Genomic DNA, 41695 nt, shown 5'->3' with positions numbered 1-41695 from the left:
TGACCGCCGCCATCTGGCACAACCACCACACCGGGCAGAGCGTCCTACGATCCCTGACCGCCTACGACCATTAGCCCTTGGAATCGATCATCTAGGGCCTGTCGTCACATTGACGTCGGCCGCCCGGAGGGCGGGCTCGGCGTCTGGTGCGGTGCATCGCAAGGCAGAGAGTCGTCCTCGTAGTGGGCTACTCGGACGATTCGACAACTCCCCCTGGCCGAAGGCTGGGGGAGTGCCGTGCCTGGGGGCACCTCCCAGCGCCAGCTGGGGGAGCGGCGCGGGGCAGGCGGGAATTTGACGACAGGCCCTGGCGGCGTGGGCGGGGCGGGGCCCGGTGCGACCCGGGCCCCGCGCCGGCGCGCCGCCGCGAGGGGCACCGGTAGCATGCGGGACGTACTGATCAACCCCTGGACGGAGGCGTCAGGTGGCGGGAGAACCGCAGGCGGACTGCCTGTTCTGCAAGATCGTCGCGGGGAGCATCCCCGCGACCGTCGTGCGGGAGACCGAGACGACGGTCGCGTTCCGCGACATAAACCCCCAGGCACCGACGCACGTCCTGGTCATCCCCAAGGCGCACTACCCGGACGCCGCCGCACTGGCCGCCCAGGCGCCCCAGCTCGCCGCGGACGTGCTGCGTGAGGCGGGCGAGGTCGCGGCCGGGGACAAGGTGGACGGCACCGGCTACCGGGTCGTCTTCAACACCGGCGCGGGGGCGGGCCAGACCGTCTTCCACGCGCACGCCCACGTGCTGGGCGGCCGTGGCCTCGAGTGGCCTCCCGGATAACCACCGGTGTCCGCACGTGAATTGGTCGTGCTCGGCACGGCCAGCCAGGTCCCGACCCGGCACCGCAACCACAACGGCTACTTCCTGCGCTGGGACGCCGAGGGCATCCTCTTCGACCCGGGGGAGGGCACCCAGCGTCAGATGCTGCGGGCCGGTGTGGCGGCGCACGACCTCACCAGGCTGTGCGTGAGCCACTTCCACGGGGACCACAGCCTGGGCCTGGCCGGGGTGATCCAGCGGATCAACCTGGACCGGGTGCCCCACCCGATCACCGCCCACTACCCCGAGTCGGGCAGGCGGTTCTTCGACCGGCTGCGGTACGCCACCGCCTACCGCGAGACCGTGCGGCTGCGCGAGGAACCGGTGGCGGGCGAGGCCGCGGTGCTGGTCGACTCCGAGGCCTTCCTGCTGGAGGCGCGGCGGCTGTCGCACCCGGTGGAGGCGTACGGCTACCGGCTGGTCGAGCCCGACGGGCGCCGCATGCTGCCGGAGCGTCTGGCCGCGCACGGCATCACCGGCCCGGCGGTGGGCCGGCTGCAGCGCGAGGGCGAGGTGGACGGGGTGACGCTCGCCGAGGTGAGCGAGACGCGCCCGGGCCAGCGCTTCGCCTTCGTGATGGACACCCGGCTGTGCGACGCGGTGTACGCCCTCGCCGACGGTTGCGACCTGCTCGTCATCGAGTCGACCTTCCTGGACGAGGACGCCGCGCTCGCCGAGGAGCACGGCCACCTGACGGCCGGCCAGACAGCCCGGGTGGCGGCCGAATCGGGCGTACGGCACCTGGTGCTCACGCACTTCTCGCAGCGCTACACCGACCCGGCGGACTTCGAGCGCCAGGCCCGGGACGCGGGTTTCCAGGGCGAGCTGACGGTCGCCCAGGACCTCGGCCGGGTCGCCGTGCCGAAGCGCCGCCAGGCCTGGCCGGAGCCGTCCGCACCCCTGTGACCTGTACGGTTGCGAGGTGAGCATCCCGAAGGCCGAACTCCACCTGCACATCGAAGGCACCCTCGAACCCGAGCTCGCCTTCACCCTCGCCGAGCGGGGCGGGGTCGCCCTGCCCTACGCCTCGACCGAGGAGCTGCGGCAGGCCTACTCCTTCAGCGACCTGCAGTCCTTCCTGGACCTGTACTACGCGCTCATGGCCGTGCTCCGCACCGAGCAGGACTTCGCGGACCTCGCCGACGCCTACCTCGCCCGGGCCGCCGCGCAGGGCGTGCGGCACGCCGAGGTCTTCTTCGACCCGCAGGCGCACACCGCGCGCGGCGTCCCGATCGGCACCGTCGTCGAGGGCCTGGCGCGGGCGCTGGACGGCAGCCGGGAGCGGCACGGCGTCAGCACGCGGCTGATCATGTGCTTCCTGCGGGACGAGCCGGCCGAGTCCGCGCTGGAGACCTTCGAGGCCGCCCGGCCCCACCTGCACCGGATCAGCGCCGTCGGCCTGGACTCCGCCGAGGTCGGCCACCCGCCGTCGAAGTTCCGCGCGGTCTACGAGGCCGCTGCCGCGGCGGGCCTGCGCCGGGTCGCGCACGCGGGTGAGGAGGGCCCGCCGGCGTACGTGTGGGAGGCGCTGGACGTGCTCGGCGTCGAACGGATCGACCACGGCATCCGCAGCATGGAGGACCCGGAGCTGGTGGCCCGGCTGGTCCGCGACCAGGTGCCGCTGACCGTCTGCCCGCTGTCCAACGTGCGGCTGCGCTGCGTGGACACCCTCGCCGACCATCCGCTGCCCGCCATGCTCGACGCGGGGCTGCTGGTCACCCTGAACTCCGACGACCCCGCCTACTTCGGCGGCTACGCAGGCGACACCTTCGACGCCGTGGCCGGTGCGCTCCCGCTCGGCGAGGACGCCCTGCGCCGGCTCGCCCGCAACTCCTTCCTGGCCGCCTTCCTCGACGACGACGAGGAACTGCGCGCGCGGTACCTCGCCGAGGTGGACGCCCACACGTTCTGAGCCCGTTCTGAGTGCGTGCGCGCGTGCCGGCATGAGTACGCGCACTCATGCGGGCCGCACCGCGCGGGCGGAGCATGGAGTCATGCGAAGGCACCTGATACGGCCCGCAGCGGCCGTCACGCTGATCGTGACCACGCCCGTCGCCACCTGGGGGCTCATGGGCCGGCAGGACGCGGCCGGCTTCGAACCCGCCGAACTGGACTACCTGGCACAGCCCTTCGCCATCCCGGAGGGGGCGGAGACTGCGATCGGCGTGGCTGCGGCCGTGCTGGCCGCCGGCGCGGCCGTGCTGCTGGGCCGGGCCTCCCGTCCCGGGCCGGACCGCTTCGACGGCCGGTGGTGGGAGGTCATCGGGCCGCTGCTCGCGGCGGGGCTGCTGGCCGGAGCGATCTGGCGGACGGTGACCGCCGGGGTCATCGGCGCCAACATCGGCGCCGGGCTGGCGATCCTGCTCGGCGGCCCGGTGGTCGCCGGGCTGGTGCTGTGGTCGCTGGGCCGGGGCCTGTGGCTGGCCCGCGCGCGGCGCCGCGGCACCCGCCCCCCGCGCGGGGGGACGGGCACCGCGGGCTGGCGGCCCGCCGCCGGTCAGGGCACGTAGTACATCGGGTTGGGGAGCTTGAACGACTTGTCGGCGTGCCCGCCGTTCAGGTCGCTGTACTGGTCGCCGAAGTTGGCGACGATGTCGTACCCCTGCGCCTCGATGTGGGCCCGGGTGCCCGCCTTGTAGTCGACGGTGGAGCAGGTCCACGTCGGGGCGGAGCAGGGCAGGTAGTCGGTCGCGACCTTGTTCTTGAGGAAGAAGTGCGCCGGGTCGGCGCTGGAGGTGTAGCCGGCGGTGCCGAGGTTGCGGACGCTCGCGGCGCGCTGCGTCTCCGGGCGGCCGGTGATCCAGAACACCGTCACGCCGTGGTCGGCGGCCCAGTTGGCCAGCTGGGGCATGCCGAAGACCGGGGCCATGTCCTTGTTCTGGATGTAGGCGTCGTTCGAGGCCGGCGTGTAGTTGAAGCCCACTTCCAGCTCGTAGTTGTACGTCAGCAGGGACGTGTCGTCGACGTCCAGGACGATCGCGGGCTTGCCGTGGCGGTGGTGCGCGGACTTCGCGAGGGCGTCCCGCAGGTAGTCCTGGGCCTTCTTCTCGATGCCGGCGACCTGCTTGGCGTAGTTGCCGTCGGTCGCGGCCTGGTGCTCACCGGAGGCGTCGACGGTGTCGCCGTAGTACGCCTTGATGTCGTTGACCACGTCGGTCAGGTTGGGGATCTGCTTGTCGCTGCGCGGCACGGAGGTGTCCGCGGTCGCCGCGCCGACCCCGTAGAGGGTGGCGGCCGCCGCCACCGCGGCGACGGCGGCGGCGAGGGTGCGGGTGCGCCCGCGGGTGAACACGGACGGTCTGGCTGCGGGCATCTGGGGGGCTCCTTCGATCCGGCCGGAGGGCACGCACGGCCGGGCCCACGCGCTTCGGGGGAACGCCCGGCCCTGCGGGGCTCGTTGACGCGGCGACGCTAGGGGCCCCGATCATGCTGGTCAAGGGCTGTCTACGCGCGATGACCCCGAATCGCCGCCCGAGGACGGATCAGCCCAGGTCGCCACGTGCGGAAAGGACCGGCAAAGCTTTGGTATGCCGCCGCGGCCGGGCCCCGCGCCGCCGTGCCCGTACCCGCCCGAGGGTCAGTGGCGGTGCCGTCCCGGGCGCCGCCGCCCCGGTGCGGCGCCCCTCCTGCGGGTGGCCCTCGACAGGGCCGCGCCGCCCGCGAAGAGCACGACGCCCACCGCGAACGCGGTGAAGCCCAGCGGTGCCTTCGGCAGTCCCCACAGGGTCTCCGCGAAGGGGTCCGGCGGGGCCTGCGCACTGCCCACGCCGCCCAGCAGGCTGAGGATCAGGGACACCCAGACGGCGAACCCGGCGAGCGCCACCAGCACCCCGGCGGCCATGAGCACCCGGCCCGGCCCGCGCACCCGGAACAGCCCGGTGCAGGCCTCCTCGGTGGCCCCGGGGTCGTCCGCCTCCCGCCCGTCGCCGCCGGCCCCGTAGTGCCGGCGCCCGGCGAGGTACTGCGCGCGCCCGGACGGGTAGCGGCGGGTGGGGCCGGGCCCGGACCGGCCCCGGGTGTCCCCGAGGTCGTGGAGCACGGTCAGCGGCGCGGGAGTGCCACCCGGGCCATCCGCGGTTTCCGCGGCCTCTCCGGCTTCCGGGCGGTCCGCCTCGTCCCCGGGGTCCGCCTGCCGGGCCGACTCCACCGACAGCCGCAGCTCGACGTGGCCGATGCGGAGCAGGTCACCGTCGTGGAGGGGGCGCGGCGCGTCGAGCAGGGTCCCGTTGAGGTAGGTGCCGTTGGTCGAGCCGAGGTCGCTGAGCACCACGTGGCTCCCGGCGCGGTTCATCGCGGCGTGCCGCCGGCTCACGCCCTCCTCGTCGAGCCGGATCCCGCTGCCGGCGAGCCTGCCGATCTCGCAGTAGCCGGCCGGTACGGGGTAGGCCCGTCCGGTGTCCGGCCCCGTGGTCACGATCAGTTGTGGCGGTGCGGCCGAGTGTCCGGGCATCTCCAGCCCCTGGGGGTCATCCGCTTTCCCTCAGGATCCGTCCGCGTCCCCGTGCGGACAAACGCTGGTCACGGCCCCGGGCGCGCGTACGATCGGTCGGAACGACACCAGGTCGGGAGGAGCCCGGGTGGAAGACCAGCCCGTCCTCGATCCGCTCGCGGCGGTGCGCGGGCCGGACGACCCGGAGACCGATGTGTACCTGACCGGCACGGTCTTCCTGGACATCATCTTCACCGGTCTCGACAGCGCGCCCGTGCGCGGCACCGAGTCCTGGGCGCGCGGCATGGGATCGAGTCCCGGCGGCGTGGCCAACATGGCGACCGCCCTCGCCCGGCTGGGGCTGCGCACCTCGCTCGCGGCCGCCTTCGGCGACGACGTGTACGGGGACTACTGCTGGGACGCCCTCGCCGTGGGGGAGGGCATCGAGCTGGAGCTGTCCCGCAAGATCCCCGGCTGGCACTCGCCGGTCACGGTCTCCATGGCGTACGAGGGCGAGCGCACCATGGTCAGCCACGGCCACGAGGCGCCGCCGCCCGAGGAGCCCGCGCCGCTCTGCCCGCCGCCGAGCCGGGCGTGCGTGGCCTCGCTGGTGCCCGGGGTCCCGCAGCAGGAGTGGATCGGCACCGCCGCCGGGCGGGGCAGCCGGATCTTCGCCGACGTCGGCTGGGACGACAGCGGCCGCTGGGACAGCGCGGACCTGGCGGACCTGGCGCACTGCGAGGCCTTCCTGCCGAACGCCGCCGAGGCCATGCGCTACACCCGCACCGACTGCCCCCGGGCCGCCGCCCGCAAGCTCGCCGAGCTGGTCCCGCTGGCGGTGGTGACGCTCGGCGCCGAGGGCGCGTACGCGGTCGACTCCGCCGCCGGCCAGGCCGCCGAGGTGCCGGCGCTGTCGGTGGAGGCGCTGGACCCCACGGGCGCCGGGGACGTCTTCGTCGCGGGCTTCCTGACCGGCACCCTGGCCGGCTGGTCGCTCGCCGACCGGCTGGCCTTCGCGTGCCTCACGGCCGCGCTGTCGGTGCAGGAGTTCGGGGGTTCGCTCTCGGCGCCCGGCTGGATCGAGATCGCGGCCTGGTGGCAGCACGCCAAGGCCTACGACGACCAGGACCGCTCGGCGCTGCGCCGCTACGCCTTCCTGGACGACCTGCTGCCCACCGGCACCCGCCGCTGGCCCCTGCGCCGCGCCGTGCCGACGATCGGCTTCCGTCCGCCGCCCTTTCGCTGACGCGGTGGCGGAGCCGGCGTCAGGCGATCACGTCGACGGGGCAGCGGGCCGCCTTCGCGCGCTCGATGCGGGCGTCGCCCGTGACCAAGGTGCACCCCAGGTGTTCGGCGAGCGCTGCGTACGAAGCGTCGTACGCGGAGAGGTTGGCGCGCAGCTCCCAGATGCGATCGAGCAGGGCGTATCCCGGCATGCGCTGGATCGGCAGGGCGGACAGCAGGGTGATCGCCGTCTCCGCCGAGGCCTGCCCCAGCTTCCCTCCGAGCGACAGGCCGCGGATCGCATGGGCCGCCTCGAACTCGATGAGGGCCGGCGCGTGCAGGGTCTCGCCGGCCATCCGTTTGCGCGCGAGATCGCCCAGGGGGCCGGCGTGGGTGAGGGCGAGGACGAGTGCGGACGCGTCGACGACGATCACTCGCGGCGCCCCTCGTCGATGTGTCCGAGCAGGTCCGCCACGGTGTAGTCGGCTGTCGCCGACTTCCGGGCGCTGGCCAGTATGTCGTCGACCGTCGGTGTTCTCGCCTGTTCGATCAGCCTCTGGCGCAGGTACTCGTTCAGGGACTGGTGCGCCTCGATCGCGCGGTGCTTGAGGGTGCGGTGCACGTCGTCGGGGACGTCCTTGATCTGGATGTTCGCCATGCCGTCACGCTAGCATGCGAAACGCATGCAAGCATGCGTTTCGCATGCTGGCGTCAGACCCGGCGCTCCAGGATCCGGCCCGGCCAGGGGGCGCCCTCGGCCTGGGGCACGGTGAAGGGCTGGGCGAGGGTGAAGCCCAGGGCCTCGTACTGCCGGACGAGCCGGCCCTCGCCGCCCGCGTAGCAGTCGACCCGCAGCAGCGGGATGCCGCGGCGCCGCGTCTCGGCGACGGCGTCGTCCACCAGGGCCGCGCCGATGCCGCTGCCGGACAGCGCCCGGTCGGTGACGAGCAGCCGCAGGTACAGCTCGCGCCCGTCCACGGGCGGGGCGTAGTCGGGCTTCTCCTCGGCCAGCACGCACACGCCCACCACCCGGCCGTCGGCCACGGCCGCGCGCAGCAGGTACTCCTTCGCGTACCGGGCCACGCGCTCCACCGCCGGGGGCCGGGAGGACCAGGGGCGGGTGCCCCACTGGCCGGTGTGGCCGCGGGCGGTCAGCCAGGCGACGGCTCCGTCCAGCAGGGCGAGCGTCGCGGGCAGGTCCTCGGGTCCTCCGGTACGGATCTCCATCCCGCAGTTCTACCCGGCGCGTGATGCAGCGTAAAACCCCTCGGCACCCCAGCCGCACCGACGTACCCTTGAACCCCAAGCCCAGTGGCATGTCGAACAGCAGAAGGCGGGATGAGCAGGCCGTCGAGCCTGGCCCATGACTCAGACACCGACAACGCAGCAACCGCAGGCGAGCGCCCACTTCGTCGTACCGGCCAAGCACCCCATGGTGACGGTCCTGGGGTCCGGTGACTCGCTCCTGCGCGTGATAGAGCAGGCGTTCCCGGCCGTCGACATCCATGTACGAGGCAATGAGGTCAGCGCGAGCGGTGAATCCGCGGACGTCGCGCTGGTCCAGCGCCTCTTCGACGAGATGATGCTGGTACTGCGCACAGGCCAGCCGATGACGGAGGACGCAGTGGAGCGGTCGATCGCCATGCTCCGCCAGGACAGCGGAGCCGACGGCCTGGAGGAGACCCCCTCCCAGGTGCTCACCCAGAACATCCTTTCCAGCCGGGGCCGCACCATCCGCCCCAAGACCCTCAACCAGAAGCGCTACGTCGACGCGATCGACAAGCACACGATCGTGTTCGGCATCGGCCCCGCCGGTACTGGCAAGACCTACCTGGCCATGGCCAAGGCCGTCCAGGCGCTGCAGTCCAAGCAGGTCAACCGGATCATCCTGACCCGCCCCGCCGTCGAGGCGGGCGAGCGGCTCGGCTTCCTGCCGGGCACGCTCTACGAGAAGATCGACCCGTACCTGCGTCCGCTGTACGACGCGCTGCACGACATGATCGACCCCGACTCGATCCCGCGCCTCATGGCGAGCGGGACGATCGAGGTCGCTCCTCTGGCGTACATGCGCGGCCGCACGCTCAACGACGCCTTCATCATCCTCGACGAGGCGCAGAACACCAGCGCCGAGCAGATGAAGATGTTCCTCACCCGGCTCGGCTTCGACTCCAAGATCGTCATCACCGGTGACGTCACCCAGGTCGACCTCCCCGGTGGCACGAAGAGCGGACTGCGCCAGGTCGTGGACATCCTGGACGGCGTCGAGGACGTGCACTTCTCGCGCCTGACGAGCACGGATGTCGTACGCCATAAGCTGGTCGGGCGCATCGTGGACGCCTACGAGCGCTACGACGACCTCAACGGCAACCGAAAGTAGCCACCGAAGCACTATGGCGATCGACGTCAACAACGAATCCGGCTGGGATTTCGACGAGGCGGCGGTGCTCGACATCAGCCGCTACGCCCTGCAGCACATGCGCATCCACCCCCTGTCCGAGCTCTCCGTCATCGCGGTCGACGCCGACGCCATGGAGCAGTTGCACGTCCAGTGGATGGACGAACCGGGCCCCACCGACGTCATGTCCTTCCCGATGGACGAGCTGCGTCCCGGGAAGGAGGACGAGGAGCCCCCGCAGGGACTGCTCGGGGACATCGTGCTCTGCCCCGAGGTGGCGAAGAAGCAGGGCGACGAGGCCGTGACCAAGCACTCCATGGACGAGGAGCTGCAGCTGCTCACCGTCCACGGGGTGCTGCACCTGCTCGGTTACGACCACGAGGAGGCCGACGAGAAGGCCGAGATGTTCGGCCTGCAGAAGGCCATCCTCGACGGCTGGCGCGCCGAGCGCGGCATCCAGGGGCCGTCGCCGGCCCCGACGACCACCCACTGATCGCGATGGTGGTCTTCGCCGTCCTGCTGGTCGTCGTCGCCTGGCTGGCCGCCTGCGCCGAGGCCGGCATCGCCCGCACCTCCCGCTTCCGGGCGGAGGCGGCGGTGCGGGCCGGCCGGCGCGGGGCGGACAAGCTGCTGGCGGTCTCCTCGGACCCCACCCGCTACCTCAACGTCGCGCTGCTGGTCCGGGTGGCCTGCGAGATGGCGGCGGCGGTGCTCGTCACCGTCGTCTGCGTCCGGCACTTCGAGGAGACCTGGCAGGCGGTCCTGGTGGCGGTCGCCGTCATGATCGTCGTCTCGTACGTCGCGGTGGGCGTCTCGCCCCGCACCATCGGCCGCCAGCACCCGCTGAACACGGCCACCGCGGCGGCTTACGTGCTGCTGCCGCTGGCCCGCGTCATGGGGCCGATCCCGGCGCTGCTGATCCTCCTCGGCAACGCGCTCACCCCCGGCAAGGGCTTCCGCCAGGGCCCGTTCGCCTCCGAGGCGGAGCTGCGCGCGCTGGTCGACCTCGCGGAGAGCGAGTCCCTCATCGAGGACGAGGAGCGCCGCATGGTGCACTCCGTCTTCGAGCTCGGCGACACCCTGGTGCGCGAGGTGATGGTGCCGCGCACCGAACTGGTGGCCATCGAGCGCTTCAAGACGATCCGGCAGGCCATGACCCTGGCGCTGCGCAGTGGTTTCTCGCGCATCCCGGTCACGGGCGAGAGCGAGGACGACATCGTCGGCATCGTCTACCTCAAGGACCTCGCCCGCCGCGTGCACATCAACCGGGACGCCGAGACCGACCCGGTCTCCTCGCTGATGCGCCCGGCCTTCTTCGTCCCCGACACCAAGAACGCCGGCGACCTGCTGCGCGAGATGCAGCGCGAGCGCAACCACGTCGCCGTCGTCATCGACGAGTACGGCGGCACGGCCGGCGTCGTCACCATCGAGGACATCCTGGAGGAGATCGTCGGCGAGATCACCGACGAGTACGACCGCGAGGTGCCGCCCGTGGAGGAGCTGGGCGGGGGCCGTTACCGCGTCACCTCCCGCCTCGACCTCGGAGACCTGGGCGAGCTCTACGGCGTGGACCTGGACGACGAGGACGTCGAGACCGTCGGCGGCCTGCTCGCCAAGACCCTCGGCCGGGTGCCGATCCCCGGTGCCTCCGCCGTCGTCGGGCTCCCCGAGACCGCCTCGGCCCCGCACGCCCCCGCCGCGCTCCGGCTCACCGCGGAGGCCCCGTCGGGCCGCCGCAACCGCATCGGGGCGGTCCTCGTCGAGCCGGTCCCGGTCGTCGCGGAGGACCCCTCGGGCCCGGAGCCGGACGGGGCGATGCACGGCGGGTAGCGCCGGTCAGCCCTGGTCGACGAGCGGGACGCCGGGAGCGAAGTGTTCCAGCGCGGCGGCCAGGCGTCGGCGGTCGAGCCGCCAGCCGTTCACCTGGCGGGACGCTATGACCAGGTCGAACGGTACGGGGACCAGGGCCCCCGCGACGGCGCGTGCCAGCGCGCCCTGCCCGGGGCCGGGCAGGGGCGGAGCGCCCTCGCGGCGCTGCACCCCGATCCAGGGCACCCGGTGGCCGTACGGGACCGGCTGCTTCCACAGCACCACGGCGGTGACGTCCTCCCACGGCACGTGCGCGGTGGTGGCCCGGTAGCGCAGGGGCACCCCGCCGAGGAGCACGCCCGTCGCGTCGACGCGCAGGGCGACCCTGCGGGTCAGCGAGTTCGCGGCGATGAGCAGCCCGCCGCCGCCGAAGAGGACGCCTCCCGCGATCCGCAGCGGGAAGCCCATGCCCGGCATCACCAGGACCGCGGTGAAAACGACCGCCCCCAGCAGCACGGCGACGGTTCGGCGGTCGAAGCCGTAGCGCGCCTCGTAAGCCGGCTTCGCGTCGTCATCCATGCCGAGATCATGACAATGCCCTGCCCCCGAGGGGAACCCTCGGGGACGGATACGCTGACGGCATGAGCGACGAGCTGCAGCCGGAAGACCGCAAGATCATCACCCTGGCCCGCTCCGCCCGCGCCCGCAACGGCGTCGCCGAGGGGGCGGCCGTGCGCGACGAGACGGGGCGCACCTACGTGGCGGGGACCGTGGCCCTTCGGTCGTTGTCGCTCAGCGCGCTGCGGACGGCGGTGGCCATGGCGGTCGCCAGCGGTGCCACGTCCCTGGAGGCGGCGGCCGTGGTGTCCGAGGCGGACGCGGTGCCGGACGAGGACCGTGCGGCCGTGCGCGACCTGGGCGGCGCGGGCACGCCGGTGCTGCTGGCCGGCCCCGACGGAGTCGTCCGGACGAGGGTCGAAGCGGGCTGAGCCGGCGCCGGCTCAGCCGCCGGGCCCTGCAGAACGGGCCGCGCGCAGGGCGTGCTCCCAGTCGCCGACCAGGGCGCGTGCGGCGGGCAGCAGCGCCTCGCCCTGCACGGTGAGGCCGACGCCGCGGGGCCCGCGGTCGAAGAGGCGGAAGCCGAGCTGCCGTTCCAGGGCGCGGATCTGCTTGGAGAGCGCGGGCTGGGAGATGCGCAGCCGCTCGGCGGCCCGGGTGAAGTGCAGTTCGTCCGCGACCGTGACGAAGTAGCGGAGGTCACGCACGTGGACGTCCATATCCATCGGTTATAGCAGCGGATCGTGGCCTGCGCCGTGCCCTCGGGGGAACACCGGGCGACACCCGGGGGAACGGCCGCTCCGGTCCCCCGGGCGGCGGCGCCGCCCGGGGGCGTCAGCGGGGCCCGGTGGATCAGGGACAATGGTCGCCATGAGCGTTCGCACCGAGACGACCCCCGCCCCCGCCCACCGGGCCGGCTTCGCCTGCTTCGTGGGCCGCCCCAACGCGGGCAAGTCCACCCTGACCAACGCTCTGGTCGGCACGAAGGTGGCCATCACCTCCAACCGGCCGCAGACCACCCGGCACACCGTGCGCGGCATCGTGCACCGCCCGGACGCCCAGCTGGTCCTGGTCGACACCCCCGGTCTGCACAAGCCGCGCACCCTGCTCGGCGAGCGGCTCAACGACGTCGTCCGCACCACCTGGGCCGAGGTCGACGTGATCGGCTTCTGCCTGCCCGCCGACCAGAAGCTCGGCCCCGGTGACCGCTACATCGCCAAGGAGCTGGCCGAGGTCCGCAAGACCCCCAAGGTCGCCATCGTCACCAAGACCGACCTGGTGGACTCCAAGCGCCTCGCCGAGCAGTTGGTCGCCATCGACCTGCTCGGCGCCGAACTGGGCATCGAGTGGGCCGAGATCGTCCCGGTCTCCGCCGTGGGCGACAAGCAGGTCTCGCTCCTGGCCGACCTCCTCGTCCCGCTGCTCCCGGAGGGTCCGGCCCTCTACCCGGAGGGCGACCTCACCGACGAGCCCGAGCAGGTCATGGTCGCCGAGCTGATCCGCGAGGCGGCGCTCGAGGGCGTACGGGACGAGCTGCCGCACTCCATCGCCGTCGTGGTCGAGGAGATGCTGCCGCGCGAGGGCCGCCCGGCGGAGAAGCCGCTGCTGGACGTGCACGCCAACATCTACATCGAGCGCCCCAGCCAGAAGGGCATCATCATCGGCCCCAAGGGCTCCCGCCTGAAGGAGGTCGGCACCAAGTCCCGCCGCCACATCGAGGCGCTGCTCGGCACGCCGGTCTTCCTCGACCTGCACGTGAAGGTCGCCAAGGACTGGCAGCGCGACCCCAAGCAGCTGCGCAAGCTCGGCTTCTAGGACGACAGGCCCTAGGCCGTCGCACCCCCGGCGGCCCCGCCGCTGAAGATCCCGTGGAAGCCGAACGGCACCGCGTGCGGGACCTCGGCGCGGGCCAGCTCGCGGAACGTGACGGCGTCCAGCACCAGCAGGAAGGACGAGCCGGCCGTGGCGTCGAGGACGACGGAGAGCACCACGCCCTCGCCCTCCGCCCCGGCCTCCGGGGCCGCGACGAAGACGGGCTCCCCGGGGTAGCAGTCCTCCTGCGACCAGGTCACGGTGCCGCCGTCGGCCGTGTCGAGCCGCACCAGCTGGTCGGTGAAGTGCTCGCCCCGGCCGTCGCGGCTGCCGACGCCGTACACGAAGCGGTAGGGGCGGCCGTTGCACCGCCCGTAGTCGATGCGCGGGAGCTCCATCGGCTCCTCGCCGAGCCGCTCGGACGTCACCGCGCCGTCCCCGCCGATCCGGTACCGGGTGGGCCGGGCCTGCGGGACGCCGCCGCCGTCGCGCAGCCGGTCGAGGTAGAGGGCGTCGATGACGGACGGGTCCTCGTAGGCGCACAGGTCCAGCACCAGCGCGTCGCCGTCCTCGAAGGCGTTGACGTGGTGGAAGGCGAAGAAGGCCGGGCCCTTGGCGACGCGGCGGACGGTGCCGTCCCTGCGGTCCATGACGATGAAGCGGGTGCCGCGCTCCGGGCGCCAGCGGTAGTTCTCGATGAAGGGCCGGCCGCTGAGCAGCAGTGCCGGCGGGTTGACGACGAGCGGGAACTCCACGAGCACCACATGGCGGTCGGTGATCGCGAAGCTGTGCATGTAGCCGGGCCGGGTGACGGGCAGGCTGCCCAGGAGCCTGCGGCGGGCCGTGCCGTCGGAGGACTGGCGGTAGACGCGGTACTCGCTGCGCCGCGCGAAGTGCGCCACGAAGTTGACCAGTTCGCCGGTGACCGGGTCCTGGTGCGGGTGCGCCGTGGTCCACTGACCGGCCAGCGCGTCCTCGTAGCCGACGACGCCGACCGTCTCCAGCGTCCTCGGGTCGAACTCCACCGGCATCGGGGTCTCGGTCAGCGCGACGAAGCGTTCGCCGAAGCGGGCGACGCTGACGTTGGCGTTCCCCGAGGGCTTGCGGAGGAACGGGGTGAGCACCCGGGCGAAGAGCGAGCGGCAGGGGTCGGTGGCGAACTCCTGGTAGCCGATGCGGCCCTCGTACCGGGCGGTACGGCTGCTCGGGACGTCCAGGAAGCGGTTGGCGTAGGAGACCCGGCCGTCCTCGATCGCGAACCGGTGGAGCATCGCCTGGCCGTCGAACCAGTGCCGGTAGCGGCGCTCCCCGGCCTCGAAGAGGGCGGGGCCGTTGCGCAGCAGGACCCCGTCGAGCCACCGCGGCAGCCGTCCCCGTACCGGCAGTTCGGGGACGGTCACCTCGTCGGTCAGGCTGCGCAGCCCGGTCGTGTGCCCGCTCATCGGCTACGCGCCCTCCTTCAGCACCAGTTGGACCAGTTCGCGCTGTTCCTCCGTCAGCCGCGGGTCGGCGCAGTGCACCGTGCGGCCGTCCACCGTGATCTCGTACCGGAAACCGTCCGGTACGCCCTGCGGGGGCGCGGCCGGGCCCGCGGCGAGCACGTCGCGGGCCAGGGCGTGCAGACGGAAGGCGTCGGGCCGGCCGGCGGTGTCCAGCACGGCCCGGCGCTCGATCCCCGCGAAACCGCCGGAGCGGATCACCTGTATGCGCATGGCGGACGTCTACCCCTGTGCGGGCGGTCGCGCACCTTCCGGGACCGGCGACTGGCGCGGCACGTCGGTACCGTTCACGGCGGTCGGGATGCCGACCTCCGACCACGCCTTCACCACCGCCGCGTGTTCCTCGCCCTCACCGAAGCGCCCGGCGGCCGAGGCGACCGTCGCCTGGGCGAACTCGGCGAACGTCGCCCTGGGTGACAGCGCGCCGCCGGTCAGCACGTCGTACCAGATCAGCCCGGCCCGCTCCCAGGCGTTGCCGCCCAGGGCGACGGCCAGCAGGTGGAACGCCCGGTTGGGGATGCCGGAGTTGATGTGCACGCCCCCGTTGTCCCGCGAGGTGCGGACGTAGGCGTCCATGTGGCCGGGCTGCGGGTCCTTGCCGAGGACGTCGTCGTCGTAGGCCGTGCCGGGGGCCTTCATGGAGCGCAGCGCCACGCCCGTGACGCGCGGGGCGAGCAGTCCGGCGCCGATCAGCCAGTCGGCCTCCTCGGCGGTCTGGCCGAGCGCGTGCTGCTTGATGAGGGAACCGAAGACGTCCGACATCGATTCGTTGAGGGCGCCGGACTGGCCGAAGTAGTCGAGGTTGGCGGTGTACTGGGTGACGCCGTGGGTGAGCTCGTGGCCGATGACGTCGAGGGGGAGCGTGAAGTCGAGGAAGATCTCCCCGTCGCCGTCCCCGAAGACCATCTGCTCGCCGTTCCAGAAGGCGTTGTTGTAGTCGCGGTCGTAGTGGACGGTGGCGTCAAGCGGCAGCCCGGCGTCGTCGATGGAGTGGCGGCCGTACGCCGTCAGGAAGAGCTCGAAGGTCGCCCCCAGTCCGTCGTAGGCCCGGTTGACGGTGTCGTCGGCCGGGGCGGGGTCGCCCTCGCCGCGGACCTTCCGCCCCGGCAGGTCCGTGCGGTGCTGCGCGTCGCTGATCGTGCGGCGCGGCCGGTCCGACGGCTCCGCCCCGATCACCGGGAGGGCGCCGATGACGGTGGTCAGCCGGCGGCGGGTGCGCTCCGCGGCGTCGCGTTCCAGGGTGCGGCGGGCGGGCTCGGCGAGTGCGCGGTCCTCGTTGCGGGCGACCTTGTCGAGGACGTGCGGCGGCACGATCGTGCAGAAAACAGGTGTCTGCTCCATGCAGGGCAATGTGGCACGATGCTCACTGTCTGTCACTAGGTGTGACCATGATCCACGAAAAGGGAGGAAGTTGTACGTTTTTCATGTCATCACGGGCGGTCTTGCATACTGAGAAGAACGCCGCAGCGGCTGCAGGGTCCCCGGGGGCTCGGTTATGGTCGACAGCATCATGCGTTTCGGGCTGCTTCTTCTTAGCTGCCGCGGCGAGGGCCTGTAGTCCAGGTCGACTCCCTCCCCGCGGGGTTTGGCGTTGCACCAGCGCCGGTCGGCCGCCTCCACAGCCGCAACCGAGGAGCACCCCCGCAGATGTCCACCCCGAACGCCGTCGGCCGCCCCACGCCCATCACCGCCGCGACGGTGCGCCAGCGCCCGACCGCGATGCCGGTCCACAAGTACAAGCCGTACGAGGCCGTGGAGATCCCGGACCGCACCTGGCCGGACCGGCGGATCACCAAGGCCCCCCGCTGGCTGTCGACCGACCTGCGGGACGGCAACCAGGCGCTGATCGACCCGATGTCGCCGGCCCGCAAGCGCGCGATGTTCGACCTGCTGGTGAAGATGGGCTACAAGGAGATCGAGGTCGGCTTCCCCGCCTCGGGCGAGACCGACTTCGCCTTCGTGCGCTCCATCATCGAAGAGGGCGCGATCCCCGACGACGTCACCATCTCCGTACTGACCCAGGCCCGCGAGGAACTGATCGAGCGGACCGTGGAGTCCCTGCGCGGCGCGGCGCGTGCGACCGTGCACCTGTACAACGCGACCGCCCCGACCTTCCGCCGGGTGGTCTTCCGCGGCTCCAAGGAGCAGATCCGGCAGATCGCCGTGGACGGCACGCGGCTGGTCATGGAGTACGCGGACAAGATCCTGGGCGACGAGACCGTCTTCGGCTACCAGTACAGCCCGGAGATCTTCACCGACACCGAGCTGGACTTCGCCCTGGAGGTCTGCGAGTCGGTGATGGACGTCTGGCAGCCCGAGGAGGGCCGCGAGATCATCCTGAACCTGCCCGCGACCGTGGAGCGCTCCACGCCCTCCACGCACGCGGACCGCTTCGAGTGGATGTCGCGGAACCTGTCGCGCCGCGAGTACGTGTGCCTGTCGGTCCACCCGCACAACGACCGCGGCACGGCCGTGGCCGCCGCCGAGCTGGCGCTGATGGCCGGTGCCGACCGCATCGAGGGCTGCCTGTTCGGCCAGGGCGAGCGCACCGGCAACGTCGACCTGGTCACCCTGGGCATGAACCTGTTCAGCCAGGGCGTGGACCCGATGATCGACTTCTCCCAGATCGACGAGGTCCGCCGCACCGCCGAGTACTGCAACCAGATGGAGGTCCACCCGCGCCACCCGTACGTGGGCGACCTGGTCTACACGTCCTTCTCCGGCTCCCACCAGGACGCCATCAAGAAGGGGTTCGACGCCATGGAGGCCGACGCGGCCGCCCAGGGCCGGACCGTCGACGACATCGAGTGGGCGGTCCCGTACCTGCCGATCGACCCCAAGGACGTCGGCCGCTCCTACGAGGCCGTCATCCGTGTGAACTCGCAGTCCGGCAAGGGCGGCGTCGCGTACGTCCTGAAGAACGACCACAAGCTGGACCTGCCGCGCCGCATGCAGATCGAGTTCTCGAAGATCATCCAGGCGAAGACCGACGCCGAGGGCGGCGAGGTCACGCCGAAGGAGATCTGGGCGATCTTCGAGGACGAGTACCTGCCCACCCCGCAGAACGCCTGGGGCCGGGTCGCGCTGCGGTCGGCGCAGACCTCGACCAGCAGCGACGGCACCGACACCCTGACCGTCGAAGCGGTCGTGGACGGCGCCGAGACGGTCCTGACCGGCACCGGCAACGGCCCGATCTCCGCGTTCTTCGACGCGCTGGCCTCGGTCGGGGTTGACGCCCGCCTGCTGGACTACACCGAGCACACCATGAGCGAGGGCGCCAGCGCGCAGGCCGCCTCGTACATCGAGTGCGCCATCGACGGCCAGGTCCTGTGGGGCATCGGCATCGACGCCAACACCACCCGCGCCTCGCTGAAGGCGGTCGTCTCCGCCGTCAACCGCGCGGCCCGCTAGTCACCACGCACGGTGAACCGGCCACGGCGCCCGAGCGGGCGCCGTGGCCGGTTCTCGTATTCGGCCCTCACGTGGTACTGACTACGCGCCGCTCATGTGGCTAACATCACGTCATTACGGCGCCGTTGCCGGAGCGTTACCCACGCGTACGGCGCGTAAAGGGACGAACCGGTGTAATCGGGATGGCGGCCGGAGGGTGCGAAGTGCTCCACATCAAGGGCTTGTGCATCTTGGGCGTGCGGACGGTCTGGCACACCGAAGGTGACGGGGAGTTCTTCTGCGCCGGCTGCGGCGGCGACCGCGGCTACCGGCGGCGCACCGGCACCCGGCGGCTGACCCTGCTGGGCCTGCCCCTTCTGCCGCGCGGCTCGGCCGGCACGGTCGTGGAGTGCGTGGTGTGCCGCGCCCACCGCGGCCCCGAGGTCCTGGAGCAGCCCACCACCACCGTCTTCTCCGCCATGCTCCGCGATGCCGTCCACACCGTCGCCCTCGCCGTGCTCACCGCGGGCGGCGCCATGGGGCGCGGCGCCCGCGAGGCCGCCGTCGGCGCGGTCCGCTCGGCCGGGTTCACCGACTGCACCGAGGACCAGCTGCTCGGCCTGCTCGCGGCGATCGTCGCCGACGAGGGCCGCTTCCCCGGCGCCTCCGACGCCCTGGACGCCGACGGGCTCGCGGACGCCCTCGACGGCTGCGGCAGCTGGCTGTCCATCGAGCTCCACGAGGCCCTGGGCCCCCTCTCCCGCCACCTCGCCCCCCAGGGCCGTGAGCACATCCTGGTCCAGGGCGCCCTTATCGCCCTCGCCGACGGCCCCTACCTGCCCGCCGAGCGGGAGGTCCTCGGCGCCGTCGGCCGCTGCCTCGGCCTCGTCGGCGAGGACACCGAACGCATCCTGGAGGCCGCGGCCCGCACGCCGTCCTGACGGGCCGCCCCTGATCGCCACCGCCGGGCGTACTCCCCGGGGAGTAACAGGGCCCGCACCGCACCCCGGGCAGTAACGCCGGCCTCGGTCCCGGGCCCGACGAAAAGGCGCCCCCGCACCGGAAGTCTGGAGAGGACCAGACCACCGGCCCGGAGGGAGGCCCATGATGGGGGCCCCGACCACTGAGACCACACCGGCCGCCGCGCCGCCGCCGACCCGAGGACGGGGGAGGAACCGGGGCGCCCGCGCGATCCCGTGGGCGGTGCTCGCGCTGTGGATCGCCGTGCTGGCGCTGGCCGGCCCGCTGGCCGGCAAGCTCGCCGACGCGCAGCAGAATCGGGCCGTGGACTACCTCCCGGTGAGCGCCGACTCCACGCAGGTCGCCCGGCTCCAGGACGCGCTGCCCGGCGGCGAGGCCACCGAACTCGTGGTCGTCTACCACCGCGACGGCGGGCTGACCGCTGCCGACCGCGACAAGGCCGCCGCCCAGATCGCCGGCATCGCGCGGGCGCACCGGCTCACCGGCGGCACGCCGCACGCCGTCCTGTCGCACGGCGACACACTGATGTACCCCGTGGCGAGCACCGAGCCCGGCCAGGACGACGCGGCCAGGAACGCCTTCGTCACCGACGTCCGCGACCGGGCCGAGGGCGGCGACGGGCTGACCGCCCACGTGGGCGGCCCCGGCGCGCTCAACACCGACATGAAGGAGGTCTACTCCTCCCTCGACGGGCCGTTGCTGTGGACCACGGTGGCCGTCGTCGCCGTCCTGCTGATCCTCATCTACCGCAGCCCGCTGCTGTGGTTGCTGCCCCTGCTCGTCGCGGGCGTGGCCGACGCCGCCGCGATGGCCGGGGTCTACGGACTCCACCAGGCCTTCGGCATCACCGTCACCGGCCAGAGCCAGGGCGTGATGACCATCCTGGTCTTCGGCGCCGGCACCGACTACGCACTGCTGCTCGTCTCCCGCTACCGCGAGGAACTCCGGCGCGTGCCGCGCCCGTACGACGCCATGCGCGCCGCGCTGCGCGGCTGCGGGCCCGCGATCCTGGCCTCCTCCGCGACGGTGGCCGCAGGCCTGCTGTGCCTGCTCGCCGCCGACCTCAACAGCAGCCGGGGCATGGGCCCGATCGCCGCGGTCGGCGTGCTGTGCGCGCTGGTCGCCATGACGACCCTGCTGCCCGCGCTGCTGGTGCTGCTGGGCCGCCGGGTCTTCTGGCCGCTGGTGCCCGCGTACGGCAGTGAAGTGCCGCGCCCGCGCGGCCTGTTCGCGGCGATGGGCGGCTCGGCGGCGCGCCGTCCGGCGGCCGTGCTCGCGGGCGGCGCGGTGCTGCTCGGTGCGCTCGCGCTCGGGACCCTGGCCCTGCCCGGCAGTCTGCGGAACGACGACGCCTTCACCAGCGCGCCGGAGTCGGTCGCCGCGATGCGCATCCTCGCCGAGGCCGACCCCGGCCGCTCCGCCCAGCCGATCACCGTCATGGCGCCCACCGGACGGGCCGGTGAGGTGCTGGCCGCGGTCCGGGGCACCGAAGGCGTCGCGTCCGCCGAACGCGGGCGCAGCGGCGGCGGCTGGACGGAGGTGTCGGTGACCGCCACGGCGCCGCCCGAGTCGGCCGGCGAGACCGCGACCATCCACGCCCTGCGCGCGGAGCTGGACGGCCCCTACGGCGCCCACGTCGGCGGGCCCGGCGCCCAGCAGGCGGACCTGGCCGCCACCAGTTCCCGCGACCGCCGGGTCGTCGTGCCGCTCGTCCTGGCCGCCGTGCTGCTGATCCTCGTCGCGCTGCTGCGCAGCCTGGTCGCGCCGCTGCTGCTCGTGGTGGCCGTGATCGCGGTGTGGGGCGCCGCGCTGGGCATCGGCGGGCTGGTCTTCGGGCCGCTGTTCGGCTTCGAGGGCACGGACCCGGGACTGCCGCTGCTGTCCTTCGTCTTCCTCGTGGCGCTCGGCGTCGACTACGGCATCTTCCTCATGCACCGGATGCGCGAGGAGTCGCTGGCGGGGGCCGCGCCGGCCGCCGCGGCCGTCACCGCGCTGCGGACGACGGGCGGGGTGATCGCCTCGGCCGGGCTGGTGCTGGCGGCCACGTTCTCGGTCCTGGTCAACATGCCGCTGGTGTCGCTGGTCGAGATGGGCTTCGTCATCGCCGTGGGCGTCCTGCTGGACACCTTCCTCGTCCGCACCTACCTGGTCACCTCCGCGAGCGTGGCGCTGCGCGAGCGGGTCTGGTGGCCGGGCCGGCTGAGCCGGCCGCGCACGGGCCCGTGAACCGGCCCGCGAACCGGTCTGTCACGCCGCCGACCCCGTAACGGAAGATGGAGCCGTGCCGAAGCCGCCGCCCCTCCCGCCCGCCGTCCGCGCGCACAAGGACGCCGCCCTCGCCCTGGGCGTGCTCGCGCTCCAGAGCGCCATGGGCGCCCTCCTGCCGTCCGGACAGGGGCACCGCCCGGACGCGGCGGGCTGGGCGCTGCTGGTGGTCACCGCGCTGGTGCTGGCCGCCCGGCGGCGGTGGCCGATGACCGTGATGCTCGTCACGGTCACGGCCGTCGCCCCGTACCACGCCATGGACAACCTCCACCTGGCCGTGGTTCCGGCCAGCATGGTGGCGATCTACTCGCTCGCGGTCGCCGGGCCGCCGCCGCGGACGTACCTCACCGTGGCGGCGGTCGTCGCGATCATGGTCGGGGTGATGTCGGCGACACCCGACCGGCACGCGGCGACCGACATGCTGCGCAGCGGCGGCTGGGTGGTGGCGGTGGCACTGACCGGCGAGGCGGTCCGCATCCACCGCAAGTACGTGGCCGCCATCGTCGGGCGCGCCGAACGCGCCGAACGCACCCGCGAGGAGGAGGCGGCCCGGCGCGTCGCCGAGGAGCGGCTGCGGATCGCCCGGGACCTGCACGACCTGCTCGCCCACAGCATCACCCTCATCGGCGTGCAGACCTCGGTCGCGGCGCACGTCCTGCTCGCCGACCCCGAGCGGCTGGACCGCACGGCCGTCGCCGGCGCCCTCGACAGCATCGCCGGCACCTGCCGCGACGCCCGCGCCGAACTGCGCGCGACCCTCCAGGTGCTGCGCGGCGACGACGAGCGCGGCCCGCTGCCGGGCCTGGCGGCCGTGGCCGACCTGGCCCGCTCCGCCGAGGCCGCCGGTGCCCGGGTGGAGCTGGCCGTCGCGGCCGGCGCCGACGGGGTGCCCCCGGCGATCGGGGCGGCCGCCTACCGCATCGTGCAGGAGGCCCTCACCAACGCCGTACGTCACGCCGGGGGCACCTCGGTCCGGGTCGGGGTGGAACTCGGCACCGACCCGGACCGAGGCACCGCCCTGCGGATCGCCGTCACCGACGACGGCCCCTGTCCGGGGGCGGAGGCCGAGCACGAACCGGACCGCCCCGACGCCCGATGGCGGCCCTGGCGCGCCGTGGCACCCCCGAGGCCCCCCGCGGACGCCGGCCCGGCGGAGACCGTACCCGCCGCCGGCTACGGCCTCATCGGCATGCGCGAGCGCGCCCGCAGCGTCGGCGGCACGCTGACCGCCGGACCCCGGCCCGAGGGCGGTTTCCAGGTGGCCGCCGTTCTGCCGTTCGCGGGGGGCCCGGCGTGATCCGCGTCCTGCTCGCCGACGACCAGACCCTGGTCCGTGAGGCCTTCGCGATGCTCGTCGAGTCCGCCCCCGACATGCAGGTCGTCGGGCACGCGGCCACCGGGCGGGAAGCCGTGGCGGCGGCCCGCGCCGGCCGTGCCGACGTGGTGATCATGGACATCCGCATGCCGGACCTCGACGGCATCGAGGCCACCCGGCTGATCGCCGCCGACGACGACCTGGCCGGGGTCCGGGTGCTGGTGCTCACCACGTACGACAGCGACGACCACGTCGTCCCCGCCCTGCGCGCCGGGGCCAGCGGCTTCCTCGTCAAGGACACCCGCCCCGCCGAACTCCTCGACGCCATCCGCACGGTCGCCGCGGGCGAGGCGCTGCTCTCGCCGGGGCCGACCGCGCGGCTCATCGCCCGGGTGCTGCGCCTCCCGGAGGGCCCGCCGCCGGGCGGGCCGGCCCCGGAACGCCTCGCCGCGCTGTCCGCACGGGAGCGGCAGGTGCTCACCCTCGTCGCGCGGGGCCTGAACAACACGGAGGTCGCCGAGGCGCTGGGCCTCAGCCCGCTCACCGCCAAGACGCACGTCAGCCGGATCATGGGCAAGCTCGGCGCCCGCGACCGCGCGCAGCTGGTGATCGCGGCCTACGAGTCGGGGCTGGTCGCGCCCGGCGGGACGGCGGGGCTCAGCGGCTGACCGCCCAGAGCAGGATCGCGGCGGCGACGGCGAAGCAGGCGAGCACGGTCCACACCGTCGCGCCCAGCGTCCGTGTGTCCGCGGCCATCGCCGGCGCCCCGCCGGCTCCGTGGGCCTGCGACAGGTGGGCCAGCGCCTTGCCCCTGGCGCCGCCCCCGGTGATCTGCTCGCGCCACGCGCAGTGCCGGCACTCGAGCATCCGCCGCCCGCGGTTCGCGTAGCCGTACAGCACCTCCAGGGCGGTGCCGTCGGGGCCGGTCGCGGTGATGTGGTGGGTGACGGAGTCCATCAGCGGGCCACCAGCACCAGGGCAAGGGCGACGAGGGCCGGCACGGTCTGCACGAAGAGGATGCGGCGGCTCGCGGTCGCGGCGCCGTACAGCCCGGCGACCGCCACGCAGATGAGGAAGAACACCGTGGCCTGGAAGCCCACCGGGTCGGCGGCCACGGCGCCCCACACCAGCCCGGCGGCGAGGAAACCGTTGTAGAGCCCCTGGTTGGCCGCGAGTGCCTTGCTCGCCTGCGCGAACTCCGCGGTGGTCCCGAAGGCTCCCCTGGCGCGGGGGGTGGTCCACAGGAACATCTCCAGGACCAGGATGTAGAGGTGGAGGGCCGCTATGAGCAGCACGGCGACGGTCGCTGTGATCGACATGGGCCGTAGCGTACGACCCGGGCCGGTCCGGTCGCCGCGTACGGAACAATGGGCGCATGAGTCTGTTCCGCGACGACGGCATCGTGCTGCGCACCCAGAAGCTGGGCGAGGCGGACCGGATCATCACCCTGCTCACCCGCCGGCACGGCCGGGTGCGGGCGGTGGCCCGCGGCGTGCGGCGGACGAAGTCCAAGTTCGGGGCGCGGCTGGAACCGTTCTCCCACGTGGACGTGCAGCTCTTCGCGCGCGGGGGCGAGCTGATCGGCCGCGGTCTGCCGCTGTGCACCCAGGGTGAGACGATCGCCCCCTACGGCAGCCGCATCGTCACCGACTACGCCCGCTACACCGCGGGCACGGCGATGCTGGAGACCGCCGAGCGCTTCACCGACCACGAGGGCGAACCGGCGGTGCAGCAGTACCTGCTGCTGGTCGGCGGCCTGCGCACGCTCGCCGACGGTGAGCACGACCCGCGGCTGGTGCTCGACGCCTTCCTGCTGCGCTCGCTGGCGGTCAACGGCTACGCGCCCAGCTTCGGGGACTGCGCGAAGTGCGGGATGCCGGGCCCGAATCGGTTCTTTTCGGTCGGCGCGGGAGGAGTCGTATGCGGCGAGTGCCGCCCGGCCGGAAGCGTCGTACCCTCACTGGAGTCACTGGAACTCCTCGGCGCGTTGCTCGGAGGGGACTGGGAGACCGCCGACGCGTGCGAACCGCGCCACTGCCGGGAGGGCAGCGGACTGGTCGCGGCGTATCTGCAGTGGCATCTGGAGCGCGGCTTGCGCAGTCTGCGTTTCATCGAGAAGTAGCGGTACCCGGCGGGCCCCGGCAGCACCAACTCGTGAGGCACAGGAAGTGGAGAGCAAGGTCATGGCAGTACGCGGGATTCTGAGCCGTCCCCGGCGCGAGTACCGGGCTCCCGACCCGCACCCGTCCGGCGCGCAGCCCCCGAAGATCCCAGGTGAGCTGGTCCCCCAGCACGTGGCCATCGTGATGGACGGCAACGGCCGCTGGGCCAAGGAGCGCGGCCTGCCCCGCACCGAGGGGCACAAGGTCGGCGAGACCGTCGTGCTGGACGTCCTCAAGGGCTGCCTGGAGCTGGGGGTCAAGAACCTCTCCCTGTACGCCTTCTCGACGGAGAACTGGAAGCGCTCGCCCGACGAGGTCCGCTTCCTGATGAACTTCAACCGGGACGTCATCCACCGCCGCCGCGACGAGATGCACGAGATGGGCATCCGCATCCGCTGGGCCGGGCGCATGCCCCGGCTGTGGAAGTCGGTCGTCAAGGAGCTCCAGGTCGCGGAGGAGATGACCCGCGACAACGACGCCATGACGCTGTACATGTGCGTCAACTACGGCGGCCGCGCCGAGATCGCCGACGCGGCGGCGCGCCTGGCCGAGGACATAAAGGCGGGTCGCCTCGATCCCTCCAAGGTCAACGAGAAGACCCTCGCCAAGTACATGTACCACCCGGACATGCCGGACGTGGACCTGTTCGTCCGCCCCTCCGGCGAGCAGCGCACCTCCAACTTCCTGATCTGGCAGTCCGCCTACGCCGAGATGGTCTTCCAGGACGTCCTCTGGCCGGACTTCGACCGCCGCGACCTGTGGCGCGCGTGCCTGGAGTACGCCTCCCGCGACCGCCGTTTCGGCGGCGCGCTGCCCAACGAGCAGCAGCCGGCGGCGGAGAGCGACGCGGACACGCGGTAGTCGGCAGTCACCCCGCGGTCGTCCACGGACGACCGCGGGGCGGTACGAGCACGACGGCGGGCGGGGCCCGGTTCAGTTCACGGCGGGGCCGCCGCAGCCGGCGCAGTCGGCGCAGGTCCCGAAGATCTCCACGGTGTGGGCGACGTCGACGAAGCCGTGCTCCTCGGCGATGGTGTCGGCCCACTTCTCGACCGCGGGGCCCTCGACCTCGACCGCCTTGCCGCAGACGCGGCAGACCAGGTGGTGGTGGTGACCGCTGCTGCAGCGCCGGTAGACGGACTCGCCCTCCCCGGTGCGCAGGACGTCGATCTCGCCGGCGTCGGCGAGGGACTGCAGCGTGCGGTAGACCGTGGTGAGGCCGACCGAGTCACCCCGGTGCTTGAGGAGGTCGTGCAGTTCCTGGGCGCTGCGGAACTCGTCGACCTCGGCGAGGGCCGCGGCGACGGCGGCACGCTGCCGGGTCGATCGTCCGCGGACGGGGGGCTTGGCGGTCGTCACCGGTGGCCTCCTACTCGGTCGGTTCGGTCGGTCATTCTGCCAGGCCTGGAGCTCATACCCGGACGTCGTCCTCGGTGGGACGCGCCGCGGGTACCTCCAGGGTGCACCGTGTCCCGTCCTCCGCGGCACGGCGTGCACGCTTTTTCGCCAGCGGCGCGGCCAGCAGCGTCAGTGTGACGAAGACACCGATGGCCAGCAGCACGATGGTCGCTCCGGAGGGCACGTCGGCGTAGTACGAGGTGACCGTGCCGGAGAAGGCGACCGCCACGCCGATCACGACCGACAGCGCGAAGGCCGTGGCGAAGCTGCGGGCGATCTGCTGGGAGGCGGCGACCGGGATCACCATCAGCGCGCTGACCAGCAGCAGTCCGACGACCCGCATGGCGACCGTGACCGTGACCGCCGCGGTGACGGCGACCAGCAGGTTGAGCAGCCGCACCGGCAGACCGGTCACCCGGGCGAACTCCTCGTCCTGGGAGACCGCGAACAGCTGCCGCCGCAGGCCCACGGTGACCAGCACCACGAAGCCGGCCAGCAGGCAGATCGCGGTGATGTCCTCGGGGGAGACGGTGGTGATGGAGCCGAACAGGTAGGTGAGCAGGTTGGCGTTGGAGCCGTTCGGCGCGAGCGAGGTGAACAGCACGCCGGCCGCCATGCCGCCGTAGAAGAGCATGGCGAGCGCGATGTCGCCGCGCGTCCTGCCGTACCAGCGGATGAGTTCCATGACGATCGCGCCCGCGACCGACACGGCCGTCGCCATCCACACCGGGTTGGTGCTGAGCAGGAAGCCGAGGCCGACACCGGTGAGGGCGACGTGGCCGATGCCGTCGCCCATGAGGGCCTGGCGGCGCTGGACGAGGTAGATGCCGATCGCGGGGGCGGTGATGCCGACGAGGACGGCGGCGATCAGCGCCCGCTGCATGAAGGCGTAGGAGAACAGCTCCATCAGAACAGCCCCGTCCGGATCGGCTCGGCCACGTGGCCGGCGTGCGGGTGGACATGGTCATGGCCGGGCAGCGCGTGCTGCCCCTGGGCCTTCGGCGGGGGCCCGTCGTGGACGACGCAGCCGTCGCGCAGCACCACCGCACGGTCGATCAGCGGCTCCAGCGGACCGAGTTCGTGCAGGACCAGGAGCACGGTGGTGCCCAGCGAGACCTGTTCGCGCAGCGTCCCGGCGAGCACCTCCTGGCTGGCGAGGTCGACGCCCGCCATCGGCTCGTCCATGATCAGCAGTTCGGGCTCGACGGACAGCGCGCGGGCGATGAGCACCCGCTGGTGCTGGCCGCCGGAGAGCGCCTCGACCGGATCGCCGGCCCGGTCGGCCATCCCGACCAGCTCCAGGGCGCGTTCCACGGCCCGGCGGTCCGCCTTGCGGGGCAGGCCCAGCCTCGTACGGGCCAGCCGCCCTGCGGAGACGACCTCGCGCACGGTGGCGGGGACGCCGGAGGCCGCCGTGGTGCGCTGCGGCACGTAGCCGATCCGGGCCCAGTCGCGGAACCGGTTCAGCGGGGTGCCGAAGAGCTCCAGTCCGCCCGCGGTGAGCGGCACCTGGCCGACCACGGCGCGGATCGCGGTGGACTTGCCCGAGCCGTTGGCGCCGAGCAGCGCGACGACCTCCCCGCGCCGCACGGTCAGGTCGACGCCGCGCAGCACCGGCCGTGAGCCGAGGGAGGCGGTCGCCCCCCGCATCGATATGACCGTGTCCATTCCAGCCTCCGTACCGGGCTCCGTCATCGTTGCCTCACTTCGCGCCGAGCGCCGAGCGCAGGGCCTGAAGGTTGCTGTGCTGGACCTCGAAGTAGTCGCGGCCCGCGGACTTGTTGGTGATGCCCTCGATGGGGTCGAGCACCGCGGTCCTCAGGCCGAGGTCGCCCGCGAGGGTCCTGGCGGTCCGGTCGCTGGCGAGCGTCTCGAAGAATACGGTGCTGACGCCGTTGTCCTCGGCGAGGGTGTGCAGCGTCTTCATCCGGGCGGCGCTGGGCTCGGACTCCGGGTCGATGCCGCTGATCGCCTCCTCGACCAGCCCGTAGCGCTCGGCGAGGTAGCCGAAGGCCGCGTGGGTGGTGATGAAGGTGTCCGAGGTGCGGTTCTCCAGCCCGTCCCGGAAGTCGGTGTTCAGCGCGTCGAGCTTCTTCACCAGCGCGGCGGTGTTCTTCCCGTAGGTCGCCGCGTGGTCCGGGTCGGCCTTGGCGAGGGCCTTGCCGACGCCTTCGGCGACCTGGGCGTAGCGGACCGGGTCGAGCCAGATGTGCGGGTCGGCGCCCGCTCCCCTGGCCTCCGGCATGGGGGACCCCACCTCGTCCTCGTGCCCGGTGTGGTTGTCCCCGGTGCTGTGGTCGTGGCCGTCGACCTCGGTGCCGTGGTCCTCCAGCGGGGTCAGCGCGGCGGCGTCGACGGTGTTCGCCACGCCGGACTGGGCTATGGCGTCGTCGACGGCGGGCTGCAGGCCCTTGAGGTAGACGATGACGTCCGACTCGCCGAGCTCGCCGGTCTGCCGGGGGGTGAGCTCCAGGTCGTGCGGTTCGGTCCCGGGCTTGGTCAGTCCGGTCACGTCGACGTGCCCGCCGCCGATCTGCTCGGCCAGGAACTGCATAGGGTAGAAGGAGGCGGTGACCTTGAGCCTGCCGTCCGCCCCGCCCCCGCCCGCGGTGGAACAGGCGGAGAGGGCGACCAGCCCGGCGACGGCGGTGAGGGGGACCAGGGCACGACCTATGTTCATGACACCCATTTTCAACAAAAATGGAAACGATTGTCAATTGGCTTGGTTGCCGGACCCGGCGCCCCCGGACTGCGGAACCGATTTGATACGGGCCCCGCACCCGCCGGTAATCTGAGGTATTCGCCGGACCGCACGCGACCCGGCGGATCCCACCGACCGCTTCGTCGTCTGAAGAGAGCACCGTGGCCGCCGACAAGATCGACACCATCGTCAGCCTGAGCAAGCGCCGTGGCTTCGTTTTCCCCTGCAGCGAGATCTACGGCGGCCAGAAGGCCGCCTGGGACTACGGGCCGCTGGGCGTCGAACTGAAGGAGAACATCAAGCGCCAGTGGTGGCGTGCGATGGTCACCTCCCGGGAGGACGTGGTCGGCCTCGACTCCTCGGTGATCCTGGCCCGCGAGGTCTGGGAGGCCTCCGGTCACGTCGCCACGTTCACCGACCCGCTCACCGAGTGCACCTCCTGTCACAAGCGTTACCGCGCCGACCACCTGGAGGAGGCGTACGAGGCCAAGCACGGCCACCTGCCGGCCAACGGCCTGGCCGACCTCAACTGCCCCAACTGCGGCAACAAGGGCACCTTCACCGAGCCCAAGCAGTTCTCCGGGCTGCTGTCCACCCACCTGGGCCCGACCCAGGACTCGGGCGCCGTGGCCTACCTGCGCCCGGAGACGGCGCAGGGCATCTTCACCAACTTCTCCCAGGTGCAGACGACCTCGCGCCGCAAGCCGCCGTTCGGCATCGCCCAGACCGGCAAGTCCTTCCGCAACGAGATCACGCCCGGCAACTTCATCTTCCGGACCCGCGAGTTCGAGCAGATGGAGATGGAGTTCTTCGTCAAGCCGGGCGAGGACGAGACCTGGCACGAGTACTGGATGCAGCAGCGCTGGGACTGGTACCGGGGCCTCGGCATGCGCGAGGAGAACATGCGCTGGTACGAGCACGCCAAGGAGAAGCTGTCCCACTACTCCAAGCGCACCGTCGACATCGAGTACCGCTTCAACTTCGGCGGCACCGAGTACTCCGAGCTCGAGGGCATCGCCAACCGCACGGACTACGACCTCAAGGCCCACAGCCAGGCCAGCGGCCAGGACCTGTCGTACTTCGACCAGGAGGCCGGTGAGCGCTACTTCCCGTACGTCATCGAGCCCGCGGCGGGTCTCAACCGCGCCATGCTCGCCTTCATGCTCGACGCGTACAACGAGGACGAGGCCCCGAACGCCAAGGGCGTGATGGAGAAGCGCACCGTCATGCGCCTCGACCCGCGCCTGGCGCCGGTCAAGGTCGCCGTCCTGCCGCTGTCGCGCAACCCGCAGCTCTCGCCGAAGGCCAAGGGCCTCGCGGCCGACCTGCGCCGCCACTGGAACATCGAGTTCGACGACGCCGGTGCCATCGGCCGCCGCTACCGCCGTCAGGACGAGATCGGCACCCCGTTCTGCGTGACCGTCGACTTCGACACGCTCGAGGACAACGCGGTCACCGTGCGCGAGCGCGACACCATGAAGCAGGAGCGCGTCTCGCTCGACCAGGTCGAGGCCTACCTCGGCGGCCGGCTGCTCGGCTGCTAGGTCCGGACCCGGACCCACGCGAAAGGCGCCCGGTCACCCCCGAGAGGGGTGGCCGGGCGCCTTCGTGCGTCCGCGGGGGTCGTGTGCTCAGGCCCCCAGGCCGCGCAGGATCAGGTCGTTGACCGCGGAGAACGCGGTGTCGATGCCCGGGGCGAACCACTCGGCGGCGTACGCCGGGTCGTGGAAGCGGACGGTGGCGTCCCACACCGCCTGCGCCGCGGCGTCGGGGTCACCGGCGGCGAACTCGCCGGCGGTCACGCCGTCCCGGACGATCCGCGCGAGGAGCCCGACCATGACGGCGACGTGCTGGGCGACCACCGAGCTGTGCTCGACGGTGAGCGCCATGTACGTGGCGAACAGCTCGGGGTCGCCACCCGCCTTGCGCCGCTTGGCCGCGAACAGCGCCTCCAGCCAGGCGCGCAGCCGCTGCGGCCCCGGGCGGCCGTCGTCCTGCGCTATCGCCGTCAGCTCCGCGTGCGCCTGGTCCAGCCACCGCTGGGTGACCGCCTCCCGCAGCGCGGCCTTGGTGCGGAAGTGCCGGTAGACGCTGCCGTGGCTGACCCCGAGGGCGCGCGCCACGTCGACCACGGTCGCCTTGGCCGGGCCGTAACGGCGCAGCACCTCCTCCGTGGTCTCCAGGATGCGTTCGGCGGTCAGCGTCTCGGGTGGCATGGTCGTCATTCTCCCAGGGCCGGGCGGGTGCCTGTCAGTGCCGCTGCTCACTGTCCAGGTGCGCCATCTGGGACTCCGGGTAACGCTCGCCGGCGGCCGTGTCGGCCGGGACCGCGGTCTCGATCGCCGCCAGGTCGGCCGCGTCGAGGGTCACGTCCAGCGCGCCCAGGGCCTCGGCCAGCCGCTCGCGGGTGCGGGCGCCGACCAGCGGGACGATGTCCTCGCCCCGGGCCAGCACCCAGGCGATGGCGGTCTGGGCGACGGTGACGCCCTTCTGCTCCGCGATCTTGCGCAGCGCCTCCACCAGCCCGAGGTTGTGCTCCAGGTTCTCGCCCCGGAAGCGGGGGCTCATCGCGCGGAAGTCGTTGCCGGCCAGCTGCCGGTCACGGGTGAAGTGGCCGCTGATCAGACCGCGGGACAGCACGCCGTACGCCGTGACGCCGATGCCCAGCTCGCGGGCGGTGGGCAGGATCTCGTCCTCGATGCCGCGGGAGATCAGCGAGTACTCGATCTGCAGGTCACTGATCGGGGCCACGGCCGCGGCCCGGCGCAGGGTGGCGGCGCCGACCTCGGACAGGCCGATGTGGCGCACGTGACCGGCCTGGACGAGCTCCGCGATGGCGCCGACGGTCTCCTCGATCGGGACGGCGGGGTCGACCCGGGCGATGCGGTAGACGTCGATGTGGTCGGTGCCCAGGCGCTGCAGCGAGTACGAGGCGAAGTTCCTGACGGCCTGGGGGCGGCCGTCGTAGCCCAGCCACGTGCCGTCGGGGCCGCGCAGGGCGCCGAACTTGACGCTGATCAGCGCCTTCTCGCGGTCGGCCGGGGAGGCCGCGCGCAGGGCCTCGCCGATGAGCATCTCGTTGTGGCCCATGCCGTAGAAGTCGCCGGTGTCGATCAGCGTGACGCCCGCGTCGAGGGCGGCGTGGATCGTGGCGATCGACTCGCCGCGGTCGGCCTCGCCGTAGAGGGCGGACATGCCCATGGCGCCGAGGCCGAGCGCGGAGACGGTGGGGCCGGTGGAACCGAGGGTGCGGTTCTGCAAGGGGACTCCTTGGTCGGGATGAGGAGGTCGTGCGGGGATGCTGACAACAGTGACACATGCACTGACAGATTTCAATATCTGTCAGTGCATGACTGTCACGCGACCTCTTCGCTACGGGGCGGTCCGGCCCCGCGGCCCCTCAGGCCACCTGGCGCGGCAGGCGCAGGCTGGCGAACGCCGTCACGACCACCGCCGCGAGCTGCACGACCAGCACCGTGACCAGGGCCTCCCGCGTCCCGTGCGAGGGGACCAGGGCGAGGAAGAGCGTGCCGAGGGTGGCCACGCCCAGGGCCAGTGCCGACTGCTGGGTGGTGACCATGACCCCGCTGCCCACGCCGGCCCGCTCGGCCGGTACGTCCGCGAGCACCAGCCGGAACAGCACCGGCAGTTGCAGCCCCTGGCCGAGGCCGGCGATCGCCACACCCGGCAGCAGGGCCCACGCCGTCATCCCGGGCTCCCAGCTGCGGGCCACGGTCAGCGCCAGCACCGCGACGCCGACGCCCTGCAGGACGCCCCCCGCGGTGACCACGCGCCCGCCGTACCGGCCCACCAGGCGTGGCCCGGCCAGCGAGGCCAGGAAGAACGCCACGGCCATCGGAACGAGCGTGGTGCCCGCCTCCACCGGTCCGTACCGCAGGCCCTGCTGCAGGGCGACCGCGATCACGAACATGAAGCCGCCGAAGCCGATGGAGAACGGCACCAGCAGCGGCAGTGCCCGCCGCATCCCGGTGAGCGCGAACAGGCTCGGCGGCACGAGCGGGATCCGCCCGGCCCGGTCGGCCCGCCGCTCGACCAGGAAGAACGCCAGGGCCGCGAACGGGAAGACGGCCAGCGACACCCACGTCCACACGGGCCAGCCGGCCGCCCGGCCCTCGGTCAGCGGCACCAGCAGGGTCACCAGCGACACCGCCAGCAGCAGGGTGCCCGGCCGGTCGACCGGCGCGGGGCGGTCGGAACGGGTCTCCGGCACCGAGCGCACCGCGAGCAGCAGCCCGGCCGCCGCGACCGGCACGTTGACCAGGAAGACCGCGCGCCAGCCGGTGCCCGCGATGTCCGCGGCGACCAGGACGCCGCCGAGGATCTGGCCCGCGACCATGGACAGGCCCGCGGTCGCGCCGTACAGGCTCAGCGCCTTGGCCCTGCGGTGGCCGGTGGTCGCGGAGTGGATGGTGGCCAGTACCTGGGGCAGCATCAGCGCGGCCGCCCCGCCCTGCGCGACGCGGGCGCCCACCAGCACCCAGGCGTCGGGCGCCAGGCCGCAGGCGAGCGAGGTCAGGCCGAAGGCCGCCATGCCGGCGAGGAAGAGCCGGCGGCGGCCGAAGGAGTCGCCGAGCCGGCCGCCGAGCACCAGCAGCACGGCGTACGCCACGCCGTAGCCGGCCACGACCAGCTCCAGCACGGCGGCCCCCGCGTCGAGGTCGGTCTCGATGGCGGGCAGGGCGACGTTGACGATGAAGAAGTCGATGAGCGGCAGCGCAGCGCCCAGCAGCACGGTGAACAGGCCCAGCGGGCCGAGCGCCGGCGCGGTGGGGCCGGGCGGTGCCTCGGCGGCCGGTGGCGTGGTTCTCGCGGCCGGTGCCGGGCCGCCGGTGCCGACCCGGATGACCCGGGGGCGTACCTGAGCACGGGAACGGAGGTCGGCGGAGACGGGAGCTTCGATGTGATCGGTCACGTATGCCACGATGACCTTGTTCCCAGGGGGGTACCAGAGAGCGTTTATCCAGGTATCGCGACCACCTGGCAATGGTTTGGGACGTCAGGCACTCTGGAGGTATGACGTCTCCCAGCGCCGCCGCGCGGAGCGAGCTCGCTTCCTTCCTCCGCAGCCGCCGCGAACGGATCTCCCCCGAGCAGGTCGGACTCCCGCCCGGCCGCCGCCGCCGCACCCCCGGGCTGCGGCGCGAGGAGGTGGCGCAGCTGGCCGCGGTAGGGGTGACCTGGTACACCTGGCTCGAGCAGGCCCGGGAGATCCAGATCTCCGCCCAGGTGGCCGACTCCATCGCCCGGGCCCTGATGCTGGACCCGAACGAGCGCACCCACCTCTTCCTGCTCGCCGGGGTGCCCGACCCCAACCCGCGCGCCCAGTGCCCGGGGATGTCGGACCAGATCCGGGAGATGCTGGCGAAGCTGGAGCCGCTGCCGGCCGCGGTCCTCAACAGCCGTACCGACGTCATCGCCCACAACCGCACCTACGCGCGGCTGGTCGACGACCTCGACCGGCTCCCGTTCGAGGACCGCAACATCATGTGGCTGGTCTTCACCGACCCCGCCTGGCGCGAGGGACTGCCGGACTGGCACGAGACCAGCCGGCAGCTGGTCGCCAAGTACCGTGCGGCGATGGCCGAGCATCTCGCGGAGCCCGCGTGGAAGTCCCTGGTCAAGCGGCTGGAGCAGGCCTCCCCGGAGTTCTGCGAGCTGTGGGAGCGGCATGAGGTGCAGGAACCGGAGAACCGCACCAAGCGCTTCCTCAACCCCCGGGTCGGTCTGCTGACCTTCCATTTCACGCACCTGTGGCTCGGTCCCAGCCAGGGCCCCCGGCTGGTCACCTACTCCCCGGCGGACGCCGCCACCCGCGAACGGCTGGACCGGCTGTACGAGATCGCCAGGTCCGCGCCCAGCGCTATGCCGATGCCGGTGTGAGCAGCCGCTGCCGCGCCTCCATCAGGGCGAAGCCCAGCAGGTTCAGGCCACGCCACCGCACGGGATGGGCGGCGTGCTCGTCGTCGGCGGCCAGGCCGATGCCCCATATCCGGTCCACGGGGCTGGCCTCCACCAGCACGCGCGAGCCGGTACCCAGCAGGTAGTCCCGCAGGGCCGGGTCCTGGCCGAACTTGGCGACGTTGCCCGCCACGACCAGTTCCTCGCGGTGCCGCTCCCAGGTCGCGTTGTCGAAGCCGCGCACCTGCCGTCCCAGCTTCTTCGCGGCCTGCGGGTGCGGGGCCGCGAGGATCCCGGCGAGGGTCCGGTCGTCGTCGAAGAGCCGGGCCTTGCCGGCCATCATCCAGTGCTCCGCCGTGGCGTAGCCGATGCCGTCGACGGTGAACTCCGAGGGCCACCACTGGCTCAGGCAGCCCGCGCCCACGCTGCCGTCGCGCTGCGGCTGATGACCCCAGAAGAACAGGTACTTCGTCCGGACGCCACGCGCGGTCAGTGCCGTCAGCTCAGCCCGCGAACGGGCGTCGCGGGGCTCGGTGATCTGCGTCGTCATGTCACCGACCGTAGCGCCGGGCACCGACAACGGCCTCAGGTTTTCCCGGCTCACCCCGGGGCCGACCCCAGCAGCTTGGTCACCACCCGGTCCAGCGCCGCGAGTTCCTCCGCGTCCAGCTCCACCAGGCCCGGTGGGGGAGTGCCCAGGATGCGGTCGGCCTCCTGCGCCGCCGCGGCGCCGTCGGGTGTGACGCTCAGGAGCTTGCGGCGCCGGTCGCGTGGGTGCGGTGTGCGTTCCACCAGGCCGCGCCGGACGAGGTCGTCGACGACCAGCGTGACGTAGGGGCGGTCCGTCATGAGGTCGGCGGCGAGGTCGCCCGGCGTCACGGGGGCCGTCGCGATCCTGCGCAGCGCCTTGACGCGGAAGAAGCTCATGCCGAGGGCGTCGGCGACCTCGCGGCGCCGTTCGTTGCGTTCGAGGACGAGGGTGCGCAGGTCGCGCCACACCCGGGTGGCCGTCGCCTCGTTCACCGGGCGCCCACCGGCTCGCGGGCGGCGTCCGCGCTGAGCCGCTTCGCGGCGCGTTCCGCGGTGCCCGCCGCCCAGTGGCCCGAGGTCAGCCACCCCAGCGCCAGGATCGCCACACCGCAGCCCGTGATGATCCACCACGCCGTGAGGTCGAGCCCGGCGGCGAGCGCGGCGCCGATGACGGCCACGCCCAGGGACTGCCCGACCTGCCGGCTGGTGGAGGCCACCGCCGCGGCGACCCCGGCCTGGGTCCGCGGCATGCCGGAGACGGCGGTGTTGGTGATCGGGGCGTTGACGAAGCCGAAGCCGATGCCGAACAGGACGTACGCGGTGAACAGCTTCGCGTCCGAGGCGGTCGCGTCCAGCGCGGCGAACATCACGCCGCTCGCCGAGGTGGCCAGGCCCGCCAGCAGCAGCGGCAACCGCGGGCCGCGGCTGCCGACCATGCGCCCGGACAGCGGGGCGCAGACCAGGGCCATGGCCGCCATCGGCAGCAGGTGCAGACCGGCGTCCAGGGCGGACATGCCGCGCTGGTCCTGCAGGTACAGGGTGTTGAGGAAGAGGAAGCCGGCGAGGGCCGCGAAGGCGCTCACCGCTATCACCGTCGCCCCGCTGAAGGGCGCGCTGCGGAAGAAGCGCGGATCGATCAGCGGTTCCCTGCGCCGCCGTTCGTACGGGACCAGGGCCGCCGCGGAGCACAGGGCGAGCACGAGGCAGCCGACGATGACCGGGGAGCCCCAGCCCGCCGCAGGCGCCTCGATGATGGCGTAGGTCAGCGAGCCGAGCAGCGCGATGACCATCAGCTGTCCGACCGGGTCGATCCGGCGTGGCCGGGGGGCACGGGACTCGGGCACGTACAGCGCGGTGAGCACCAGGGCGAGCAGGCCGATGGGCAGGTTGATCCAGAACACCGAGCGCCAGCCGACCGACTCCACCAGCGCGCCGCCGATGATCGGCCCGGCGGCCATGCTGATGCCGACGACGCCGCCCCACGCCCCGATCGCCCGCGCGCGCTCGCGCGGATCGGTGAAGACGTTGGTGATGATCGACATCGCGACGGGGTTGAGCATCGAGCCGCCGACCGCCTGCAGCATGCGGAAGACCACCAGCCACTCCAGACTGGGGGCGATGCTGCACAGCCCGGAGGCCACGGTGAAGATCACCAGGCCGACGCGGAAGATCCGGCGGCGGCCGATCCGGTCGGCGGTCGAGCCGGAGAGCATGAGCAGCGATGCCAGCACGAGCGTGTAGGCGTCGATGGTCCACTGCAGTCCGGAGATGGAGGTGTGCAGGTCCCGGCGCATGGCGGGCAGCGCGACGTTGAGGATGGTGTTGTCGAGACTGACGATCAGCAGGCTCATGCAGCAGACGGCCAGCACCAGCAGACGTCTGCGCCGGCTCAGCTCGGGCATCGGCCGTTCCCGTCTCCGTGGTCGGTGCGATCGGTGGATTGATTGTACCTGTGTAACCATTTCACGCTACACCCAATCCCTCCCGGGTGATACGGGAGAATGGTCCGCATGACTGCTGACGCCACCGCTCCCGCACTCCGCATCGGCCCGCACACCGTGTGGCCCCCGGTGGTGCTGGCACCGATGGCCGGGATCACCAACGCGCCGTTCCGCACGCTGTGCCGCGAGTTCTCCGGCGGCAAGGGACTCTTCGTCTCGGAGATGATCACCACCCGGGCCCTGGTCGAGCGCAACGACAAGACCATGCAGCTGATCCACTTCGACGGCACCGAAAAGCCGCGTTCGATCCAGCTGTACGGGGTGGACCCGGTCACCGTCGGCAAGGCGGTCCGGATGATCGTCGACGAGGACCTCGCCGACCACATCGACCTGAACTTCGGCTGCCCGGTCCCCAAGGTGACCCGCAAGGGCGGCGGCTCGGCCCTGCCCTACAAGCGCAACCTGCTCCGCTCGATCCTGCGCGAGGCGGTCGGCAACGCGGGCGACCTGCCGGTCACCATCAAGATGCGCAAGGGCATCGACGACGACCACACCACCTACCTGGACGCCGGCCGGATCGCCGTCGAGGAGGGCGTCACCGCCGTCGCGCTGCACGGCAGGACCGCCGCCCAGCACTACGGCGGCACGGCCGACTGGGAGGCGATCGCCCGCCTCAAGGAGCACGTCCCGGAGATCCCGGTGCTCGGCAACGGCGACATCTGGAGCGCGGCGGACTCGGTCCGGATGATGCGGGAGACCGGTTGCGACGGTGTCGTCGTCGGCCGCGGCTGCCTCGGCCGCCCGTGGCTCTTCGGCGACCTCGTGGCCGCCTTCGAGGGCGGCGGCGCCCCCGCCGCCCCGACGCTGCGCGAGGTCGCCGGCGTCATGCGGCGGCACGCCGGGCTGCTGGGGGAGTGGCTGGGCGACGAGGAGCGCGGCGTCATCGACTTCCGCAAGCACGTGGCCTGGTACACCAAGGGCTTCTCGGTCGGCTCGGAGATGCGCCGCAAGCTCGCGATGACCTCCTCCCTCGCCGAGCTCGACGCCCACCTCGCCGACCTCGACCTGGACCAGGAATGGCCGGATGGCGCCGAGGGGCCGCGCGGCCGGACGGCCGGGAGCAAGCGCGTGGTGCTCCCGGACGGCTGGCTGGAGGACCCGTACGACTGCTCGGTGGTCGTCGGCGCCGACGCCGAGCTGGACACTTCGGGCGGCTGAGGACGTTTCGGCGGTCCGCGGGGACGTCCGGACTGTAAGACGAACCGCGGGCAGAGCGAGTGATTCTCGCCACGCCTGATAAGGGTGTCGCTCAAATGAGCAGCCCGAGTGTCATCACACCTCTCCAATGAGTGGCACTGAGTGTCATCGTTGTCGTGGCCACATGGTCAAGTCATCCCTCACGTGGAGTGACCGGCTCCGAGTGTGGCGATCACGTGGCGAGAGCATGTGTTCGACGGTTGAACGCATCCCCCGTTCACCCGGAGGGACGCCATGACTTTCGATCTCTCGGCGGATGGGTGGTTACGACCGTGTGACCTGGTGATTGACGTACTGCAGCGCCTTCGAGATGGGTACGCTCCCCGCCGTCAGGGCATCCCGGCCGCGAGGAGCGAGTCCCGTGTCGGAAGAACAAGTAATCCAGAAGTTCGTCTACGACTTCACTGAGGGCAACAAGGACCTCAAGGACCTGCTCGGCGGCAAGGGCGCGAACCTCGCCGAGATGACCAACCTCGGCCTGCCCGTCCCTCCGGGCTTCACGATCACCACCGAGGCGTGCAAGGTCTACCTGGAGTCGGGCGCCGCACCCGCGGCGCTGCGCGACGAGGTGAGTGCGCACCTCGAGGCGCTCGAGCAGAAGATGGGCAAGAAGCTCGGTCAGGCGGACGACCCGTTGCTCGTCTCCGTCCGCTCGGGGGCGAAGTTCAGCATGCCGGGCATGATGGACACCGTCCTCAACATCGGCCTGTCCGACGCCTCGGTAGCGGGCCTGGCCGCGCAGGCCGGCAACGAGCGCTTCGCGTGGGACTCCTACCGGCGCCTCATCCAGATGTTCGGCAAGACCGTGCTGGGTGTCGACGGCGAACTCTTCGAGGACGCGCTGGAGGACGCCAAACGGGCCAAGGGCACGCACGACGACCTCGACCTGGACGCGGCCGACCTTCAGGGCCTGGTCGAGCAGTTCAAGGCCGTCGTGGCCAAGGAGACTGGGCGGGACTTCCCCCAGGAGCCGCGCGAGCAGATGGACCTGGCCGTCCGCGCCGTCTTCGATTCGTGGAACGGCGAGCGCGCCAAGCTCTACCGCCGCCAGGAGCGCATCCCCGGCGACCTCGGCACGGCCGTCAACGTCTGCTCCATGGTCTTCGGCAACCTCGGCTCCGACTCCGGCACCGGTGTCGCCTTCACCCGCGACCCGGCCACCGGCCACCAGGGCGTGTACGGCGACTACCTGAGCAACGCGCAGGGCGAGGACGTCGTGGCGGGCATCCGCAACACCGTGCCGCTCGCCGAGCTGGAGCAGCTGGACAAGACCTCCTACGACCAGCTGATGCAGATCATGGAGACCCTCGAGACGCACTACAAGGACCTGTGCGACATCGAGTTCACCATCGAGCGCGGCAAGCTGTGGATGCTGCAGACCCGCGTCGGCAAGCGCACCGCCGCCGCCGCCTTCCGCATCGCCACCCAGCTGGTCGACCAGGGCCTGATCGACGAGGCCGAGGCGCTGCAGCGGGTCAACGGCGCGCAACTGGCGCAGCTGATGTTCCCCCGCTTCGACGAGAAGGCGAAGGCCGAGCGGATCGGCTGGGGCATCGCCGCCTCCCCGGGCGCGGCCGTCGGCAAGGCCGTCTTCGACTCGTACACCGCCGTGAAGTGGTCGCGCTCCGGCGAGAAGGTCATCCTCATCCGCCGCGAGACCAACCCCGACGACCTCAACGGCATGATCGCGGCCGAGGGCATCCTCACCTCGCGCGGCGGCAAGACCTCGCACGCGGCCGTCGTCGCCCGCGGCATGGGCAAGACCTGCGTCTGCGGCGCCGAGGAGCTGGAGGTCGACACCAAACGGCGCCGGATGACCGCGCCCGGCGGGATCGTCGTCGAGGAGGGCGACGTCCTGTCCATCGACGGCTCCTCCGGCAAGGTCTACCTCGGCAAGGTGCCGGTCGTGCCGTCCCCGGTCGTGGAGTACTTCGAGGGCCGCATGCACGCCGGCGCCGACGACGCCGACGAGCTGGTGCGGGCCGTGCACCGGATCATGGCGTACGCGGACCGGGTCCGCCGGCTGCGGGTGCGCGCCAACGCCGACAACGCCGAGGACGCCTCCCGCGCCCGCCGCTTCGGTGCCCAGGGCATCGGCCTGTGCCGTACCGAGCACATGTTCCTCGGCGAACGCCGCGAGATGGTGGAGCGGCTGATCCTCGCCGACACCGACTCCGAACGCGACAAGGCGCTCTCCGCGTTGCTGCCGCTGCAGCGGTCCGACTTCATCGAGCTCTTCGAGGCGATGGACGGGCTGCCGGTGACCGTGCGCCTGCTGGACCCGCCGCTGCACGAGTTCCTGCCCGACATCACCGAACTGTCGGTGCGGGTCGCGCTCGCCGAGTCCCGCAAGGACGCCAACGAGAACGACCTGCGCCTGCTGCAGGCCGTCCACAAGCTCCACGAGCAGAACCCGATGCTCGGCCTGCGCGGTGTCCGCCTCGGCCTGGTCATCCCCGGTCTGTTCGCCATGCAGGTACGGGCGATCGCGGAGGCCGCCGCGGAGCGCAGGAACGCCAAGGGCGACCCGCGGGCCGAGATCATGATCCCGCTGGTGGGCACCGTCCAGGAGCTGGAGATCGTCCGCGAGGAGGCCGAGGGCGTCATCGCCGAGGTCGAGGCCGCCACGGGCACCGAGCTCAGCCTCACCCTCGGCACGATGATCGAGCTGCCCCGCGCCGCCCTGACCGCCGGTCAGATCGCCGAGGCCGCCGAGTTCTTCTCCTTCGGCACCAACGACCTGACCCAGACGGTCTGGGGCTTCAGCCGCGACGACGTCGAGGCGAGCTTCTTCACCGCCTACCTGGAGAAGGGCATCTTCGGCGTCTCCCCGTTCGAGACCATCGACAAGGAGGGCGTCGGCGCCCTCGTCCGCTCCGCCGCCGAGGCCGGCCGCGCCACCCGGCCCGACCTCAAGCTCGGCGTGTGCGGCGAGCACGGCGGCGACCCCGAGTCCGTCCACTTCTTCCACGAGGTGGGCCTGGACTACGTCTCCTGCTCCCCGTTCCGCATCCCCGTCGCCCGCCTGGAGGCGGGCCGCGCGGCGGCGCAGAGCAAGGGCAGCGACTGCCGGTAACCCGGCCCGGAAGACCATCTCCCACCCTCACCGGGGGCGGCACCTTTGTGCGAAGGTGCCGCCCCCGCTTCCGTTCCGCCGGCTACGAACGGAACGGGCCGCGCACCTCGTAGGTGATGCCGCCCGACGAACTGCCGCTCGTGCCGCGCTGCGAGGAGAAGTACAGCCGGGTGCCGTCGGGGGAGAAGGCGGGACCGGTGATCTCGGAGGC

Annotated in this window: 43 protein-coding genes and 1 pseudogene (1 of these 44 cut by a window edge); 21 read left to right on the top strand and 23 right to left on the bottom strand. The window is 72.4% G+C overall.

Annotation, left to right across the window (positions count from 1 at the left end; genetic code table 11):
- Positions 1-424: 424 nt before the first annotated feature.
- From ACFYYN_RS10880 to ACFYYN_RS10865, 4 genes are all read left to right on the top strand, one after another.
- Positions 425-784: a histidine triad nucleotide-binding protein gene (locus ACFYYN_RS10880; RefSeq protein WP_500322995.1), complete on the top strand. Its 360-nt coding sequence runs from the start codon at positions 425-427 to the stop codon at positions 782-784.
- A 6-nt stretch (positions 785-790) separates the two neighbouring features.
- Positions 791-1729, top strand: coding sequence for a ribonuclease Z (locus tag ACFYYN_RS10875; protein WP_500545479.1), 939 nt, complete (start codon positions 791-793; stop codon positions 1727-1729).
- Between the two features lie 16 nt (positions 1730-1745).
- A complete protein-coding gene (locus ACFYYN_RS10870; RefSeq protein ID WP_500545478.1) occupies positions 1746-2735 on the top strand; it encodes an adenosine deaminase in 990 nt (329 codons plus the stop codon).
- An 82-nt stretch (positions 2736-2817) separates the two neighbouring features.
- A complete protein-coding gene (locus tag ACFYYN_RS10865; protein ID WP_500545477.1) occupies positions 2818-3333 on the top strand; it encodes a hypothetical protein in 516 nt (171 codons plus the stop codon).
- Here ACFYYN_RS10865 and ACFYYN_RS10860 read toward each other — a convergent pair.
- A complete protein-coding gene (locus tag ACFYYN_RS10860; RefSeq protein WP_500322999.1) occupies positions 3321-4136 on the bottom strand; it encodes an HAD family acid phosphatase in 816 nt (271 codons plus the stop codon). The two genes, ACFYYN_RS10865 and ACFYYN_RS10860, sit on opposite strands and share 13 nt — an antisense overlap.
- A 264-nt stretch (positions 4137-4400) precedes the next feature.
- Positions 4401-5273 (bottom strand): FHA domain-containing protein, encoded by an 873-nt coding sequence (locus ACFYYN_RS10855; protein ID WP_500545476.1) that lies wholly within the window; start codon positions 5271-5273, stop codon positions 4401-4403.
- A gap of 127 nt (positions 5274-5400) precedes the next feature.
- On the opposite strand from ACFYYN_RS10855, the gene ACFYYN_RS10850 reads away from it, so the two are divergent.
- Positions 5401-6498 (top strand): carbohydrate kinase family protein, encoded by a 1098-nt coding sequence (locus ACFYYN_RS10850; protein WP_500323001.1) that lies wholly within the window; start codon positions 5401-5403, stop codon positions 6496-6498.
- Positions 6499-6517: 19 nt separating this feature from the next.
- On the opposite strand, the gene ACFYYN_RS10845 is transcribed toward ACFYYN_RS10850, so the two are convergent.
- The 3 genes from ACFYYN_RS10845 to ACFYYN_RS10835 are packed head-to-tail and all read right to left on the bottom strand — an operon-like array spanning position 6518 to position 7703.
- Positions 6518-6910: a type II toxin-antitoxin system VapC family toxin gene (locus tag ACFYYN_RS10845; RefSeq protein ID WP_500323002.1), complete on the bottom strand. Its 393-nt coding sequence runs from the start codon at positions 6908-6910 to the stop codon at positions 6518-6520.
- On the bottom strand, positions 6907-7134 hold the full coding sequence (locus ACFYYN_RS10840; RefSeq protein ID WP_433419850.1) for a FitA-like ribbon-helix-helix domain-containing protein: 228 nt from the start codon (positions 7132-7134) through the stop codon (positions 6907-6909). The genes ACFYYN_RS10845 and ACFYYN_RS10840 overlap by 4 nt, the downstream gene beginning before the upstream one ends.
- Positions 7135-7187: 53 nt before the next feature.
- Positions 7188-7703 (bottom strand): GNAT family N-acetyltransferase, encoded by a 516-nt coding sequence (locus ACFYYN_RS10835; protein WP_499511816.1) that lies wholly within the window; start codon positions 7701-7703, stop codon positions 7188-7190.
- Positions 7704-7839: 136 nt separating this feature from the next.
- Here ACFYYN_RS10835 and ACFYYN_RS10830 point away from each other — a divergent pair, with 136 nt between their 5' ends.
- Genes ACFYYN_RS10830 through ACFYYN_RS10820 form a run of 3 tightly spaced genes read left to right on the top strand, consistent with a single transcriptional unit; the run spans position 7840 to position 10701 of the window.
- Complete coding sequence (locus ACFYYN_RS10830) at positions 7840-8853, top strand: PhoH family protein (RefSeq protein ID WP_499511815.1); 1014 nt, start codon at positions 7840-7842, stop codon at positions 8851-8853.
- A gap of 13 nt (positions 8854-8866) precedes the next feature.
- Positions 8867-9364, top strand: coding sequence for an rRNA maturation RNase YbeY (gene ybeY / locus ACFYYN_RS10825; RefSeq protein WP_500323005.1), 498 nt, complete (start codon positions 8867-8869; stop codon positions 9362-9364).
- Positions 9365-9369: 5 nt separating this feature from the next.
- A complete protein-coding gene (locus tag ACFYYN_RS10820) occupies positions 9370-10701 on the top strand; it encodes a hemolysin family protein (protein WP_499511813.1) in 1332 nt (443 codons plus the stop codon).
- 6 nt (positions 10702-10707) lie between these two features.
- Here the strand turns inward: ACFYYN_RS10820 and ACFYYN_RS10815 are convergent, their stop codons facing one another.
- Entirely contained in the window at positions 10708-11259 is a 552-nt protein-coding gene (locus ACFYYN_RS10815) for a hypothetical protein (protein ID WP_500323007.1), read from the bottom strand.
- A gap of 62 nt (positions 11260-11321) precedes the next feature.
- On the opposite strand from ACFYYN_RS10815, the gene ACFYYN_RS10810 reads away from it, so the two are divergent.
- Complete coding sequence (locus ACFYYN_RS10810) at positions 11322-11669, top strand: cytidine deaminase-like protein (RefSeq protein ID WP_500545475.1); 348 nt, start codon at positions 11322-11324, stop codon at positions 11667-11669.
- A 21-nt stretch (positions 11670-11690) separates the two neighbouring features.
- Here the strand turns inward: ACFYYN_RS10810 and ACFYYN_RS10805 are convergent.
- Positions 11691-11957, bottom strand: a pseudogene (locus tag ACFYYN_RS10805) (LysR family transcriptional regulator); the annotation flags it as partial.
- A gap of 142 nt (positions 11958-12099) precedes the next feature.
- Between ACFYYN_RS10805 and era the strand changes: the two are divergent.
- A complete protein-coding gene (era, locus tag ACFYYN_RS10800; RefSeq protein ID WP_500323009.1) occupies positions 12100-13053 on the top strand; it encodes a GTPase Era in 954 nt (317 codons plus the stop codon).
- Between the two features lie 11 nt (positions 13054-13064).
- Here era and ACFYYN_RS10795 read toward each other — a convergent pair whose 3' ends face one another.
- The 3 genes from ACFYYN_RS10795 to ACFYYN_RS10785 are packed head-to-tail and all read right to left on the bottom strand — an operon-like array spanning position 13065 to position 15890.
- The gene (locus ACFYYN_RS10795) at positions 13065-14492 is read right to left on the bottom strand and encodes a carotenoid oxygenase family protein (protein WP_500545474.1); all 1428 of its coding nucleotides are present in this window, start codon (positions 14490-14492) and stop codon (positions 13065-13067) included.
- Between the two features lie 3 nt (positions 14493-14495).
- Positions 14496-14762, bottom strand: a complete 267-nt coding sequence (locus tag ACFYYN_RS10790; RefSeq protein WP_500323011.1) for a protealysin inhibitor emfourin — start codon at positions 14760-14762, stop codon at positions 14496-14498.
- A 9-nt stretch (positions 14763-14771) separates the two neighbouring features.
- Positions 14772-15890: a M4 family metallopeptidase gene (locus tag ACFYYN_RS10785; protein ID WP_500545473.1), complete on the bottom strand. Its 1119-nt coding sequence runs from the start codon at positions 15888-15890 to the stop codon at positions 14772-14774.
- Positions 15891-16196: 306 nt separating this feature from the next.
- Here ACFYYN_RS10785 and leuA point away from each other — a divergent pair, with 306 nt between their 5' ends.
- The 5 genes from leuA to ACFYYN_RS10760 all read left to right on the top strand — a co-directional run bounded on the left by leuA (position 16197) and on the right by ACFYYN_RS10760 (position 23168).
- A complete protein-coding gene (leuA, locus tag ACFYYN_RS10780; protein ID WP_500545472.1) occupies positions 16197-17960 on the top strand; it encodes a 2-isopropylmalate synthase in 1764 nt (587 codons plus the stop codon).
- Positions 17961-18142: 182 nt separating this feature from the next.
- On the top strand, positions 18143-18880 hold the full coding sequence (locus ACFYYN_RS10775; protein WP_500436874.1) for a TerB family tellurite resistance protein: 738 nt from the start codon (positions 18143-18145) through the stop codon (positions 18878-18880).
- Positions 18881-19046: 166 nt separating this feature from the next.
- Positions 19047-21146 carry an MMPL family transporter gene (locus ACFYYN_RS10770; RefSeq protein ID WP_500545492.1) on the top strand — a complete coding sequence of 700 codons (2100 nt, stop codon included), beginning with the start codon at positions 19047-19049 and terminating at the stop codon, positions 21144-21146.
- 55 nt (positions 21147-21201) lie between these two features.
- Positions 21202-22482 (top strand): sensor histidine kinase, encoded by a 1281-nt coding sequence (locus ACFYYN_RS10765; RefSeq protein ID WP_500545471.1) that lies wholly within the window; start codon positions 21202-21204, stop codon positions 22480-22482.
- Between the two features lie 50 nt (positions 22483-22532).
- On the top strand, positions 22533-23168 hold the full coding sequence (locus ACFYYN_RS10760) for a response regulator (protein WP_500323063.1): 636 nt from the start codon (positions 22533-22535) through the stop codon (positions 23166-23168).
- Here the strand turns inward: ACFYYN_RS10760 and ACFYYN_RS10755 are convergent.
- Both ACFYYN_RS10755 and ACFYYN_RS10750 read right to left on the bottom strand, forming a co-directional pair.
- Positions 23158-23457 carry a hypothetical protein gene (locus tag ACFYYN_RS10755; RefSeq protein ID WP_500545470.1) on the bottom strand — a complete coding sequence of 100 codons (300 nt, stop codon included), beginning with the start codon at positions 23455-23457 and terminating at the stop codon, positions 23158-23160. The genes ACFYYN_RS10760 and ACFYYN_RS10755 overlap by 11 nt on opposite strands.
- Positions 23457-23819: a DUF1304 domain-containing protein gene (locus tag ACFYYN_RS10750; RefSeq protein ID WP_500323019.1), complete on the bottom strand. Its 363-nt coding sequence runs from the start codon at positions 23817-23819 to the stop codon at positions 23457-23459. The genes ACFYYN_RS10755 and ACFYYN_RS10750 overlap by 1 nt, the downstream gene beginning before the upstream one ends.
- A gap of 56 nt (positions 23820-23875) precedes the next feature.
- On the opposite strand from ACFYYN_RS10750, the gene recO reads away from it, so the two are divergent.
- Positions 23876-24622, top strand: coding sequence for a DNA repair protein RecO (gene recO, locus ACFYYN_RS10745; RefSeq protein WP_499511800.1), 747 nt, complete (start codon positions 23876-23878; stop codon positions 24620-24622).
- Positions 24623-24683: 61 nt separating this feature from the next.
- A complete protein-coding gene (locus ACFYYN_RS10740) occupies positions 24684-25523 on the top strand; it encodes an isoprenyl transferase (protein WP_500545469.1) in 840 nt (279 codons plus the stop codon).
- A gap of 72 nt (positions 25524-25595) precedes the next feature.
- On the opposite strand, the gene ACFYYN_RS10735 is transcribed toward ACFYYN_RS10740, so the two are convergent.
- The 4 genes from ACFYYN_RS10735 to ACFYYN_RS10720 are packed head-to-tail and all read right to left on the bottom strand — an operon-like array spanning position 25596 to position 28740.
- On the bottom strand, positions 25596-26021 hold the full coding sequence (locus tag ACFYYN_RS10735; RefSeq protein ID WP_500545468.1) for a Fur family transcriptional regulator: 426 nt from the start codon (positions 26019-26021) through the stop codon (positions 25596-25598).
- A 52-nt stretch (positions 26022-26073) separates the two neighbouring features.
- Entirely contained in the window at positions 26074-26967 is an 894-nt protein-coding gene (locus ACFYYN_RS10730; protein WP_499511797.1) for a metal ABC transporter permease, read from the bottom strand.
- Positions 26967-27728, bottom strand: a complete 762-nt coding sequence (locus tag ACFYYN_RS10725; RefSeq protein ID WP_500545467.1) for a metal ABC transporter ATP-binding protein — start codon at positions 27726-27728, stop codon at positions 26967-26969. The genes ACFYYN_RS10730 and ACFYYN_RS10725 overlap by 1 nt, the downstream gene beginning before the upstream one ends.
- A 34-nt stretch (positions 27729-27762) precedes the next feature.
- On the bottom strand, positions 27763-28740 hold the full coding sequence (locus tag ACFYYN_RS10720) for a metal ABC transporter solute-binding protein, Zn/Mn family (protein ID WP_500545466.1): 978 nt from the start codon (positions 28738-28740) through the stop codon (positions 27763-27765).
- A 182-nt stretch (positions 28741-28922) separates the two neighbouring features.
- On the opposite strand from ACFYYN_RS10720, the gene ACFYYN_RS10715 reads away from it, so the two are divergent.
- The gene (locus tag ACFYYN_RS10715; protein WP_500323025.1) at positions 28923-30305 is read left to right on the top strand and encodes a glycine--tRNA ligase; all 1383 of its coding nucleotides are present in this window, start codon (positions 28923-28925) and stop codon (positions 30303-30305) included.
- 87 nt (positions 30306-30392) lie between these two features.
- On the opposite strand, the gene ACFYYN_RS10710 is transcribed toward ACFYYN_RS10715, so the two are convergent.
- The 3 genes from ACFYYN_RS10710 to ACFYYN_RS10700 all read right to left on the bottom strand — a co-directional run bounded on the left by ACFYYN_RS10710 (position 30393) and on the right by ACFYYN_RS10700 (position 33514).
- Positions 30393-30977, bottom strand: coding sequence for a TetR/AcrR family transcriptional regulator (locus tag ACFYYN_RS10710; RefSeq protein ID WP_500545465.1), 585 nt, complete (start codon positions 30975-30977; stop codon positions 30393-30395).
- A 34-nt stretch (positions 30978-31011) separates the two neighbouring features.
- Complete coding sequence (locus ACFYYN_RS10705) at positions 31012-32022, bottom strand: aldo/keto reductase (protein WP_500545464.1); 1011 nt, start codon at positions 32020-32022, stop codon at positions 31012-31014.
- Positions 32023-32161: 139 nt separating this feature from the next.
- Positions 32162-33514 (bottom strand): MFS transporter, encoded by a 1353-nt coding sequence (locus ACFYYN_RS10700; RefSeq protein WP_500545491.1) that lies wholly within the window; start codon positions 33512-33514, stop codon positions 32162-32164.
- Between the two features lie 281 nt (positions 33515-33795).
- Between ACFYYN_RS10700 and ACFYYN_RS10695 the strand changes: the two genes are divergently transcribed.
- A complete protein-coding gene (locus ACFYYN_RS10695; RefSeq protein ID WP_500545463.1) occupies positions 33796-34662 on the top strand; it encodes a helix-turn-helix transcriptional regulator in 867 nt (288 codons plus the stop codon).
- On the opposite strand, the gene ybiA is transcribed toward ACFYYN_RS10695, so the two are convergent.
- From ybiA to ACFYYN_RS10680, 3 genes are read right to left on the bottom strand one after another with little or no spacing between them, the layout of a single operon-like run.
- The gene (gene ybiA / locus ACFYYN_RS10690; RefSeq protein ID WP_500545462.1) at positions 34643-35230 is read right to left on the bottom strand and encodes a riboflavin biosynthesis intermediates N-glycosidase; all 588 of its coding nucleotides are present in this window, start codon (positions 35228-35230) and stop codon (positions 34643-34645) included. The genes ACFYYN_RS10695 and ybiA overlap by 20 nt on opposite strands.
- A 50-nt stretch (positions 35231-35280) precedes the next feature.
- Positions 35281-35703 carry a MarR family winged helix-turn-helix transcriptional regulator gene (locus ACFYYN_RS10685; RefSeq protein ID WP_500323027.1) on the bottom strand — a complete coding sequence of 141 codons (423 nt, stop codon included), beginning with the start codon at positions 35701-35703 and terminating at the stop codon, positions 35281-35283.
- Positions 35700-37112 (bottom strand): MFS transporter, encoded by a 1413-nt coding sequence (locus ACFYYN_RS10680; RefSeq protein ID WP_500545461.1) that lies wholly within the window; start codon positions 37110-37112, stop codon positions 35700-35702. The genes ACFYYN_RS10685 and ACFYYN_RS10680 overlap by 4 nt, the downstream gene beginning before the upstream one ends.
- A gap of 108 nt (positions 37113-37220) precedes the next feature.
- Between ACFYYN_RS10680 and dusB the strand changes: the two genes are divergently transcribed.
- Positions 37221-38369, top strand: a complete 1149-nt coding sequence (dusB, locus tag ACFYYN_RS10675; protein WP_500545460.1) for a tRNA dihydrouridine synthase DusB — start codon at positions 37221-37223, stop codon at positions 38367-38369.
- A 349-nt stretch (positions 38370-38718) separates the two neighbouring features.
- Positions 38719-41484, top strand: a complete 2766-nt coding sequence (gene ppdK / locus ACFYYN_RS10670) for a pyruvate, phosphate dikinase (RefSeq protein WP_499511786.1) — start codon at positions 38719-38721, stop codon at positions 41482-41484.
- Positions 41485-41566: 82 nt separating this feature from the next.
- Here the strand turns inward: ppdK and ACFYYN_RS10665 are convergent, their stop codons facing one another.
- Positions 41567-41695, bottom strand: the end of a protein-coding gene (locus tag ACFYYN_RS10665; protein ID WP_500545459.1) for an alkaline phosphatase PhoX. It continues 1029 nt past the right edge of the window; the window shows 129 of its 1158 coding nt (coding positions 1030-1158); its start codon lies off the right edge, out of view; its stop codon occupies positions 41567-41569.

This window comes from Streptomyces sp. NPDC001902, assembly GCF_042891295.1.
Taxonomy (GTDB): Bacteria; Actinomycetota; Actinomycetes; order Streptomycetales; family Streptomycetaceae; genus Actinacidiphila.
This window is presented reverse-complemented; position numbering and strand designations above follow the sequence as displayed.

Coding starts and splice junctions, on each gene's coding strand:
- ACFYYN_RS10865 (WP_500545477.1), top strand. CDS start 2,818: ATGCGAAGGCACCTGATACGGCCCGCAGCGGCCGTCACGCTGATCGTG.
- ACFYYN_RS10860 (WP_500322999.1), bottom strand. CDS start 4,136: ATGCCCGCAGCCAGACCGTCCGTGTTCACCCGCGGGCGCACCCGCACC.
- ACFYYN_RS10855 (WP_500545476.1), bottom strand. CDS start 5,273: ATGCCCGGACACTCGGCCGCACCGCCACAACTGATCGTGACCACGGGG.
- ACFYYN_RS10840 (WP_433419850.1), bottom strand. CDS start 7,134: ATGGCGAACATCCAGATCAAGGACGTCCCCGACGACGTGCACCGCACC.
- ACFYYN_RS10835 (WP_499511816.1), bottom strand. CDS start 7,703: ATGGAGATCCGTACCGGAGGACCCGAGGACCTGCCCGCGACGCTCGCC.
- ACFYYN_RS10830 (WP_499511815.1), top strand. CDS start 7,840: ATGACTCAGACACCGACAACGCAGCAACCGCAGGCGAGCGCCCACTTC.
- ybeY (WP_500323005.1), top strand. CDS start 8,867: ATGGCGATCGACGTCAACAACGAATCCGGCTGGGATTTCGACGAGGCG.
- ACFYYN_RS10820 (WP_499511813.1), top strand. CDS start 9,370: ATGGTGGTCTTCGCCGTCCTGCTGGTCGTCGTCGCCTGGCTGGCCGCC.
- ACFYYN_RS10815 (WP_500323007.1), bottom strand. CDS start 11,259: ATGGATGACGACGCGAAGCCGGCTTACGAGGCGCGCTACGGCTTCGAC.
- ACFYYN_RS10810 (WP_500545475.1), top strand. CDS start 11,322: ATGAGCGACGAGCTGCAGCCGGAAGACCGCAAGATCATCACCCTGGCC.
- era (WP_500323009.1), top strand. CDS start 12,100: ATGGTCGCCATGAGCGTTCGCACCGAGACGACCCCCGCCCCCGCCCAC.
- ACFYYN_RS10795 (WP_500545474.1), bottom strand. CDS start 14,492: ATGAGCGGGCACACGACCGGGCTGCGCAGCCTGACCGACGAGGTGACC.
- ACFYYN_RS10790 (WP_500323011.1), bottom strand. CDS start 14,762: ATGCGCATACAGGTGATCCGCTCCGGCGGTTTCGCGGGGATCGAGCGC.
- ACFYYN_RS10785 (WP_500545473.1), bottom strand. CDS start 15,890: ATGGAGCAGACACCTGTTTTCTGCACGATCGTGCCGCCGCACGTCCTC.
- leuA (WP_500545472.1), top strand. CDS start 16,197: ATGTCCACCCCGAACGCCGTCGGCCGCCCCACGCCCATCACCGCCGCG.
- ACFYYN_RS10775 (WP_500436874.1), top strand. CDS start 18,143: ATGGCGGCCGGAGGGTGCGAAGTGCTCCACATCAAGGGCTTGTGCATC.
- ACFYYN_RS10770 (WP_500545492.1), top strand. CDS start 19,047: ATGGGGGCCCCGACCACTGAGACCACACCGGCCGCCGCGCCGCCGCCG.
- ACFYYN_RS10760 (WP_500323063.1), top strand. CDS start 22,533: ATGCTCGTCGAGTCCGCCCCCGACATGCAGGTCGTCGGGCACGCGGCC.
- ACFYYN_RS10755 (WP_500545470.1), bottom strand. CDS start 23,457: ATGGACTCCGTCACCCACCACATCACCGCGACCGGCCCCGACGGCACC.
- ACFYYN_RS10750 (WP_500323019.1), bottom strand. CDS start 23,819: ATGTCGATCACAGCGACCGTCGCCGTGCTGCTCATAGCGGCCCTCCAC.
- recO (WP_499511800.1), top strand. CDS start 23,876: ATGAGTCTGTTCCGCGACGACGGCATCGTGCTGCGCACCCAGAAGCTG.
- ACFYYN_RS10740 (WP_500545469.1), top strand. CDS start 24,684: ATGGCAGTACGCGGGATTCTGAGCCGTCCCCGGCGCGAGTACCGGGCT.
- ACFYYN_RS10730 (WP_499511797.1), bottom strand. CDS start 26,967: ATGGAGCTGTTCTCCTACGCCTTCATGCAGCGGGCGCTGATCGCCGCC.
- ACFYYN_RS10725 (WP_500545467.1), bottom strand. CDS start 27,728: ATGGACACGGTCATATCGATGCGGGGGGCGACCGCCTCCCTCGGCTCA.
- ACFYYN_RS10720 (WP_500545466.1), bottom strand. CDS start 28,740: ATGAACATAGGTCGTGCCCTGGTCCCCCTCACCGCCGTCGCCGGGCTG.
- ACFYYN_RS10710 (WP_500545465.1), bottom strand. CDS start 30,977: ATGCCACCCGAGACGCTGACCGCCGAACGCATCCTGGAGACCACGGAG.
- ACFYYN_RS10695 (WP_500545463.1), top strand. CDS start 33,796: ATGACGTCTCCCAGCGCCGCCGCGCGGAGCGAGCTCGCTTCCTTCCTC.
- ybiA (WP_500545462.1), bottom strand. CDS start 35,230: ATGACGACGCAGATCACCGAGCCCCGCGACGCCCGTTCGCGGGCTGAG.
- ACFYYN_RS10680 (WP_500545461.1), bottom strand. CDS start 37,112: ATGCCCGAGCTGAGCCGGCGCAGACGTCTGCTGGTGCTGGCCGTCTGC.
- dusB (WP_500545460.1), top strand. CDS start 37,221: ATGACTGCTGACGCCACCGCTCCCGCACTCCGCATCGGCCCGCACACC.
- ppdK (WP_499511786.1), top strand. CDS start 38,719: ATGGGTACGCTCCCCGCCGTCAGGGCATCCCGGCCGCGAGGAGCGAGT.